General features: G+C 34.0%; 68 protein-coding genes (2 of these 68 running past the window's edge). 57 read left to right on the top strand and 11 right to left on the bottom strand.

Annotated elements, in window-relative coordinates; all coding sequences use genetic code 11:
* Together LQ617_RS11675 and LQ617_RS11680 are read right to left on the bottom strand one after the other, a co-directional pair.
* Window positions 1–859: the 5' portion of a sodium:solute symporter family protein gene (locus LQ617_RS11675; RefSeq protein ID WP_037589058.1), read on the bottom strand. 650 nt of this gene lie to the left of the window's left edge; only the first 859 of its 1,509 coding nucleotides appear in the window; its start codon is at window positions 857–859; its stop codon lies off the left edge, out of view.
* Between the two features lie 30 nt (window positions 860–889).
* On the bottom strand, window positions 890–1,759 hold the full coding sequence (locus LQ617_RS11680; RefSeq protein WP_204174858.1) for an N-acetylneuraminate lyase: 870 nt from the start codon (window positions 1,757–1,759) through the stop codon (window positions 890–892).
* Between the two features lie 151 nt (window positions 1,760–1,910).
* Here LQ617_RS11680 and LQ617_RS11685 point away from each other — a divergent pair, with 151 nt between their 5' ends.
* The 5 genes from LQ617_RS11685 (at window position 1,911) to LQ617_RS11705 (ending at window position 5,485) form a co-directional block, all read left to right on the top strand.
* The gene (locus tag LQ617_RS11685; protein ID WP_048541137.1) at window positions 1,911–2,594 is read left to right on the top strand and encodes a FadR/GntR family transcriptional regulator; all 684 of its coding nucleotides are present in this window, start codon (window positions 1,911–1,913) and stop codon (window positions 2,592–2,594) included.
* Window positions 2,594–3,232 (top strand): FadR/GntR family transcriptional regulator, encoded by a 639-nt coding sequence (locus LQ617_RS11690; RefSeq protein WP_126477750.1) that lies wholly within the window; start codon window positions 2,594–2,596, stop codon window positions 3,230–3,232. The genes LQ617_RS11685 and LQ617_RS11690 overlap by 1 nt, the downstream gene beginning before the upstream one ends.
* A gap of 9 nt (window positions 3,233–3,241) precedes the next feature.
* A complete protein-coding gene (locus LQ617_RS11695; protein WP_126477751.1) occupies window positions 3,242–4,096 on the top strand; it encodes an ROK family protein in 855 nt (284 codons plus the stop codon).
* A 76-nt stretch (window positions 4,097–4,172) separates the two neighbouring features.
* A complete protein-coding gene (locus LQ617_RS11700; protein WP_239740457.1) occupies window positions 4,173–4,724 on the top strand; it encodes a biotin transporter BioY in 552 nt (183 codons plus the stop codon).
* A gap of 14 nt (window positions 4,725–4,738) precedes the next feature.
* The gene (locus tag LQ617_RS11705; protein ID WP_037589052.1) at window positions 4,739–5,485 is read left to right on the top strand and encodes a GNAT family N-acetyltransferase; all 747 of its coding nucleotides are present in this window, start codon (window positions 4,739–4,741) and stop codon (window positions 5,483–5,485) included.
* 45 nt (window positions 5,486–5,530) lie between these two features.
* On the opposite strand, the gene fdhD is transcribed toward LQ617_RS11705, so the two are convergent.
* Window positions 5,531–6,325, bottom strand: coding sequence for a formate dehydrogenase accessory sulfurtransferase FdhD (gene fdhD, locus LQ617_RS11710; protein WP_126477752.1), 795 nt, complete (start codon window positions 6,323–6,325; stop codon window positions 5,531–5,533).
* Between the two features lie 134 nt (window positions 6,326–6,459).
* On the opposite strand from fdhD, the gene LQ617_RS11715 reads away from it, so the two are divergent.
* From LQ617_RS11715 to LQ617_RS11780, 14 genes are all read left to right on the top strand, one after another.
* The gene (locus LQ617_RS11715; RefSeq protein WP_126477753.1) at window positions 6,460–8,820 is read left to right on the top strand and encodes an FdhF/YdeP family oxidoreductase; all 2,361 of its coding nucleotides are present in this window, start codon (window positions 6,460–6,462) and stop codon (window positions 8,818–8,820) included.
* 161 nt (window positions 8,821–8,981) lie between these two features.
* Window positions 8,982–9,749: a molybdate ABC transporter substrate-binding protein gene (modA, locus tag LQ617_RS11720; RefSeq protein WP_037589049.1), complete on the top strand. Its 768-nt coding sequence runs from the start codon at window positions 8,982–8,984 to the stop codon at window positions 9,747–9,749.
* A gap of 11 nt (window positions 9,750–9,760) precedes the next feature.
* The gene (gene modB, locus LQ617_RS11725) at window positions 9,761–10,429 is read left to right on the top strand and encodes a molybdate ABC transporter permease subunit (RefSeq protein ID WP_037589047.1); all 669 of its coding nucleotides are present in this window, start codon (window positions 9,761–9,763) and stop codon (window positions 10,427–10,429) included.
* Window positions 10,430–10,435: 6 nt separating this feature from the next.
* A complete protein-coding gene (locus LQ617_RS11730; protein ID WP_037589046.1) occupies window positions 10,436–11,035 on the top strand; it encodes an ATP-binding cassette domain-containing protein in 600 nt (199 codons plus the stop codon).
* Between the two features lie 201 nt (window positions 11,036–11,236).
* Window positions 11,237–14,908 (top strand): nitrate reductase subunit alpha, encoded by a 3,672-nt coding sequence (locus LQ617_RS11735; protein WP_159315456.1) that lies wholly within the window; start codon window positions 11,237–11,239, stop codon window positions 14,906–14,908.
* Complete coding sequence (gene narH / locus LQ617_RS11740) at window positions 14,898–16,454, top strand: nitrate reductase subunit beta (RefSeq protein ID WP_025906825.1); 1,557 nt, start codon at window positions 14,898–14,900, stop codon at window positions 16,452–16,454. The genes LQ617_RS11735 and narH overlap by 11 nt, the downstream gene beginning before the upstream one ends.
* Entirely contained in the window at window positions 16,447–17,022 is a 576-nt protein-coding gene (gene narJ, locus LQ617_RS11745; RefSeq protein ID WP_159315455.1) for a nitrate reductase molybdenum cofactor assembly chaperone, read from the top strand. The genes narH and narJ overlap by 8 nt, the downstream gene beginning before the upstream one ends.
* Window positions 17,015–17,695 (top strand): respiratory nitrate reductase subunit gamma, encoded by a 681-nt coding sequence (gene narI / locus LQ617_RS11750; RefSeq protein WP_025906823.1) that lies wholly within the window; start codon window positions 17,015–17,017, stop codon window positions 17,693–17,695. Before narJ ends, narI begins: the two co-directional genes overlap by 8 nt.
* A gap of 30 nt (window positions 17,696–17,725) precedes the next feature.
* Entirely contained in the window at window positions 17,726–18,169 is a 444-nt protein-coding gene (nreA, locus tag LQ617_RS11755) for a nitrate respiration regulation accessory nitrate sensor NreA (RefSeq protein WP_126477756.1), read from the top strand.
* On the top strand, window positions 18,166–19,200 hold the full coding sequence (locus LQ617_RS11760; protein ID WP_025906821.1) for a sensor histidine kinase: 1,035 nt from the start codon (window positions 18,166–18,168) through the stop codon (window positions 19,198–19,200). The genes nreA and LQ617_RS11760 overlap by 4 nt, the downstream gene beginning before the upstream one ends.
* Window positions 19,201–19,216: 16 nt before the next feature.
* Complete coding sequence (gene nreC / locus LQ617_RS11765; RefSeq protein WP_025906820.1) at window positions 19,217–19,870, top strand: nitrate respiration regulation response regulator NreC; 654 nt, start codon at window positions 19,217–19,219, stop codon at window positions 19,868–19,870.
* Window positions 19,871–20,075: 205 nt separating this feature from the next.
* A complete protein-coding gene (locus tag LQ617_RS11770) occupies window positions 20,076–21,236 on the top strand; it encodes a nitrate/nitrite transporter (protein ID WP_239740458.1) in 1,161 nt (386 codons plus the stop codon).
* A gap of 122 nt (window positions 21,237–21,358) precedes the next feature.
* A complete protein-coding gene (locus LQ617_RS11775; protein ID WP_025906818.1) occupies window positions 21,359–22,360 on the top strand; it encodes a ThiF family adenylyltransferase in 1,002 nt (333 codons plus the stop codon).
* An 11-nt stretch (window positions 22,361–22,371) separates the two neighbouring features.
* Window positions 22,372–22,872: a MogA/MoaB family molybdenum cofactor biosynthesis protein gene (locus tag LQ617_RS11780; protein ID WP_037589035.1), complete on the top strand. Its 501-nt coding sequence runs from the start codon at window positions 22,372–22,374 to the stop codon at window positions 22,870–22,872.
* Here the strand turns inward: LQ617_RS11780 and moaC are convergent, their stop codons facing one another.
* On the bottom strand, window positions 22,873–23,352 hold the full coding sequence (moaC, locus tag LQ617_RS11785; RefSeq protein WP_037589034.1) for a cyclic pyranopterin monophosphate synthase MoaC: 480 nt from the start codon (window positions 23,350–23,352) through the stop codon (window positions 22,873–22,875).
* Window positions 23,353–23,419: 67 nt separating this feature from the next.
* Here moaC and LQ617_RS11790 point away from each other — a divergent pair, with 67 nt between their 5' ends.
* From LQ617_RS11790 to moaA, 6 genes are read left to right on the top strand one after another with little or no spacing between them, the layout of a single operon-like run.
* Window positions 23,420–24,679 carry a molybdopterin molybdotransferase MoeA gene (locus LQ617_RS11790; RefSeq protein WP_159315452.1) on the top strand — a complete coding sequence of 420 codons (1,260 nt, stop codon included), beginning with the start codon at window positions 23,420–23,422 and terminating at the stop codon, window positions 24,677–24,679.
* Window positions 24,676–25,134 carry a molybdopterin-guanine dinucleotide biosynthesis protein B gene (gene mobB / locus LQ617_RS11795; RefSeq protein WP_037589031.1) on the top strand — a complete coding sequence of 153 codons (459 nt, stop codon included), beginning with the start codon at window positions 24,676–24,678 and terminating at the stop codon, window positions 25,132–25,134. Before LQ617_RS11790 ends, mobB begins: the two co-directional genes overlap by 4 nt.
* An 8-nt stretch (window positions 25,135–25,142) precedes the next feature.
* A complete protein-coding gene (locus LQ617_RS11800; protein WP_037589118.1) occupies window positions 25,143–25,592 on the top strand; it encodes a molybdenum cofactor biosynthesis protein MoaE in 450 nt (149 codons plus the stop codon).
* The gene (gene moaD, locus LQ617_RS11805; RefSeq protein WP_025906812.1) at window positions 25,592–25,825 is read left to right on the top strand and encodes a molybdopterin converting factor subunit 1; all 234 of its coding nucleotides are present in this window, start codon (window positions 25,592–25,594) and stop codon (window positions 25,823–25,825) included. The genes LQ617_RS11800 and moaD overlap by 1 nt, the downstream gene beginning before the upstream one ends.
* A 7-nt stretch (window positions 25,826–25,832) precedes the next feature.
* Window positions 25,833–26,423 carry a molybdenum cofactor guanylyltransferase MobA gene (gene mobA / locus LQ617_RS11810; RefSeq protein WP_037589030.1) on the top strand — a complete coding sequence of 197 codons (591 nt, stop codon included), beginning with the start codon at window positions 25,833–25,835 and terminating at the stop codon, window positions 26,421–26,423.
* Between the two features lie 28 nt (window positions 26,424–26,451).
* Window positions 26,452–27,474, top strand: coding sequence for a GTP 3',8-cyclase MoaA (moaA, locus tag LQ617_RS11815; protein ID WP_037589029.1), 1,023 nt, complete (start codon window positions 26,452–26,454; stop codon window positions 27,472–27,474).
* Window positions 27,475–27,891: 417 nt separating this feature from the next.
* On the opposite strand, the gene LQ617_RS11820 is transcribed toward moaA, so the two are convergent.
* Window positions 27,892–28,932: an SDR family oxidoreductase gene (locus LQ617_RS11820; protein WP_239740459.1), complete on the bottom strand. Its 1,041-nt coding sequence runs from the start codon at window positions 28,930–28,932 to the stop codon at window positions 27,892–27,894.
* A gap of 149 nt (window positions 28,933–29,081) precedes the next feature.
* Between LQ617_RS11820 and LQ617_RS11825 the strand changes: the two genes are divergently transcribed.
* The 5 genes from LQ617_RS11825 to LQ617_RS11845 all read left to right on the top strand — a co-directional run bounded on the left by LQ617_RS11825 (window position 29,082) and on the right by LQ617_RS11845 (window position 37,605).
* On the top strand, window positions 29,082–30,284 hold the full coding sequence (locus tag LQ617_RS11825) for a putative multidrug effflux MFS transporter TcaB (protein WP_239740460.1): 1,203 nt from the start codon (window positions 29,082–29,084) through the stop codon (window positions 30,282–30,284).
* Between the two features lie 18 nt (window positions 30,285–30,302).
* Window positions 30,303–31,058 (top strand): VOC family protein, encoded by a 756-nt coding sequence (locus LQ617_RS11830; RefSeq protein ID WP_239740461.1) that lies wholly within the window; start codon window positions 30,303–30,305, stop codon window positions 31,056–31,058.
* Between the two features lie 378 nt (window positions 31,059–31,436).
* The gene (locus tag LQ617_RS11835; RefSeq protein WP_048541317.1) at window positions 31,437–32,687 is read left to right on the top strand and encodes a lipid II:glycine glycyltransferase FemX; all 1,251 of its coding nucleotides are present in this window, start codon (window positions 31,437–31,439) and stop codon (window positions 32,685–32,687) included.
* A 125-nt stretch (window positions 32,688–32,812) separates the two neighbouring features.
* On the top strand, window positions 32,813–35,977 hold the full coding sequence (locus LQ617_RS11840) for an efflux RND transporter permease subunit (RefSeq protein WP_126477765.1): 3,165 nt from the start codon (window positions 32,813–32,815) through the stop codon (window positions 35,975–35,977).
* Window positions 35,978–36,444: 467 nt separating this feature from the next.
* Window positions 36,445–37,605 carry an aminotransferase class I/II-fold pyridoxal phosphate-dependent enzyme gene (locus LQ617_RS11845; RefSeq protein WP_239740462.1) on the top strand — a complete coding sequence of 387 codons (1,161 nt, stop codon included), beginning with the start codon at window positions 36,445–36,447 and terminating at the stop codon, window positions 37,603–37,605.
* A 69-nt stretch (window positions 37,606–37,674) separates the two neighbouring features.
* Here LQ617_RS11845 and mspA read toward each other — a convergent pair whose 3' ends face one another.
* Together mspA and LQ617_RS11855 are read right to left on the bottom strand one after the other, a co-directional pair.
* Window positions 37,675–38,001, bottom strand: coding sequence for a membrane stabilizing protein MspA (mspA, locus tag LQ617_RS11850; RefSeq protein WP_224658791.1), 327 nt, complete (start codon window positions 37,999–38,001; stop codon window positions 37,675–37,677).
* 9 nt (window positions 38,002–38,010) lie between these two features.
* The gene (locus LQ617_RS11855) at window positions 38,011–38,178 is read right to left on the bottom strand and encodes an SE1832 family protein (RefSeq protein WP_049320027.1); all 168 of its coding nucleotides are present in this window, start codon (window positions 38,176–38,178) and stop codon (window positions 38,011–38,013) included.
* 45 nt (window positions 38,179–38,223) lie between these two features.
* Between LQ617_RS11855 and ybaK the strand changes: the two genes are divergently transcribed.
* Together ybaK and LQ617_RS11865 are read left to right on the top strand one after the other, a co-directional pair.
* Complete coding sequence (ybaK, locus tag LQ617_RS11860; protein ID WP_025906804.1) at window positions 38,224–38,706, top strand: Cys-tRNA(Pro) deacylase; 483 nt, start codon at window positions 38,224–38,226, stop codon at window positions 38,704–38,706.
* A gap of 104 nt (window positions 38,707–38,810) precedes the next feature.
* Window positions 38,811–39,722: an AEC family transporter gene (locus tag LQ617_RS11865; protein WP_206179987.1), complete on the top strand. Its 912-nt coding sequence runs from the start codon at window positions 38,811–38,813 to the stop codon at window positions 39,720–39,722.
* 53 nt (window positions 39,723–39,775) lie between these two features.
* On the opposite strand, the gene LQ617_RS11870 is transcribed toward LQ617_RS11865, so the two are convergent.
* From LQ617_RS11870 to LQ617_RS11880, 3 genes are all read right to left on the bottom strand, one after another.
* Entirely contained in the window at window positions 39,776–40,561 is a 786-nt protein-coding gene (locus LQ617_RS11870) for a glucose 1-dehydrogenase (protein WP_037589022.1), read from the bottom strand.
* Between the two features lie 30 nt (window positions 40,562–40,591).
* Entirely contained in the window at window positions 40,592–41,449 is an 858-nt protein-coding gene (locus LQ617_RS11875; RefSeq protein ID WP_037589021.1) for a GRP family sugar transporter, read from the bottom strand.
* 161 nt (window positions 41,450–41,610) lie between these two features.
* Window positions 41,611–42,483 (bottom strand): GNAT family N-acetyltransferase, encoded by an 873-nt coding sequence (locus LQ617_RS11880; protein WP_239740463.1) that lies wholly within the window; start codon window positions 42,481–42,483, stop codon window positions 41,611–41,613.
* 142 nt (window positions 42,484–42,625) lie between these two features.
* Between LQ617_RS11880 and LQ617_RS11885 the strand changes: the two genes are divergently transcribed.
* The gene (locus tag LQ617_RS11885; protein ID WP_239740464.1) at window positions 42,626–44,761 is read left to right on the top strand and encodes a DNA topoisomerase III; all 2,136 of its coding nucleotides are present in this window, start codon (window positions 42,626–42,628) and stop codon (window positions 44,759–44,761) included.
* 228 nt (window positions 44,762–44,989) lie between these two features.
* Entirely contained in the window at window positions 44,990–46,324 is a 1,335-nt protein-coding gene (locus LQ617_RS11890) for an NCS2 family permease (protein WP_025906798.1), read from the top strand.
* A gap of 55 nt (window positions 46,325–46,379) precedes the next feature.
* Here the strand turns inward: LQ617_RS11890 and LQ617_RS11895 are convergent, their stop codons facing one another.
* Complete coding sequence (locus LQ617_RS11895) at window positions 46,380–46,748, bottom strand: hypothetical protein (protein WP_025906797.1); 369 nt, start codon at window positions 46,746–46,748, stop codon at window positions 46,380–46,382.
* 316 nt (window positions 46,749–47,064) lie between these two features.
* Here LQ617_RS11895 and rpsJ point away from each other — a divergent pair, with 316 nt between their 5' ends.
* The 23 genes from rpsJ to LQ617_RS12010 all read left to right on the top strand — a co-directional run.
* Window positions 47,065–47,373 carry a 30S ribosomal protein S10 gene (gene rpsJ, locus LQ617_RS11900; RefSeq protein WP_016998799.1) on the top strand — a complete coding sequence of 103 codons (309 nt, stop codon included), beginning with the start codon at window positions 47,065–47,067 and terminating at the stop codon, window positions 47,371–47,373.
* A 31-nt stretch (window positions 47,374–47,404) separates the two neighbouring features.
* Window positions 47,405–48,067 (top strand): 50S ribosomal protein L3, encoded by a 663-nt coding sequence (gene rplC, locus LQ617_RS11905; RefSeq protein WP_025906796.1) that lies wholly within the window; start codon window positions 47,405–47,407, stop codon window positions 48,065–48,067.
* Window positions 48,068–48,096: 29 nt separating this feature from the next.
* A complete protein-coding gene (gene rplD / locus LQ617_RS11910; protein ID WP_025906795.1) occupies window positions 48,097–48,720 on the top strand; it encodes a 50S ribosomal protein L4 in 624 nt (207 codons plus the stop codon).
* Entirely contained in the window at window positions 48,720–48,998 is a 279-nt protein-coding gene (gene rplW / locus LQ617_RS11915; RefSeq protein WP_025906794.1) for a 50S ribosomal protein L23, read from the top strand. Before rplD ends, rplW begins: the two co-directional genes overlap by 1 nt.
* Window positions 48,999–49,029: 31 nt before the next feature.
* A complete protein-coding gene (gene rplB / locus LQ617_RS11920; RefSeq protein ID WP_025906793.1) occupies window positions 49,030–49,863 on the top strand; it encodes a 50S ribosomal protein L2 in 834 nt (277 codons plus the stop codon).
* A gap of 64 nt (window positions 49,864–49,927) precedes the next feature.
* Window positions 49,928–50,206 (top strand): 30S ribosomal protein S19, encoded by a 279-nt coding sequence (gene rpsS, locus LQ617_RS11925; RefSeq protein WP_025906792.1) that lies wholly within the window; start codon window positions 49,928–49,930, stop codon window positions 50,204–50,206.
* A 25-nt stretch (window positions 50,207–50,231) separates the two neighbouring features.
* Window positions 50,232–50,588 carry a 50S ribosomal protein L22 gene (gene rplV / locus LQ617_RS11930; RefSeq protein ID WP_025906791.1) on the top strand — a complete coding sequence of 119 codons (357 nt, stop codon included), beginning with the start codon at window positions 50,232–50,234 and terminating at the stop codon, window positions 50,586–50,588.
* A 28-nt stretch (window positions 50,589–50,616) separates the two neighbouring features.
* Window positions 50,617–51,270 carry a 30S ribosomal protein S3 gene (rpsC, locus tag LQ617_RS11935; RefSeq protein ID WP_025906790.1) on the top strand — a complete coding sequence of 218 codons (654 nt, stop codon included), beginning with the start codon at window positions 50,617–50,619 and terminating at the stop codon, window positions 51,268–51,270.
* Window positions 51,271–51,272: 2 nt separating this feature from the next.
* A complete protein-coding gene (gene rplP, locus LQ617_RS11940; protein ID WP_016998807.1) occupies window positions 51,273–51,707 on the top strand; it encodes a 50S ribosomal protein L16 in 435 nt (144 codons plus the stop codon).
* A complete protein-coding gene (gene rpmC / locus LQ617_RS11945) occupies window positions 51,697–51,912 on the top strand; it encodes a 50S ribosomal protein L29 (protein WP_016998808.1) in 216 nt (71 codons plus the stop codon). Before rplP ends, rpmC begins: the two co-directional genes overlap by 11 nt.
* Window positions 51,913–51,935: 23 nt before the next feature.
* Complete coding sequence (gene rpsQ / locus LQ617_RS11950) at window positions 51,936–52,199, top strand: 30S ribosomal protein S17 (RefSeq protein ID WP_016911101.1); 264 nt, start codon at window positions 51,936–51,938, stop codon at window positions 52,197–52,199.
* Window positions 52,200–52,232: 33 nt separating this feature from the next.
* A complete protein-coding gene (gene rplN, locus LQ617_RS11955) occupies window positions 52,233–52,601 on the top strand; it encodes a 50S ribosomal protein L14 (RefSeq protein ID WP_016911102.1) in 369 nt (122 codons plus the stop codon).
* 43 nt (window positions 52,602–52,644) lie between these two features.
* The gene (gene rplX / locus LQ617_RS11960) at window positions 52,645–52,965 is read left to right on the top strand and encodes a 50S ribosomal protein L24 (RefSeq protein ID WP_037589018.1); all 321 of its coding nucleotides are present in this window, start codon (window positions 52,645–52,647) and stop codon (window positions 52,963–52,965) included.
* A gap of 25 nt (window positions 52,966–52,990) precedes the next feature.
* Entirely contained in the window at window positions 52,991–53,530 is a 540-nt protein-coding gene (rplE, locus tag LQ617_RS11965) for a 50S ribosomal protein L5 (RefSeq protein ID WP_025906788.1), read from the top strand.
* A gap of 27 nt (window positions 53,531–53,557) precedes the next feature.
* Window positions 53,558–53,743 (top strand): type Z 30S ribosomal protein S14, encoded by a 186-nt coding sequence (locus LQ617_RS11970; protein WP_016998812.1) that lies wholly within the window; start codon window positions 53,558–53,560, stop codon window positions 53,741–53,743.
* A 29-nt stretch (window positions 53,744–53,772) separates the two neighbouring features.
* A complete protein-coding gene (rpsH, locus tag LQ617_RS11975; RefSeq protein WP_025906787.1) occupies window positions 53,773–54,171 on the top strand; it encodes a 30S ribosomal protein S8 in 399 nt (132 codons plus the stop codon).
* Window positions 54,172–54,200: 29 nt separating this feature from the next.
* Window positions 54,201–54,737 (top strand): 50S ribosomal protein L6, encoded by a 537-nt coding sequence (gene rplF / locus LQ617_RS11980; RefSeq protein ID WP_025906786.1) that lies wholly within the window; start codon window positions 54,201–54,203, stop codon window positions 54,735–54,737.
* 27 nt (window positions 54,738–54,764) lie between these two features.
* Window positions 54,765–55,127, top strand: a complete 363-nt coding sequence (gene rplR, locus LQ617_RS11985) for a 50S ribosomal protein L18 (protein WP_037589017.1) — start codon at window positions 54,765–54,767, stop codon at window positions 55,125–55,127.
* Between the two features lie 18 nt (window positions 55,128–55,145).
* Window positions 55,146–55,646, top strand: a complete 501-nt coding sequence (rpsE, locus tag LQ617_RS11990) for a 30S ribosomal protein S5 (RefSeq protein ID WP_037589016.1) — start codon at window positions 55,146–55,148, stop codon at window positions 55,644–55,646.
* A gap of 16 nt (window positions 55,647–55,662) precedes the next feature.
* Complete coding sequence (rpmD, locus tag LQ617_RS11995) at window positions 55,663–55,842, top strand: 50S ribosomal protein L30 (RefSeq protein ID WP_037589015.1); 180 nt, start codon at window positions 55,663–55,665, stop codon at window positions 55,840–55,842.
* A gap of 30 nt (window positions 55,843–55,872) precedes the next feature.
* On the top strand, window positions 55,873–56,313 hold the full coding sequence (rplO, locus tag LQ617_RS12000; RefSeq protein WP_025906782.1) for a 50S ribosomal protein L15: 441 nt from the start codon (window positions 55,873–55,875) through the stop codon (window positions 56,311–56,313).
* Window positions 56,313–57,614: a preprotein translocase subunit SecY gene (gene secY / locus LQ617_RS12005; protein WP_239740465.1), complete on the top strand. Its 1,302-nt coding sequence runs from the start codon at window positions 56,313–56,315 to the stop codon at window positions 57,612–57,614. Before rplO ends, secY begins: the two co-directional genes overlap by 1 nt.
* An 18-nt stretch (window positions 57,615–57,632) precedes the next feature.
* On the top strand, window positions 57,633–57,671 hold the 5' portion of the coding sequence (locus tag LQ617_RS12010) for an adenylate kinase (protein WP_025906780.1). Its footprint extends 609 nt past the window's final position; the window shows 39 of its 648 coding nt (coding positions 1–39); it begins with the start codon at window positions 57,633–57,635; its stop codon lies beyond the right edge, outside the window.

Below are 57,671 nucleotides of genomic sequence, written 5' to 3' on the forward strand. Positions count from 1 at the left end.
GGATTGTAATAAACGCTAATAACCCGTTAGTCCATAATGATTTGTTTGTTGATGATATTGAACCAGTTGTTTGATAACGTTGAACGATATCTTGGCTGGCAGTGTATTGGTGTAAGTTATTAAAGATAGAACCAATAAATATAATTGGAATTGCAGCGGCAGCAGTCCCGAATTTCCAGTTATCCACTGAGACAAACTTCTTATCTTGTACAGCTTCATTTAAGACTGTACCGAAGTTTCCATCAATTTGGAAAGCACCTAAGAAGATAACGGCAACAGCACCACCTAATAAGATAATACCTTGAATAACGTCGCTCCAAATAACCCCTTCTATACCGCCCATAAACGTATAGATAACACATAATAATCCAACTAACGCTGCGATTAAATATGGGTTAATATCTGAAACGGAAGTGATTGCTAATGTTGGTAAATAAATAACAATCGCAACACGACCAATATGGAATAATGTAAATGCTAAAGATCCAATAACACGCATTGTGATACCAAATCTTTCTTCCAAATATTCATAAGCTGTTGTTACATCAAGCTTTCTGAAGAATGGAATATAGAAATAAATCAGTAATGGAATGATCGCGATAATGGCGATATTTCCTGCTGCATAAGACCAGTCTGTATTAAATGCTCTTTCTGGTGTTCCCATATAAGTAATCGCACTTAAAGTTGTCGCATAAATTGAGAATCCAACTGCCCATGCAGGGACTCTACCTTTTGCTTTGAAGAACGCGTCTGTATCTTGACCAGCTCTTTTTGTAAAATATACACCTACTAATAACGTTGCAATTAAATATAAAATTAATGCAATCCAGTTTCCTGTACCAAATCCTACTTCATTCATAATATGACATCCCCTTTGTACATCAAATAATTATAAATTGTATTTAGAAACAAGTTCTTTAACTTTTTTGAGTGATGCTTCATCTAATGGCGCGAGTGGTCGTTTAGTCGTACCAGCCTCAATGCCATTTTCATTAAGAACAGCTTTTAAAGTAGGATAAATACCTAAAGCTAATACTTGCTCAATAATATCGTTTGTTTCATGTTGAATTTCATATGCTTGTTCAATTTTGCCTTCTTTAGCTAAATTAAAGATTTGTCTAGCACGTTGTCCATTGATGTTATAAGTTGAACCAATCGCACCATCTACACCTGACACAGCAGCTTGAATAAGCATTTCATCAAAGCCAGAAAGTATTAATTTGTCTGGGAATGCTTTTCTAATTCTTTCTAATAAGTAGAAGTCAGCAGCAGTATATTTAATACCGATGATTTTTTCATTTTCGAAAAGTTCTTCAAATTGTTGTATAGATAAGTTAACACCAGTTAATGCTGGAATTGAATAAATAATCATTTCATTACCAGTAGCTTCAATGATGGCATTGTAGTAATACTTGATCTCTTCGAATTTGAATGGGTAATAAAATGGTGTTACAGCTGATAACGCATCATAACCTAATTCTGTAGCAAATTTACCTAATTCGATCGATTCGTTTAAATCTAATGCACCAACTTGTGCGATTAATTTAGCGTCTGATCCTACTTCGTCTTTAACAATTTCAAAGACTTTCTTCTTCTGTTCAGTATTCATTAAGAAATTTTCACCAGAACTACCATTTACATATAAACCATCTACTTGTTGTTTATCGATATTTTGGCGAATGATTTGTCTTAAACCTGATTCTAAAATATTGCCTTCCTCATCAAATGGCACGAGTAATGCAGAATATAATCCTTTCATTTAAAAAAAACTCCTTTATATTTATTAATTGATAATATTGTCAGACCAATTTATAATCATATTGTAAGCGAATACATATTCTTCTGTCAATCGTTTTATTATTTGATACATCACTTATGATAAAATAAATAATTAAGAGGAGGTAGGTAAAATGATGAAACGAACATCACTCGTTGATGTGGCTGTTGAAAAATTAAAAGAATATATAGCAGAACATCAATTTGATAATGGAGATAAACTACCTTCAGAGAAAATGCTTGTCGAACAATTAGGGGTGAGTCGCACAGTTGTGAGAGAAGCGATTAGTCGCTTGCAGCAAAGTGGTCTCATTCAAGTTAAATCAGGAAGTGGCATGTTTATAACAGAGAAGAATAAACATTTATCAATGCTTTTTGAGTCACATATGAAAGTGCATGGTTTTAAAATTAAAGAATTACTGGAAGTGCGTAAAATATTAGAACTTGGTGCGATACGACTCTTAATAGAAAATAAAATCGTAATCGATGCGAATAAACTAAGAGATTTGAATGATATTTATTATGAGTCTTTCAACAAATCTCAAAAATTTGCGCATTATGATTCAGCCTTTCATGAAACGATTATTATCTTTACTGAAAATCAAACATTAATCACGATGAGTAAAGTTATTAAAGAGTATTTCGATAAGAACCAGTTTAATCAAATCGTTGATAAAGAAGATATAGAAAAATCTTACAAAGAACATGCTGATTTAATAGAAGCAATTGAGAAACAAAATTTAACTTTAGCACATGACATTATTAATAAACATCTGTCTAGAGTCGTTGAGTGGATAGAAGAATTGGAGCAAAAATGATGGGTAAATTAGATAAGATTGAAGTCCAAAGTTTGAAGTCACAAGTATTACAAGAAATTAAACAATATATTTTGGATAAAGGCATGACAGAAGGGGATCGCTTACCGACAGAACGTGCGTTTACTGAAATGTATGGTGTGAGTCGTTCAGTTGTAAGAGAAGCTTTGAGTTATCTAGAACATACAGGTGTGATCGAGACAGTTCAAGGAAGAGGAACGGTTATCAAAGCACCAGATATCTCTAGTTTAGTTGAAGGATTTCTATTTAGTTTTCAAGTCGCAAATGGTTCGAAAAATGATTTACTTTCATTGAGAATTATTTTTGAATGTGCAGCTATTGAAGAAATCGTTAAATTGGATAAAGATATCAGTGAATTAAAAGCAATTGTAAATGAAGATGTTATCAATCATTATGAGAATGATAAAGCATTTCATCAAACGTTATTAAGTACTACAGGAAATGTATTATTTGAACAATTAAGCTCTGTTATTCAGTCTTACTTCTATCATATTGAAGAAGAAGGGAAAGAAATTAATTATATTCAAACGAATGAAATGCATAAGAAAATTATCGAAGCAATTGCCAACAAAGATGTGCAATTAGCTAAAGAACTTATGACGACACATTTGTCTTTTTAGGAGGATATTATGAAAATTGCAATTGATATAGGTGGTACATTTATTAAAGCTGGTGCAATTGATGATCACCACACAATACATAGTTATCAAAAAATTGAAACACCACATAATAAAGATGGGGGTATTGTTGAAGCGGTTAAAGGCATCGTTGAATCATATACTAAAGAATTTAACTTAAATAAACCTGAAGTTGGTATTTCTACAGCAGGTGTCGTGGATTCACATAAAGGTGAAATTACATATGCTGGACCTACGATACCATATTATAATGGTACAAATTTTAAACAATCATTAGCAGATATTGCTGGTAAAGTAGCGGTTAATAACGATGTATCATGCGCGTTACTTGGTGAATTGTTAACGTTTGATAGAGCAGTTCAATCGATATTTTTAATGACGATTGGTACAGGTATAGGTGGCGCATATTATGAAAATCAATTATTAGAAGGTAAAAAGTATAGAGCATGTGAAATAGGCTATTTATTATATGATAAAGAAACGGATACAACATATGAAGATAGAGGCTCAACGACCGCTTTAAAAAAATTAATCAGTGCCAATTACAATGAAGAGGTTCAAGTCGAGAAATTATTTGATTTGGCGTATCAAAATGATGAAAAAGCTCAAGACATCCTTAATCAATGGGCTAAACACGTAGCAGAAGGTATTGCGCAAGTTCAAATTATGTTTGATCCAGAAATAATACTGATTGGCGGAGGTATTTCTAAACAAGAAGAAAGACTACTTTCATTGATTGAACCATTTATCGATGATTATTTACCAACTGATTATGGTCATGCCAAAATTGAAGTCACTTCAAAAGGAAATGATTCAGCTTTATATGGTGCTATTTCATGTTTATAAAATAATTGTTAACCTGTAATTTACATTGGTTAACAATGTGGTATAATATCGTTATCTTATATTAGGAGTGAAGAATTTGAAAACTAAAGATATCGTTATTATAGCAATGTTTACTGCTTTTATTTCAGTATTAGCATTTATACCACCAATTCCATTACCGTTTATGCCGGTACCAATCGTTCTACAAAATATTGGTATCATATTAGCGGGATGTTTATTAGGATATAAAAGAGGTACATTAAGTGTAATTATCTTCTTATTACTTGTTGCAACAGGACTGCCATTATTATCAGGTGTTAGAGGTGGACTAGGTGTATTCTTTGGTCCATCTGCTGGTTATTTATTTGGCTACCCAGTTGTTGCATTTTTAATTGGATTCTTTATAGATAGAAAGTGGAAAGAGCTCTCGTTTACATATGCGTTAACAATTAATATTGTCATTGGGGTTCTATTACTCAATTTAATTGGCGGATTTGTGATGGGTGAGTTTATGAATATTTCAATCGCTAAAAGATACATATTAGCAGCAACGTTCTTACCAGGTGATATTGTTAAAGCAATATTAGCAACTATGTTATTATTTAGCTTGAAGAACGTACCCGAAATAAAACGATTAAGAAATACTTAATGAGGTGAATAACGATGGTTTCATTTAAAGATATAGAAACAGATGGAAAGGTTTTGACTGAAACAAATAGGTATATACATTACCAAACATTGGATAAACGTATTCAGTATGATTCTAACAAAATTGTATATAAAGAAATGCCAGACATAGATACGTTTAAAGCAGATGAAGCAATGTTAAAAGAAATCCATGAAAAAAATAATCAGCCTTTTCTTAAATTTGTCTTTCCTGAAAATGAAACAATCGATATTGAATTAAGAGAATATTTAAAATTTCAAGGTTATGAAACAGGTTGGTTAGAATTATATATCAATGCTGAGAAGAACTTTGAAAGTGATGCCAATCAAGACATTGAAGTTGTTCTAACGAATGAGGATAACATTGTTGATTTTTTGAACGTATCATATGAACAAGATGAAGCATATGGCAAAGATTATGCAGAGCTTAAAGTTGAATTAAATAAAAAACAATTACATAGTGATAATCCGATTCAAGTATTATCTTATTATAAAGGTAAGCCTGCAGGTATGTTGCTTATATGGATGAATGAGAAGTATGTAGAATTAGATAGCTTTGGTGTTCGAGAAATATATAGAAGGTTAGGTATAGGAACGAAAATGCAAGCCTTCGTAGCAGAAATCGCTAAAGATAAACCAATAATTCTTGTAGCTGATGGTGAAGATACAGCTAAAGATATGTATAAAAGACAAGGTTATATTTATAGTGGATTTCAATTTGAAACATTAAAAGAATACAAATAAAAACAGGTTGAGGCAGCAATGATGTCTCAACCTGTTTATTTATTGTTAGGATTGGTTTTGTATTCTATTAGCGTGGCTATATACATTAAAGCTGCCATCTCTTATAAATCCAACGGCTGTTATATTTAAATCATGTGCTAATCCAATTGCTAAGTTAGTTGGTGCTGATTTAGACAAGATTATGCCAACACCAATTTTAGATGCTTTGATTAATATTTCCGAGGAAATTCTTCCACTAAAGATGAGTACTTTATTTCTGATTGGAATGTCATGTTCTATACAATAACCATATAATTTATCTAATGCGTTATGTCTACCAATATCGGATCGATGTAAATAGAAGCCATCTCCATCACTTATGGCCGCATTATGCAAACCACCTGTTTCTTTGAAAATCTTACTTTCTTCATGTAGTTTATCCATCATAGTTATAATTTGTTGAGGCGTAATGTTTATTTTAGATTGTGACACTTTGGCTGTTACGGCATCGTTATTAAAATAGAACGCTCTACTTTTACCACAACACGACGAAATCATGCGTTGAGTATTCTTTTTGAAATTGACATCAATCTCTTTCGTGAGTTCTACATGTGCAAAACCTTTAGAATCGTCTATTGAAATAGATTTAATTTCAGATTTCTTCTTTATAACTCCTTCAGAAGCAATAAATCCGAGCACGAGTTCTTCTAAATCTTTAGGTGAACAAACGATTGTTGCAAACTCTTCTCCGTTTATAATAATCGTAATAGGAAATTCTGTTACGTAGCTATCCGTTGTCTCAATAAATTGACCGTTTTGGTATTTTAATATTGGCAGATTGTAAGTCATATTTTGCTTCATAATAATTCCCCATTTAAATAATTGTTTAATAGGTTTATTTTACTTTGTAACCTACTAATAATAAAGTGAAAGCACTTTCAAAATATATTGTGATTTCATATAATAAATGTAAGTGAAATCATGGAGGGGTAAAAATGGGTAAGACTAAACATCAAGGTCCTATGAAGAAAGATTTAAAGCCGGCACCAGAATTTTGGGTGAGTCCAATACCTTTTGGACTAGGTAAAGTAAAGCCTAAACATATAAGAGATACAATGAAAATAGTTTGGGATAATAAAGATAATTTAAATTACGCTAAAAATATTATCACTAAAGGTGTCTGTGACGGTTGTGCATTAGGTGTATCTGGATTAAGCGATCAAACTTTAACCGGTCCTCACATGTGTACAACACGATTTAATGTTTTAAGACTCAATACAATGCCAGAAATTAAACCAGAAATTTTACATCAAGATATAGATGAATTGAGAAAATATAATAGCACAGAATTAAGACAATTAGGTCGTATTCCTTATCCAATGATGAGACGAAAAGGCGATCGTAAGTTTATACGTATTTCTTGGGAAGAAGCGATGCAAACAATAGCTCAAAAAATGAAATCATTGAATCCGAGAAATTATGCTTTTTATTTAACTTCAAGAGGTATTACGAATGAATCATATTATGTTGCAGGTAAAGTCGCGAGATATTTAGGTGCTAACAATATCGACAATGCTTCTAGAATATGTCATTCACCTAGTAAAACGGCGATGAAACGTTCAGTAGGTGTAGGTGCTTCAACAGCAAATTACCAAGACTGGATAGGTACGGACGTATTACTGTTTTGGGGAAGTGTAGCATCTAATGCTTCGCCTGTTTCAACTAAATATATGCTTGAAGCAAAGAAAAAAGGAACAAAAATCATCGTTATCAATCCATATAAAGAACCAGCAATGGATAAATATTGGATTCCATCTGTGGCAGAATCAGCATTATTTGGTACAAATGTTGCTGACGAATTCTACCAAGTTAATATCGGTGGTGACATTGCATTTATGCACGGTATTATGAAACACTGGTTTGAAATGGAAGAACAAGCATATGGTTCTGCAATTAATCATAAGTTTGTTGAAGAACATGTTACAAACTATGAAGAACTTAAAGAAACAGTCGAGAAGCAGTCTTGGGAAGAGATTGAACAATCAAGTGGTATTTCTAAAAATCAAATTTACAAATTAGCGCTTGAACTTGCCAATGCTCAAAATGCTGTATTTGCCTGGGCGCTTGGATTAACGATGCATGAGTTTGCGACGGATAATATATCACAAGTATGTAATTTAGCTTTATTAAGAGGATTCTTAGGTAGAAAACATAGCGGTCTAATGCCGTTTAGAGGACATTCTAGTGTGCAAGGTACTGGAGAAATGGGCTGTGATCCATTTGTATTACCAGGCGGTGCTTTTGATGGAGAAAATAAAAAGCGTATTGAGAAGTTATGGGGATTTGATATTGCGGATTGGCAAGGAGATACGGTTGGTGTAACGTTAGAAAATATTATGTTACCAGATGATCATGAACGTAAAATTAAATGTTATTACATGTCCGGTGGGAATTTCTTAGAAACGATGCCTGACCCAACATTTATACAAAAAGCTTTAGAGAATTTAGAACTTAGAGTACATCAAGATATTATTTTAAATACATCTACTTTAGTTGATGCGAAAGAAACGGTTATTGTTTTACCTGCCAAGACACGATATGAGCAAGATGGTGGTGGCACGTCTACTTCGACAGAACGCATGGTTTATTACTCACCAGTAATTGAAGGGAATCAAAATAGAATAAAAGAAGCAAGATCAGAGTGGCAAATATATATTGATTTAGCTAAACGTGTTAAACCTGAACAAGCACATTTAATTGATTTTAAAGATGGTCAGTCTATTAGAGAAGAGATTGCTAAAGCAAATCCAGATTATGATGGTATCCAACATTTAAAAAATCAAGGAGATGTCTTCCAGTGGGGTGGCGCTTGGTTATGTGAAGATGGTATTTGTCCAACTGAAGATGGCAAAGGTCATTTAATCAGTGTAGACATTCCAGACTTAAACAGACAACCTGATGATTTCATGTTAACGACAAGAAGAGGTAAACAATTTAACTCAATGGTATATGGTGATTATGAATCCTTTAACCATGGTGGAAGATATGATGTATTAATGAATAAAGAAGATGCTGATAGGTTAAGCATCGCTGAAGGTGAAGGAGTTGTATTACATAATGGATTCGGCGTATTCCAAGGTGTCGCAAAATATGTAGATATATTAAAAGGGAACATTGAAGTCTATTTCCCTGAAGGCAACTACTTATTACCTAGAGGTAGATATGAGAAATACGCTAAGATTCCTGATTACAACATAACAGTCAAAGTAGAAAAAGCGGACAGATTTAACGCTAAAAAAGATAGAGACTATTATGAAAAACCGATTAAAGATTTAGAAGAAATACCGATGCAATAATAGGTAGGGAGTAGCCTCAAATAAATAAGGATATTCCCTATAATTACAAATTTCACTATACTTTAAGGATAATTTGTGAAAAAATGTACTTGAGCCTTACAATAGTATAAATAAAGGTGTAAATTAAGTTTGTACATATCTAAAAAGGAAGGAAAGAAGTCATGAAAAGATTTTTAACATTAGTCTTTGCTTTGTTACTTGTATTAGCTGGTTGTAGCACAGAATCTAACCAAGATAAAGCTAAAAAAGAAACTGAAAGCAAGACGTTAACAGTATCAGCAGCAGCAAGTTTGACAGATGTTTCTAAAGCTCTAGAAAAAGAATTTAAGAAGAAGCATCCGAATACGAATATTAAATTCAATTACGGTGGTTCAGGTAGTTTACGTAAACAAGTAGAAGCTGGCGCAGATGTAGACGTATTAATGTCTGCTAACACTTCTGATGTTGATAAATTACAAGATAGTAAAAAAGTTAAAGAAGTTTATGATTACGCTAAAAATAAATTAATTATCATTAAATACGAAAACTCTAGCATCAAAAATATTAAAGATGTTAGTGCACCAAACAAAGTCGCAATTGGTGAAGAAAAAAGTGTACCAGCAGGTCGTTACGCTGTAGAATATTTGAAAAAAGAAGATTTATATAACGGCATGACAAGTACATTTGTTTTCGCTAAAGATGTAAAACAAGTATTAAACTATGTTCAAAAAGAAAATGCAGAAGCAGGATTTGTATACGCAACAGATATGTATAAAGGTAAAGATAAAAAAGTCGATAACGTTGTTAAATTAGCGGATGCACCTTTAGATCATCCAATTACTTATAGAGCTGGTCTTGTTACTGACAAGAAAGAAGCTAAAGAATGGTTTGAATTCTTAAAATCAAAAGAAGCTAAAGAAATTCTTAAAGAATATCACTTTGAAGGATAGGAGATAAAGCTATGCCAGACTTAACACCACTATGGATATCAATTAAAGTAACAATTATCAGTACAATCATTGTGTGTATCCTAGGTATTATTCTGGCAAAGTTGATGCTCAATTATAAAGGTAAATTAAAGCCTGTAGTTGAAAGCATCATTATGCTTCCAATCGTATTACCACCGACAGTTATGGGTTTTATACTCCTTATTGTCTTCGGTAAGAATAAGTTTTTCGGTCAATTTTTATCTGATGTATTGCATATCAATGTGATTTTTACGTGGGTAGGTGCAGTAATAGCAGCGATTATTGTAAGTTTGCCGCTAATGTATCAACATGTAATGAATGGATTTCAATCTATTAATCCAAAGATGCTTAACTCAGCAAGAACGATGGGTGCTAGTGAAGGGAAAATTTTTAGAACGATTATTTTACCGTTATCTAAACGTTCCATTTTCTCGGGTGTTGTGATGAGTTTTGCTAGAGGGTTAGGAGAATTTGGAGCAACGCTTATGATTGCTGGCTATATTCCTGGTTTAACGAACACATTGCCATTAGAAATTTATTTCTTAGTGCAAGCTGGTGAGGAACACAAAGCATGGTTATGGGTTATTGTACTGATCGCATTTGCAGTTTGTGTGATTAGCTCACTTAATATATTAAATCAAAAGAATCATAAATGGGAGTAGATATGGATGATTGATATATCAATTAAAAAGTTAATTAAAGACAGAACGATATCATTAAATATCCAAGCTGACACTCCGAAAATTTATGCGATAGTTGGTCGATCAGGTATAGGTAAATCCACATTATTAAATATTATTGCAGGTCTTACTGAAGCGGAAACTTGCAGAATAGAAATTAATCAAAAAGTGCTCAGTGATCAAAAGCATGTGATTAAAGTGCAAGATAGAAATATTGGCTATCTGTTTCAAGATTATCAACTTTTTCCGCATAAGACAGTTCATGAAAATATTCATTACATGATTGAGCCTAATAAAGAGACAGAGCAATTGATTAAACATTTACGTATAGAAAATTGTTTAAATCAATATCCATCTACGTTATCTGGTGGAGAGTCACAAAGAGTTGCATTATGTAGAGTATTAAGTGTCAAACCTAACTTATTACTTTTAGATGAACCATTTTCAAGTTTAGATGATGAAACAAAAGATGAAGGTATGGCGTTAGTAAAGTCCATTTTCAAGACTTGGCAAATACCGATTATACTTGTGTCTCATTCTAAAAAAGAAGTTCAAATTTTAGCAGATGAAGTTATCGAAATTAGTTAACAGTTCATTGTAAGGTGAAAAATAAATAATATGTTCGAAGCCTCAAACAAAGTTAAACACTTTGTTTGAGGCTTTTTTGCGCAAATAAAAGAATGTAGGGAATTCGTCATGTTGTATAGGTAATCCCCTAATACATAAACATTGTGAAAAAAATTACAATTGATATAGATAATTAAGGGCAAATAATAGGAGGTTCTAACTATGTCTAAGTTAGGTTTGAAATTCTTTAAGCCAACCGAAAAATTTAATGGGAATTGGTCTATATTAGAAGAAAAAAGTAGAGAATGGGAGAAAATGTACAGAGAAAGATGGAGTCACGATAAAGTTGTCAGAACGACTCATGGTGTGAACTGTACAGGTTCTTGTTCATGGAAAGTATTCGTGAAAAATGGTGTGATTACATGGGAAAATCAACAAATTGATTATCCTTCTTGTGGACCTGATATGCCTGAGTTTGAACCTAGAGGATGTCCGCGTGGTGCTTCATTTTCATGGTATGAATATAGTCCATTACGTGTGAAATTCCCTTATGTTAGAGGTAAGTTATGGAAACTTTGGAAAGCTGCATTAAGTGAATATGAAGATCCTGTTGTCGCTTGGGCATCCATTGTTGAAGATGAGCAGAAAGCTGAAATTTATAAAAGTGCGCGAGGTAAAGGTGGACATGTTCGCGTCAATTGGAGAGATGTTACACAACTCATCGCAGCACAAATTATATATACTGTGAAAAAATATGGTCCAGATAGAATTGCTGGATTTACACCTATACCGGCTATGTCCATGATTAGCTATGCTTCAGGTGCGCGTTTTATATCGTTATTAGGTGGGGAAATGCTTAGTTTTTATGATTGGTATGCTGACTTACCACCCGCTTCACCACAAATTTGGGGTGAACAAACGGATGTACCTGAATCAAGTGATTGGTATAACGCCGGTTATATTATTATGTGGGGATCGAATGTACCATTAACGCGTACACCAGATGCGCATTTTATGACAGAAGTTAGATACAAAGGTACTAAAGTCGTGTCTGTCGCACCAGACTATGCTGAAAATGTAAAATTTGCTGATAACTGGTTAGCACCAAATCCTGGTACTGATGCAGCATTAGCACAAGCCATGACACATGTCATTCTTCAAGAATATTATGAAGATAAACAAGAAGAGATGTTTATCAACTATGCTAAACAATACACTGATATGCCTTTTATTATACAACTTGATAAACATGGAGAAGGCTATAAAGCAGGTCGTTTCTTAAGATCTAGTGATTTAGGTATGGAAACAGAACACGCAGAATGGAAACCAGTTGTTTACGATAAAAATAGTAAACAATTTGTCATACCTAATGGAACGATGGGACAAAGATATGAAGAAGGCGTTAAATGGAACTTAAATTTAGTAGGTGAAGATGGTAAAGAAATAGATCCAGCTTTATCTTTTAAAGACCATGAATCAAAAGTGATGACAATTCAATTTCCGTATTTTGATAATGAAGGAAATGGTATTTTTGAAAGACCTATTATCGTTAAAGAAATCGAAAATAAAGACGGAGAAACAATTTATATCGCGACGATATATGACTTAATGACAAGTCAATATGGCGTAAGAAGATTAAATCATCCATTAGAAGCAACTAGTTATGAAGATGAAAATTCAATGTATTCGCCTAAATGGCAAGAAAAAGTAACAGGTGTTAAATCTTCTATTGTGACGCAAGTAGCTAGAGAATTTGCACAAAATGCAGTTGATACAAATGGTCGCTCAATGATTATTATGGGGGCAGGTATCAATCACTGGTTTAACTCTGATACAATTTACCGCTCTATATTAAACCTTGTTATATTATGCGGATGCCAAGGTGTAAATGGTGGCGGATGGGCGCATTACGTTGGTCAAGAAAAATGTCGTCCGATAGAAGGTTGGTCTACGATTGCTTTTGCGAAGGATTGGCAAGGACCACCTCGACTTCAAAATGCTACAAGTTGGTTCTATTTTGCAACGGATCAATGGAAATATGAAGAGTCTGGTGTTGATAAATTACAGTCACCATTATCAAATGAATTGAAGCATCAACATCCAGCTGATTATAACGTATTAGCTGCTCGATTAGGATGGCTACCATCTTATCCGCAATTTGATTGTAATAGCTTACTCTTTGGTGAAGAAGCGAAAGATGCAGGAGATGACTCAAATGAAGCGATTCTTCAAAGAGCAGTTGAATCAGTAAAATCTAAAAAGACTAAATTTGCTATAGAAGATCCAGATGCAAAGAAAAATCATCCAAAAACATTGTTCGTATGGCGTTCAAATTTAATCTCTAGTTCTGCAAAAGGACAAGAGTACTTTATGAAACATTTATTAGGAACTAAATCAGGACTATTAGCAAATCCTAATGAAACAGATAAACCAGAAGAAATTGTATGGCGAGAAGAAACAACCGGCAAATTAGATTTATTAGTTGCGCTAGATTTTAGAATGACAGCAACACCATTGTATGCAGATGTCGTATTACCAGCAGCAACATGGTATGAAAAACATGATATTTCTTCTACTGATATGCATCCATTCATACATCCGTTTAACCCTGCAGTTGACCCATTATGGGAATCAAAATCAGACTGGGATATTTATAAAACGTTAGCAAAATCTGTTTCGGATTTAGCGAAGACACACATGAAAGGCACATTTAAAGATGTTGTAACAACGCCTTTAGCACATGATTCTAAACAAGAAATTTCAACACCTTACGGAATTGTTAAAGATTGGTCAAAAGGTGAAATTGAAGCAATACCTGGTAAGACAATGCCTGGTTTCGCAGTTGTAGAAAGAGATTATACAGCTATATACGATAAATATGTATCAGTTGGACCATTATTAGAAAAAGGTAAAGTCGGGGCTCATGGGGTAAGTTTCTCAGTAAAAGAGCAATACGATGAATTAAAGATTATGTTAGATACGTGGGAAGATGACACTGTTAAAAATGGTCTCCCTAGAATGGATACAGCACGTAAAGTAGCAGATGTCATATTGAATGTTTCATCAGCTTCAAATGGTAAAGTATCACAAAAATCTTACGATGATCTAGAACAACAAACGGGGATGACATTGAAAGATATTTCTGCTGAACGTGCTTCAGAAAAAATAACGTTCCAAAATATAACAGCACAACCGAGAGAAGTTATACCGACAGCAGTATTCCCTGGTTCGAATAAATTAGGCAGAAGATATTCGCCATTTACGACAAATATCGAACGTCTTGTACCTTTTAGAACGTTAACAGGAAGACAAAGTTATTATATTGATCATGAAGTATTCTTACAGTTTGGTGAGAACTTACCTATCTATAAACCAACATTGCCGCCAATGGTATTTGGTACGAAAGATAAAAACATAAAAGGCGGCGTGGATACATTAGTATTACGATATTTAACGCCACATGGTAAGTGGAATATTCATTCAACATACCAAGATAATTTGCATATGTTGACGTTATTTAGAGGTGGTCCAACTGTTTGGATTGCGAAAGAAGACGCAATGGCGAACGACATTAAAGATAATGATTGGTTAGAAGTATATAACAGAAATGGTGTCGTTACAGCAAGAGCAGTTGTATCACATAGAATGCCTAGAGGTACGATGTTTATGTATCACGCACAAGATAAACATATTGAGACACCTGGATCAGAAATTACAGATACTCGTGGTGGTTCACATAACGCACCTACACGTATCCACTTGAAACCTACGCAATTAGTAGGCGGTTATGCACAAATAAGTTATGGCTTTAATTACTATGGGCCAATTGGAAACCAAAGAGATGTATATGTTGCCATTAGAAAAATGAAGGAGGTAGATTGGCTTGAAGATTAAAGCGCAAGTAGCTATGGTTATGAATTTAGATAAATGTATAGGATGCCATACATGTAGTGTCACATGTAAAAGTACGTGGACAAATAGACCAGGCGCTGAATATATATGGTTTAATAATGTCGAAACGAAACCTGGTATCGGTTATCCGAAACGTTGGGAAGACCAAGAAACTTATAAAGGTGGTTGGGTACTCAACAAAAAAGGAAAATTAGAATTAAAATCAGGTAGTAAACTATCTAAAATTGCATTAGGTAAGATTTTCTATAATCCTGATATGCCAGAAATGAAAGATTATTATGAACCTTGGACATATAATTATAAACATTTAACAACAGCTAAAGAAGGAAACCATTCTCCAGTAGCAAAAGCTGAATCTGTTATTTCAGGTAGAAAATTAGATATCAAATGGGGACCAAACTGGGAAGATGATTTAGCGGGTGCTCATGTAACTGGACCCACTGATCCAAACATTCAAAAAATCGAAGAAGAAATTAAATTTAACTTCGACCAAACATTTATGATGTATTTACCAAGATTGTGTGAACATTGCTTAAACCCAAGCTGTGTTGCATCATGTCCATCTGGTGCAATGTATAAAAGGGATGAAGATGGTATTGTACTTGTCGACCAAGATGCATGTCGTGGTTGGAGATATTGTATGACAGGTTGTCCTTATAAGAAAGTATATTTCAACTGGAAAACAAACAAAGCAGAAAAATGTACATTCTGTTTTCCTAGAGTTGAAGCAGGTTTACCTACAGTATGTTCTGAAACATGTACAGGTCGTATGAGATATTTAGGTGTATTACTTTATGATGCAGACAAAGTTCAAGAAGCAGCTTCTGCAGAAAATGAAAAAGACTTATATCAAAAACAACTTGATCTATTTTTAGATCCATTTGATGAAGACATTATTCAACAAGCTGAAAAAGATGGTATTTCACATGATTGGATTGAAGCGGCACAAAATTCACCAGTATATAAATTGGCAATAGAATATAAATTAGCATTTCCTTTACACCCTGAATATCGAACATTGCCAATGGTATGGTATTGTCCACCATTAAGTCCGATTATGAATTACTTTGAAGGTAAAGATTCTATTAGAAATCCAGATATGATTTTCCCAGCAATAGAAGAAATGAGATTACCTGTTCAATATTTAGCAAATATGCTAACAGCAGGTGATACGAAGACAGTTAAAGAAGCATTGCAAAAAATGGCGATGATGCGTAGTTATATGAGAGCTAAATCAAGTGGTAAAGACTTTGATATTTCAAGACTTGAACGCGTAGGACTTACGGAAAGACAAACGAAATCGATGTATAGATTACTCGCGATTGCTAAACATGAAGATCGTTTTGTTGTACCGACATCCCATAAAGAAGGTTACATGGATACTTACAGAGCACAAGGTAGCCAAGGATATGGTGGCGAAATGTTTGGCTCAAATTGTGATGGTTGTGGTGTTCAAGGATTATCAGAGCAAAAATCCGGACAAGAAATATATAATGAGAACTTCTATGGAGGGATTTTCCGTGATTAATTTAGATGCATTATATCAACTTAAAGAAAGCTTTGGGTTTTTTAGTAACCAGTTAACTTATCCAGAAAAGCTCGATTTTCATCCTAAAGCATTTGATAAAGCTTTTGATACCAATCATCCGGCTTATCGTGACATTAAGCAATATTGGGAAAATATGCATGATATATCTTTAGATGATATTCAAGAAGTATATACAAGAACGTTTGATTTTGAAAAAAAGACGACGTTATATATGACGTACAATAAACTAACGGAACAAAAAGAACGTGGTCAAATGCTAGCAAGATTAAAAGTACTTTATGAAATGTTCGGGCTAGAAATGCCTCAAAATGAACTGTCAGATTTTTTACCACTTATGCTTGAATTCTTATATGCTGCAGAGTGGAGAGGTGACGATCGTGCACAAGAAAGTTTAACGCTAGTTGTGATGGTCATTGAAGATGGGACATATGGATTGCTTCAAGCTTTAGGTAAACAAAACAGTCCGTATTTTCATCTGATTAAAGCAATTAGAGAAACGTTAAAATCATGTGTAGTAGAGCAAGAGAAGGTGATCAACGGTGATTAATCAATTTATATGGGTTATCTATCCTTATTTATGTATCGCTATTTTTATTATTGGTCATTTATTCAGATTTAAATATGATCAATTTTCATGGACAGCAAAGTCTAGTGAGTTTATTGAGAAGAAACAATTGATGTGGGGAAGTATTTTATTTCACTTAGGTATTATTCCAGTTATATTTGGACATATAGTTGGTTTAGGCATACCTGCAGAATGGTTAAGTAGTGTCGGCGTTAATGATCATTTATATCATATCGGTGCAGTTTATATTGGAAGTATTTTCGGTATTGTGACATTAATCGGTATGGTTCTGTTAACAGCTAGAAGAATTACGAAACAAAATGTAAGAAGGCTAAGTTCAGCTTCGGACATTATAGTAAATATATTATTGTTAGTGATCGTATTGATGGGGTGTATTTCAACGTTATGGACGAACGCGACAACACCAGACTTTGATTATAGACAAACAATTTCTGTTTGGTTTAGAGGTTTATTAATCTTTAAACCGGATGTTGCTTTAATGAATGACGTACCTTTAACATTTAAGACGCATATTATTTTAGGATTTTTAATTACAAGTTTATGGCCATTTACGAGATTGGTACATGTTTGGAGTGTGCCACTTAATTACTTCAGTAGAAGTTACATTATTTACAGAAAACATAAAACGAATTAAACTATAAGTAAAAAAGTCGAGGTGTTTAAAATGTCTAATGATTTTAATTTTCAGGAACATTTGGATCTTATTCGTAGTACTTATGGTGTTGATTTTGTCGGATTAGCTATGACTTCTGAAGACGCTGCTCACTTTCATATTAAGTGGCAATATGTATCTGGAAATTTAAATCATAGATATCAAAACATTGTTTTAAGAAGCGGAAGAGGGATAGCAGGGATTGTGATTAAAAGTGGTAAACCTATTGAAATTCGTGATTTGAAAGAAAGTCCTTATCATGATCAACCCTTTAACTATCCGATTGTTCAAAGTGAACAATTAACATCATTACTTGCAATTCCATTATGGAAAAAGTATCGAGTATGTGGTGTGCTCTTGCTTGGACAACGTGATGAAAAACAATTTCCTGAAATAGATATAAATGATTTTAATCGCTTTGGACCATTTTATGGAAAGGATATGATGAATGCATGAGTTCAGAAGATGCTTCAATATTAATGGATATATTAAAACAATACTATGAAAAAACGAGTGAAATGATTGTGTTTTTAAATAGTAAAGGACAGGTAATTAATATGAATGAAGCTGCCCGAAGAGTAATCTCTGAAGACAATCAATCATCATTGACACATGCCATTTGTAGTAGATGTGAAGGTTATTCAAATGAATATGCCTTACAATCATGTAGAGACTGCTTTTTAGAGTCTTCAAAAATTGGCAACACTAGTTTTCAAGTGTTTATGCAGACAAATAGTGGGACTGTTGAACCTTTTACAGCGACTTATCAAACGATTAGTCAAGAAGACGATGTTAAAGTGTATACATTACAAAATGTATCGCCACAAATTGAAAGACAACAGAAATTACATCAACAAACGATGATCCAAAAAACAATATCCGCACAAGAAAACGAGCGTAAAAGAATTTCTAGAGAGTTACACGATGGTGTTGTTCAAGAATTGCTTAATGTCAGTGTTGAACTTAGATTATTGAAATATCAGAATGATATTGACGAATTGAAGCAGCAGTCTCAACATATTGAAACGTTAATGTCTCGATTAATCGATGATATTAGAAACTTATCTTTAGAACTAAGACCTTCATCATTAGATGACCTTGGATTAGACGCAGCATTTAAGTCATATTTTAAACAGCTTGAGAAAAATTTCGGTTTCCATGTTCACTATCATTATGATTCGTCTATTAAACGTTTTAATACGGAGATTGAAACGGTCGTATATAGAATTGTACAAGAAGCGGTGTTTAATGCATTGAAGTATGCTAATGTGGATAGTGTTGATGTTCATATGTCTTGTGATGGCAATGAAATAGAAGTTGAAATTGCTGACCAAGGGAATGGATTTGTATTAGGTAGTCAGCCAAAAGGTTCAGGACTTGGTATATATGGTATGAAAGAACGTGCTGAAATTGTTGGCGGTAAAATCAATATCGAAAGTAAACTTAAAAAAGGTACAAATATTAAATTGAATGTACCAATAGCATAAATGGTGGGTGGTATATATGAAAATCGTAATAGCAGATGATCATGCAGTGGTGAGAACAGGCTTTTCAATGATTTTGAATTATCAAGAAGACATGGAAGTTGTTGCGACAGCTGCAGATGGTATAGAAGCATATCAAATGGTTGCAAAACATTCACCAGATGTATTGATCATGGATTTAAGTATGCCACCTGGTGAATCAGGATTAATCGCAACTGGTAAAATAGCAGAAGACTTTAAGCAAACTAAAATATTAATATTAACGATGTTTGATGATGAAGAATATTTATTTCATGTATTAAGAAGTGGTGCTAAAGGATATATTTTAAAAAATGCACCAGATGAAGAGTTAATACATGCTGTAAGAACGATATATAGAGGCGATATGTATATTGATTCTAAAGTTACAAGTTCACTCGTAAATGAACTCTTTAATCATCAAGATAACAATGAGCAAAGTACTTCTGATCCATTTAAAATATTGTCTCAAAGAGAACTAGAAATCTTACCTTTAATCGCAAAGGGCTATGGTAATAAAGAAATTGCGGAGAAATTATTTGTTTCTGTCAAAACGATTGAAGCACATAAAGCGCGAATTATGGATAAACTCGGTTTAAAATCGCGTCCAGAATTAGTTGAATATGCTATGAAGAAAAAATTATTAGATTTCTAAAATGAAACTGACCTGATAAATTGCGGCTTAAAAACCTTAGTTTATCAGGTCTTTTTATGTTTTTTATTGGATTAATTTTTATAAATGAATATAGGGATTTTCCATGTTTCAATAAGGGGATATCCTTATGTGCACTTTTTCACAAATAACCTACAATAATATTGGAAAGATTATACATAAAGATTAATTTCGAAGGGTGAAAAACATGAGAAACAACTTAGGAAAAGTTCAACTACCACTTCAAACCTTTAGTTTAATGGCAGGATTTATGGTTTGGAGTATACTGGCACCTTTAATGCCTTATATTACACAAGATATAAGTGTAGAAGAAGGTCAGAAAGCTATTATTTTAGCAATACCCGTTATTTTAGGATCGATTTTAAGAATACCAATTGGCTACTATACGAACTTATTAGGTTCTAGACTTGTATTTTTAGTGAGTTTTATTATTTTATTATTTCCAGTATTTTATTTAAGCCAAGCACATTCAACTACAGGATTGATGATTGCAGGATTCTTTATAGGTCTCGGTGGTGCAATCTTTTCAGTAGGTGTTACTTCTATTCCTAAATATTTTCCAAAAGAAAAGCATGGTTTTGCGAATGGTATTTATGGAATGGGTAATTTAGGGACAGCTGTATCATCATTTTTAGCGCCTCCAATAGCAGGCATTATCGGATGGCAACATACTGTACAACTTTATTTAATCGTATTACTTATCTTCGCAGTATTAATGTTTATCTTTGGAGATAAAGAAGAACCTAAAGTAAAAATTCCAATGATTTCACAAACGAAGCAAGTCATCAATAACTATAAACTTTACTATTTTAGTTTCTGGTATTTTATTACGTTTGGTGCATTTGTTGCATTTGGTTTATTCTTGCCGAACTTTTTAGTGAGTCATTTTGAAATTGATAAAGTAGATGCTGGTATTAGAACAGGTATCTTTATTGCAATCGCAACATTACTTAGACCAATTGGTGGTATGTTAGGAGATAAATTTAATGCTTTAAACGTATTGAAAATATTCTTTATCGGCTTAATAGCGGGCGCAATCGTCCTTTCAATATCACATCATCTCATCTTGTTTACAATTGGATGTTTGACGGTAAGTGTTTGTGCATGTATTGGTAATGGACTTGTATTTAAACTTGTGCCGACATACTTCACAAAAGAAGCAGGTGTTGTAAACGGAATCGTATCTATGATGGGTGGTCTCGGCGGATTCTTCCCACCATTAATTATAACGTTAGTAACGAGTTTGACTGGTTCAAATCATTTAGCATTCTTTATGCTTGCTATATTTGGTGTGCTTGCACTCATTACAATGATGCATATGACTAAAATAGAAAGAAAGCATGTTTAGTTGTTTGTCTTAAAAAATTAAAAAGGCTGAGGCAATGTTTTGCCTCAGCCTTACAATTAATTGAGGATAAAAGCGTTTAACTCTATAATAGAGTTAAAGAGATTCGTGAAAGGTTGATATAAATGAACGAACGTTATTCTCGTCAAATTTTATTCGATAAAATTGGAGAACAAGGTCAAGAAAGAATTGAACAAGCGAGTGTCACTATTGTAGGCATGGGTGCACTTGGTACACATGTTGCTGAACAGTTGACTAGGTCGGGTATAAAGAGACTCAATATTATTGATCGAGATTATGTTGAATCGTCAAACTTACAAAGACAAACATTATTTATAGAGAATGATATTAAAGAAATGCTACCTAAAGTTGTAGCAGCAGAAAGACATTTAAAGAAAATTCGTGAAGACATTACAATAAAATCTTATATTGCGCAATGTGATGCAAAGTTATTACATGAAGTTGCGCGTTACTCAAACATTATTATTGATGCGACAGATAATTTTAATACAAGACAAATTATTAATGATTTTGCGTACAAGATGAATATTCCGTGGATATATGGCGCATGCTTAGAATCTACATATGTTCAAGCGACTTTTGTGCCTAAAGAAACACCTTGCTTCAACTGTGTATTACCACAATTGCCAGTGATTAATAGAACTTGTGATACAGTAGGCGTGATAAATCCGGCAGTAACAATGGCAGCAAGTTTACAAGTTGCAGATGCACTTAAAATATTGGCTGGTTATTCATTTACACCTAAAATTACGTACGGTGACGTTTGGTTCGGTGAACATCAATCATTTGGATTTGAACAAATGAAACGAGACGATTGTGAGACTTGTGGAGCAGAACCAACTTATTCCAAATTATCAAATTCAGACAAACAACTAACTGAATTATGTGGCCGTCATACTGTTCAATATATAAACGAGAAACTTAATCGACCAGCTATTGAAAAGTTTGTTGCTCAAAATGGATTATTGCATCGTTCTAATGCGTATATGATTCAGTATTTATACGATGACCATCGTGTCGTAGCATTTAATAATGGTAGGTTATTAATTCATGATTTGGATTCTGTAGAAGAAGGCAGACAGTTTGTTGAGAATATGTTTGGATAGGAGTTAAATCGATGAGTGTAGTTAATAGAATAGATCGTCTTATAAATGTGGCAGTTTTAACCGTAAGTGATACGAGAACGAAAGAAACAGATAAAGGTGGACAACTTGTTCAACAATATTTGAAAGATCTCAATGTTGAAATTAAAGAAGGGCATTATCAAATTGTTAAAGATGATGTCACTGAAATTCAAACGCAAGTGAATGAGTGGCTTAATAATGATGTTGACGCCATTATTACAACTGGCGGTACAGGTATTAGTCAAAGAGATGTGACGATCGAGGCGATTAAGCCTTTACTAGATAAAGAAATAGAAGGATTCGGTGAGATATTTAGATATTTAAGTTATACAGAAGATGTAGGTACGAGAGCGATACTTTCTAGAGCAATTGCAGGTACAGTCGGGCATCAAGTAATTATTTCAATACCGGGTTCTACAGGTGCAGTTAAATTAGCAATGGAAAAGCTCATAACTAAAGAATTGAATCATTTAGTACATGAGCTTAATAAATAACTATTGGCGTTTGAAGTCGCCATTTTTGCCACCAGTCTTATAAGATAAATATGTTTCACCAATAACCATGCCTTTATCAACGGCTTTACACATATCATATATTGTTAAAGCTGTAACACTTGCAGCAGTTAAAGCTTCCATTTCTACACCCGTTTGACCTTTCGTCTTAACGGTTGCTGAAATATTTATTGTGTATGGTTCATCTTTATCCCATTCATAAGAGATATCGATGCCTGTTAATTGAAGTGGGTGACACATAGGTATCAATTGGCTTGTATTTTTAGCAGCCATAATGCCAGCAATTTGTGCTGTACCAAGTACATCGCCTTTTTTATTTGTTGCATTTTTTATTTGATCATAGATTGTTTGATTTACTTTAATACTTGAGTTTGCAATTGCGATACGTGTGCTTGTTTCTTTATCTGAGACATCGACCATTTTTGCATGGCCTTGCTCATTAAAATGTGTAAATTCAGACAAAATCATCATCCTTTCTAAAGATATTATAACATGTAAGTTTAAATAAATTGATAGGGAGTGTAGACAATTGACAGTTGAAATGAGAACACCTATACCAGTGAAAGAAGCAATTGAACGTGTTATCAAAGTAGTAAAGCAGTTAGAGACAGAAACAGTATCAATAAATGAAAGTTTAAACTATATACTTGCTGAAGATATTAAAGCAACTTACGATATTCCTCGATTTGATAAATCACCTTACGATGGGTTTGCAATTAAAAGTGCTGATTCTAAAGGGGCATCAGGAGAGAATAGAATATCATTTAAAGTTGTAGATCATATCGGTGCTGGAACAGCTTCAAATGTGACTTTAAATAGTGGAGAAGCGGTACGTATTATGACTGGCGCACCTATACCAGAAGGTGCAGATGCAGTTGTAATGTTTGAACAAACAGTGGAAACAGAAACAGGATTTACTATTCGTAAACCATTTACGGAAGGTGAAAATGTTGCGTTTCAAGGCGAAGAATGTAAAGAAAATGAATACGTCTTACATAAAGGACAGCGTATTAATAGTGGTGTTATTGCAGTGTTGGCAACATTTGGTTACCAAACTGTTAAAGTATCCAAAAAGCCAACCGTTGCCGTCATCGCAACAGGTAGCGAGTTAGTAGGACCAAATGATCCATTAGAACCAGGTAAGATTAGAAATTCAAATGGTCCTATGATTGAATCGTTATGTAAAGAAGTTGATATCGAAGCTACTACATATAACATTCAAGAAGATAACTTACAAGGGTGCATTGATATTGTTGAAAAAGCAATGTCTGAGCATGATATCGTGATTACAACAGGTGGGGTATCAGTTGGAGACTTTGACTATTTACCGAAAGTGTATGATGCAATTGGTGCAACAGTGCTCTTTAATAAAGTGCAAATGAGACCAGGTAGCGTAACAACGGTTGCTTACAAAGATGAGAAGATGTTGTTTGGTTTATCAGGGAATCCATCAGCTTGTTACTCAGGATTTCATTTGTTTACAAAGCCAACCATTCAAAAAATGATGTCTGCTGATGCTATTTACCCAGTTATTATAGATGCGAAGTTGAATGAAGACTTTAAAAAAGCTAACCCATTTACGAGATTTATTAGAGGTAAATTATCATTCACTTCACAAGGTGTTTATGCTGAACCGTCAGGATTTAATAAATCAAATGCGGTTGTCGCGATTGCTAAAAGTAATGGTATGATTATTTTACCTGGTGGGACAAGAGGCTATCAAAAAGATGACGATGTGAAAGTTCTATTAACGGATCATCAGTCATATGAAAGTAAATTAACACTATGAAGATATTACAAATAGTTGGTTATAAAAATAGTGGTAAAACAACATTAATAAATGAATTAATTAAAGAATGTCGCAGTCAGCAATTAACAGTATCTACAATTAAACATCATGGGCACGGTGCAGACGAAATTTCTTTAAATCATAAAGAAGTAGACAGTTTAACGTTTATTAATAGCGGTGCTAAAGAAAGTATCGTGTTGGGTAAACAATTAATAGAGAGAGTAACGTATGAAGAGAAGTCATTGCAGCAAATAATAGATGAAGATTTGTCTGTTGAGCCTGATGTGCTATTAATTGAAGGATTTAAGCATGATCATTTTCCTAAAGTACTTTTGACGAAGCAATCTGAAGATTTAGCACAAACATTACCCAATATCGTATATCAGTTTGATGCGTTTAATCTTGAGGCAAAGAAAGACTTTATAGTTTGGTTTGAAAATTGGTTGAAAAAGTAGGTGTAGAAGTGAAACAATTTGAAATCGTCAATGATCCAATAAATCCTGAACAATACAGAAACTGGACACTCAATGAAAAGCAAGGTGCAGTTGTTGTCTTTACAGGCCATGTGAGAGAATGGACAAAAGGCATTAAGACAGAGTACTTAGCTTATGAGGCATACATCCCAATGGCAGAGAAGAAATTAGCTCAAATAGGTGATGAAATTAAAGAAAAATGGCCAGGTACAATAGTTGCAATTGCACATAGAATTGGTGAATTACAAATTTCAGATATAGCTGTTGTTATCAGTGTATCTTCACCGCATAGAAAAGATGCTTATAAAGCGAATGAATATGCGATTGAAAGGATTAAAGAAATCGTACCAATCTGGAAAAAAGAAATCTGGGAAGATGGGGAAGAATGGCAAGGCAGTCAAAAACATTACCATTCTTCTATTCAAATGGAGGGTGAATAATGAAAGTATTGTATTTTGCTCATTTAAAAGAAATAATAAACATAAATGAAGAGCAAATAACTCTTAACCAAGACTACTCTGTGTTAAACTTTAAGCAATATTTAGTTGAGAAGCATCCAGAGTTAAAGGATGAAACTTTTCAAGTTGCTGTAAATGAGGAATTTGTGCAAGAATCAAGTGTTATAACAGACCAAGATGTTGTTGCATTGATTCCACCAGTTAGTGGAGGGTAAAGAGAAAATGATAGCAATAGTTCTAGCTGGCGGTAAGTCCAGTAGATTTGGTTCACCAAAAGCGTTAGCGACAATTAATGGAGAAGTTTTTTATGAGAAAATCATTCAAACTTTAAATCAAACGAATTTATTTGAAAAAGTTGTGATTAGTACGAGTGAAGAATTGAAAGATTCATTCAATCACCATGATGTTGTCGTAGATTTATCAAAGTACAAAAATAATGGTCCTTTAGGTGGGATTTATAGCGTGATGCAAAAACATGATTCGGAATGTTATTTTGTGATTGCTTGCGATACACCTAAAATTACCGAAAAAGCGATTAGTCATTTATATCAATTTTTTATTTCGCGTGTAATGGAAGAACAGCTAGACATTGCTGGATACGAAGCAAATGGTAAAAAAATGCCGACGTTAGCATTTTATAGTCATCGTGTTGAAGCGGACATTAAAGAAGCGTTAGACCATGAAGCTTTTAGAATGAAAGATATATATGAAAAGAAACCTTCACAATGGTTAGATGTATCAAATGTGAAAGATTCAACTAATTGGTACCAAAATATAAATTACATTGAAGATTTAGAAAAAGCCGAGTCTTAACGATTGTATAGGTAGAGGGGGCGTTACGATGCATCAACCTATCAAAGATAAATTAGGAAGACCAATTAGAGATTTAAGAATATCCGTTACCGACCGATGTAATTTTCGTTGTGATTACTGTATGCCTAAAGAAATTTTTGGGGATGATTACGTCTTCTTACCTAAAGAAGAATTATTGAGTTTTGAAGAAATTACGAGATTATCGAAGTTATACAGCTCACTTGGTGTAAAGAAAATTAGAATTACAGGCGGAGAGCCACTTCTAAGACGAAATCTATATGAGCTTGTAGAAGCTTTGAACAAAATAGAAGGTATCGAAGACATCGGACTAACAACAAATGGTATGTTGTTAAAAAAACATGGATTGAATTTATACAATGCAGGACTACGAAGAGTGAATGTAAGTATAGACGCAATGGATGATGAATTATTTAAATCGATTAATAATCGTCAAATATCCGCTTCTCAAATACTCGATCAAATAGATTATGCAGTGAGAATTGGTTTAAAAGTTAAAGTGAATGTCGTGATCCAAAAAGGGGTGAACGACCAAGAAATACTACCACTTGTTGAGCATTTTAAAGAGAAAAACATTATCGTAAGATTTATAGAATTTATGGATGTAGGTAATGATAACGGGTGGAATTTTGATAAAGTTGTCACTAAGAAAGAAATGTTAAATATCATTTCTTCAGCCTATGATGTAGAACCAGTGGACGCCAATTATTTTGGAGAAGTTGCAACATACTATCGCCATAAAGATAACGGCGCACAATTTGGTTTGATCACGAGTGTGTCAGCATCATTTTGTTCATCATGTACACGAGCAAGAATTTCATCTGACGGTAAATTTTATGGCTGTTTATTTGCTGAAAAAAATGGCTATGATATAAAATCAGAGCTAAGAAGCGGCAAGACAGACGAAGAATTATTAAGCACATTAAAGTATTTATGGAATATAAGAGATGACAGATACTCAGATGAACGAACAGCAGCTACAGTAGCAAGACGAAAGAAAAATAAAATTAATATGAACTATATAGGTGGTTAGATTAGAAGTTAGGGACAGAATTCCGAGAAATGTCCGTAAGAGGTGCTGTTAGGGACAGAATTCTGAGAAGTGTCCCTAAGAGGTATCGTTAGGGACAGAATTCCGAGAAATGTCTCTAAGAGGTGCTGTTATGGACAGAATTCCGAGAAGTGTCCCTAATTGAGCGCCCATCTAATTACCAGAATTCAGAATAATGGAAGTTACAGCGTTCTAATTACCAGAATTCGGAATAATGAAAGTTACAGCGTTCTAATTACCACAATTCAGAATAATGGAAGTTAGCTGATTCTAATTACCACAATTCGGAATAATGGAAGTTACAGCGTTCTAATTACCACAATTCGGAATAATGGAAGTTAGCACATTCTAATATAACTAAAACAAGCTAGGATATTCTCATTATCCTAGCTTGTTTTACTATTTCATAAAATATTTTCCGATAATCATATCCAACGTTTCTTTTGAAAGTACGAGTGTTTGTTCGTTAGCTTTTTTGAGCATTTCTTCAGTATTCTCATCATTAAATTTGATAGATTTAGAAAAGTAAGGTGCGAATACATCGATAAAACTATTCAGCACTCTTTCTTCATCTGTTATTGTGTTTATTTCACTCATTGGTGCAACTTCTAATTGATGGAAGTCTAAGTGTTTCTTAATTGTCTCAAATATAAAGTCATTTGATGGTGGGTTCTGATTGGTTGCGTGATAAATCTTATGATTTTCTGCATAATCACATGCTACTGTGAGTACTTGTACAACATAATCAACGGGTACGAAATTTGACGTATGACTTGCATCTCCAAATAGTCTATATATTGAATGATCTTTCTTTTTTTCTACACGTCTTTTGAAGACTTTTAATGCTTTCATAAAGCCATACAGCGTAAAGTTTGAATCAGCTTCTCCTGTTACGGAATCGCCTATTATGATTGCTGGACGAATAATTGAAGTTTCCATTGTTTTTCTTTGCATCACGATATGTTCAGCTTTAATTTTAGTCGCTTCATAAGGATTATTTGTAGGTGAATCGATTGAATGTAGTACTTCATTACCGAGTTCTTGTTCACCGACCGTATAGGCTGTTGAAACATATAAAAAATGCTTTGTTTGTATTTGTTCTGCTAAGTCCAAAGCATGTTGTGTACCGATATAATTGATTTGATAAAGATCATCTGCAAGTTCGAAATTAAATTTGACGAGTGCAGCTAAATGATAAAATTTATCTATTTGAGGTATCGTTTCAATATCACTTTCAGACACGCCACATAATGTTTCTGTAATGTCTCCATTAATAAAGTGAATTCTTGAATGATACGATGGTTTTAATTTATTGAGCAATTGGTCTTTCTTCTGCTCACTCCTGTATAATACGTAAAATTGCTTTTGTGCATCTTTTGCAAGTGATTGTATTAACTCTGCACCTACAAATCCCGTAGCACCTGTTAAAAAAATGTTCATGTTTCCACTCCGATTCTAAGTTTCTGACTATATTTTGAACGATGACTATCTGAAAGTAAAGTATTTTAATAAGTGTTCACATATAACATTGCTATTTGAAAATTGTTAAGCAATAATATTAGGTAATAGATATAAAAGGAGCGTATTTCATGAACGAACAAAAGATGGCTAAGCCTTCATTATTTTTAATCGTGATTCTCGGTTTATTAACCGCATTTGGACCATTTTCAATAGATATGTATTTACCAGCATTACCAGAAATTAGTCGTGATTTTGATACTACAACGTCAAATACACAATTGACGCTCACACTCTTTATGGTTGGTTTAGCAGTTGGACAAGTATTTGTCGGGCCACTATCTGACTTTATAGGACGTAAACGACCACTCATGGTTGCATTAATTGTTTATACAGTTGCTTCAATATTATGCGTATTTGCACCTAATATATACGTCATGATGGCATTACGATTTGTACAAGGTTTTACTGGTGGGGCAGGGGCAGTTATTTCCCGGGCAATTTCCAGTGATTTATATAAAGGTAAAGCTTTAACGAAATTCTTAGCGATATTAATGCTTGTTAATGGTGTAGCACATATTTTAGCACCTGTATTGGGTGGTATTATATTATCATTTTCAACTTGGAAAGTAGTCTTTATTTTATTAACGATATTCGGCTTTATTATGTTTAGTTTATCTTCAGTAAAATTGACAGAATCATTACCTGTAGAAGAACGTTCATCAGGTAGAATCAGTGAAGTGCTAACAGACTTTAAAAATTTACTCAAAAGTCCAAAATTTTTAATGCCTTTATTTATACAAGGTTGTACATACGCGTTGTTATTTAGTTACATATCCGCTTCATCATTCATAACGCAATCTGTCTATCATATTTCACCATTAGCTTTTAGTTGTATGTTTGCTTTTAATGGTCTTGGATTAATATTGTCAGGTCAAATTATTAATAAATTAGTCGACTATTATGATGAACATGTACTTATGCGTTTATTCGGAATGATTCAAATTATAGGTGTGATTATCGTTTCAATCACATTAATGAATGGTTTATCAATTTGGATATTAATGATTGGATTCTTTATACTCGTTAGTCCAGTATCTGCAATTGGTACGACAGGTTTTTCCATTGCGATGGCTAACAATAAAGGTGGCGCAGGAAGTGCTGCGAGTTTATTAGGATTATCTCAATTTCTATTCGGTGGTATCGTTTCGCCATTAGTGGGTATAAAAGGAGAACATGAAGTATATCCATATGTCCTGACGATTATTATCGTTTCAATATTGTTGATTATTTTATTCTTCGTTAATAGTAAAGTGTTTAAAAGAGCAGCTTAAAAGTAGGAGGGTATGAACATGAATTTAAAATTTGATCATATTATTCATTATGTAGATGGTATAGAATCAATTGAATTTCCACATCAATATATACAAGCCATCCAAGGTGGTAAACATACGCAATTAGGAACCTACAATCAATTAAGTTATATAGATTTACATTATATAGAGTGGATTGATGTCTTTGATGCAGATATAGCACGTTCATATGCTCAAACAGAAGAAGGCAGATTAAGCTTTGCGAATACATTTAAAGATGCGCATGTACAAGAAGGATTTAAAAGAATCTGCCTTAGAACACAAAATATCGATAACGTGAAGACTCATCTAGAGCAATTTGATATAGATATAGTAGGTCCAATTGAAATGTCGAGAACGAAACCGGATGGCACTATGATACAATGGCAATTACTATATTTAGATGATAAGCAAGATTTAAATTTACCATTCATCATTCAGTGGGGAGAAAGTGATGAACAAAGAGCAGCATCTTTAAAAGCTCATTTTCATGATGATTTATCGATCGATGAAGTGACGATTCAAGTGAAGAATCTTCATGAATCGAGTCAAAATTGGCAATCTTGGTATGGTTTGAAAGAGCTTGAGAAAAGCGAAGAATATGTTAAGTTAAGCTTTAAAGAAGATGATGTTGTCATTAAACTTACAGAGGATGTAGAGGAGAAATATACAACATTATCACTCTCATCAACAAATATAAAAAAAGACACGCGCATTTTATTTAAAGGCGCGTGTTACGAATTCAAAGCTAATTAGCATAAACACTGAGATAGACGCTTTGAACAATAATGCCTAAATGTACGAGTGCAATTAAGGCGCTTATAATGGCTATAAATAATATAGATTTGCGTGCGTTCTCAAGAATAAAGACGATGCTTAGTAGCAAGGTGAAGGCAACAGTTATGATACGATAGCTTAAATAATTAATTGTGCTATCAAAATTTAGACTGACCGCAATCAGTATGATATTTATAATAATAAAAAGCGTTAGAACAAGTTGTCTCATATATTTCAATCCTAACTGTATGTTTTATATGACAAGTATAACAAATATTGGTCTTTTGCGTGAAATTATAGTACGTTTCATTGTATAATTAAAAGACGAATTGATAAAAAGGAGATTTATAAATGACGATAAAGAAAATGAATATCACTCATGAGCAACATGATGAATTTGTAAAGCAACATCCAAATGGTGATATGTTGCAACTTACAAAGTGGGCAGAATCCAAAAAGCTTACAGGTTGGTATTCTCGTCGTATAGCAGTGGGCGATGGTGAAAAGATAACAGGTGTAGCACAACTTTTATTTAAGAAAGTGCCAAAGCTACCATATACATTATGTTACATATCTAGAGGTTTTGTTGTTGATTATAAAGACGAAACATCTGTTAAAGTACTTTTTGAATTATCTAAAGAAATCGCACGTAATGAGAAAAGTTATGCCATTAAAATTGACCCAGATATAGAAGTGGATCAATCTGAAGGTGTTCTTGAATATTTAACTTCATTAGGATTTGAACATAAAGGTTTTGAAGATGGATTAAGTAAGAAATATATCCAACCTAGAATGACGATGATCACAAAAATCGATCAACCTGAAGAAGACTTAATGCAAAGCTTTGATAAACGAAACCGCTCACGTGTTAGAAACTCTTTAAAAAGAGGTACTGAATTAGTTATTGGTAACCGTGATGACTTAAAAATCTTTGCAAAAATCATGGAAGAAACAGGCGAGAGAGACAATTTCTTAACAAGAGATGTTTCATACTTTGAGAATATTTATGATCATTTACATCCAGATGGCGACTGTGAATTATTCTTAGTTAAAGTTGTGCCAGATACAGTCTTAAAAGACTTATTTAAAGAACGTGATGCACTACTTGAAGAAAAAGAAAAATTAGCAAATAGAAGACAAACTAAGAAAGTCGTTAATCAGTTAAATGATGCTGATGAAAAATTAGGTAACTTTGAAAAACGAATTCAAGAAATGGAAGAGTTAAAAAGTAAAAAACCAGATGGCGTGTATTTATCTGGTGGTATCTTAATCTTCTCAGGTAAGAAATCGTATTATTTATATGGTGCGTCATCAAATGAATATCGTGAATTTTTACCAAATCACCGCATGATTATTGAAATGATGCGTTTTGCTAAAGAAAAAGGCGCTACTAAGTTCGACTTCGGTGGTACGGATAATAACCCAGACCAAGACCATGAACATTATGGATTATGGGCTTTCAAGAGAGTTTGGGGCACTTATTTAAGTGAGAAAATTGGTGAATTTGATTATGTGTTAAATAAACCACTTTATACTGCAATCGAGAAAGTTAAGCCAGCAGTAGTTACTTATAAAAGAAAAATCGAAAAGAAAATCAAAAGAAACTAGACATAAGATTAAGGCACTAAAACTTTAAATTATTAAAATTTTAGTGCTTTCTTTATGTATAAGGTATGTTTTAGCGTTAAATTATTATACAATTATTTACAAATCATAAATTAGGGGGAAATTGAGTGGTTCAAAAAATGATCAAGTTCTCGCTGAATAATAAATTTGCTATTTTGCTTATGACGATTATTATTTTGCTTGGCGGCATATATTCAGCGTTTAAAATGAAACTAGAGTTATTACCGGATATTACAACACCTGTTATAACAATTACGACACCATATCCAGGTGCAACACCTGAAAGTGTTCTAGAAAATGTAACAGAACCAGTTGAAAAAGAAGTTCAAAATCTAGAAGGCGTACAAAATGTCACAAGTCAGTCTTTAGAAAATGCTTCAGCAATTACATTAGAATATACATATCAAACAGACATGGATGAAGCTGAGACTGAATTAAGAAAGAAATTAGAAGCGTTAGATTTACCTGACGGTGTTCAAGATCCGGATATGAGTAGAATGTCTATGTACTCATTCCCAGTTGTGAGTTATTCAATTTCTGATAAAGATGACGATCTTGAAAAAGTAACAAAACAAATGCAATCAGATTTAATACCTAAACTTGAAAAAGTAGACGGCGTACAAAATGTATCATTGTCAGGTCAAACATTAGAAGAAGTTAATTTAGAATTTGACCAAAATGAATTAACGAAACGTGGTATGAGTGAAGATGAAGTACTTCAATACATCGACGGTGCTACGAAAGAATCACCTTTAGGTTTATATACATTTGGTGATGATTTGAAATCAATTGTTGTAGATGGAAGATTCACTTCAATAAAAGCACTGAAAGATTTAGAAATACCTATGACAGGTGGCGCTTCAAGTGGTGGAGGGCAAAGTGCAGCAAGTCAATCACAACAAGGCCAGCAAGCTCAACAAGGTCAAGAGGGTTCTGAATCAAGCGATAGTAGCGCATCTCAAAGTATCCCATCTGTAAAATTATCTGATATCGCAGATGTTAAACAAGAGAAGAAACGAGATTCAATTTCTAAAACAAATGGTAAAGATGCTTTAGCGCTTCAAGTAACGAAATCTACAGATGCCAATTTAGTAGATGTCGTTGATAATGTAGACAAAGAACTTGAAGCTTATAAGAAAGATCATAAGAACATAGAATCTGTACAATTGATGGAAACAGCATCAACAATTAAAGACTCAGTATCGACAATGGTTGAGAAAGCTTTAATCGGTTCTATCGTTGCAGTGATTATCATTATGTTCTTCTTAAGAGATATTAAATCAACTATTATCGCGATGGTTTCTATTCCAATGTCATTATTAATGGCACTCATTGGTCTAAAAGCGATGGATGTTTCATTAAATATCTTAACTTTAGGGGCATTAACAGTTGCAATTGGACGTGTTATTGATGACTCCATTGTTGTTATAGAGAATATTTATCGACGCATGTCGGATAAAGGTGAAGAACTGAAAGGTAGTAAACTGATTACAAGTGCGACGAAAGAAATGTTTATTCCAATCATGTCTTCAACAATCGTTACAATTGTCGTGTTCTTACCGTTAGCTTTTGTAACTGGTCAAATTGGAGAAATGTTTAGACCATTTGCTTTAGCAGTAGCATTTAGTTTATTAGCTTCACTACTTATCGCATTAACAATTGTGCCAGTTCTTTCACACATCTTCTTTAGAAATGGAATTAAGAAAGCTAAGAAAGAAAGAGGACATTGGTTAGCAAATAAATACAAAGGCATTTTAAAATGGAATTTAAATCATAAATGGCTTGTTATTGTATTAAGTATCGTGCTTGTTATCGCAAGTATTGCACTTGTATTTACGCCATATATCGGTAAGTCGTTTATCGATACAGGTGAAGATAAAATGTTAGCACTAACTTATAAACCTTCACCAGGTGAAAAAGAAGATCAAGTTGTTAAAAACGGTGAACAAGCTGAGAAATATTTATCAAAAGATAAAAACGTAGAATTCGTTCAATATAGTGTAGGTGGCGAAAATCCATTTAATCCTTCTGCCAAAAATGACATGGCTTTAATGGTTAAATACGATAAAGATACACCTAACTGGGATAATGTCGGTAAAGAAGTTATGGATCATATCGGTAAATTCAACCATAAAGGTGAATGGAAACAACAAGATTTCTCTACTGGCGGTACAGCGAACGAAGTATCTGTAAAAGTATCAGGTCCATCAACTGAAGCAATAGAAGGTACAGTTAAAGACGTAGAGAAAGAAATGAAGAAAGTTAAAGGTGTAGAAAACGTAAGTTCGAACCTTTCTAAATCTTATGAGCAATACGATGTGAAAGTCGATCAAAATAAAGCGAGCAAATTAGGACTTTCAGCTGGTCAAATTGCTATGACGCTTAATCAAACTACACAAGAAAAAGTTGTTACTAAATTAAATGATGATGGTAAATCTATCGATGTTAAACTGACTAAGAAAGAAGAAACAGATTGGTCAGAGAAGAAATTAGAAGATACTAAGATTACATCTCCATTAGGTAAAGATGTGAAACTAAGTGATATTGCGACATTGAAGAAAACAACTTCACCAGATACAATTACAAGAGAAAATGACAAAATTTCTGTTTCTGTAGATGCGAAAATCACTGCAGACGATGTTGCTAAAGTAACAACAGATGTTAATCAAAAAGTTTCTAAAATTGATACACCAACAGATGTTGAATTAAATGTTGGCGGTACAAATGATGACATCAACGAAGCAATAGAACAGCTGTTGCTTGCAATGGGTGCAGCAATTCTAATCGTATATTTAGTAATCGTATTAACATTCAAAGGTGGATTAGCACCATTTGCAATATTATTCTCATTACCAGTATCTATTATTGGTGTAATCGCAGGACTGTTAATTACACAAGAAACGATATCCGTACCAAGTATGATTGGTATGTTAATGTTGATTGGTATTGTTGTAACGAATGCGATTGTATTAATAGATAGAGTGATTAATATGGAAGAGGCGGGCATGACTACAAGAGAAGCATTAATAGAAGCAGCAGGCACGCGTTTAAGACCTATCTTAATGACAGCTATTGCGACAATCGGAGCATTAGTACCACTATTATTTGGTGGCGGAAGTTCTGTTCTTATTTCAAAAGCATTAGCAATTACAGTAATAGGTGGATTAATTTCTTCAACATTATTAACACTATTAGTTGTGCCAATTTCATATGAAATCATTATGAAATTTAAGCGAGCAATATTTAAAAGACCAAAAGAACGTATAGAATAGATGATTAACCCCTCTATGTCTGTGAGACAAGGAGGGGTTTTTGTATGTAGTAAATATATTGGTTAAGTTAGTAACAAAAGTCGAGGGAATTGTAACTAAGGAGGCCGTTAGTAACAAAAGTCGAGGGAATTGTAACTAAGGACGTCCATAGTAACAAAAGTCGAGGGAATTGTATCTAAGAGCGGCCATAGTAACAAAAGTCGGTTGAATTGTAACTAAGGCGGTCCATAGTAACAAAAGTCGCGAGAATTGTAACTAAGGACGGCCATAGTAACAAAAGTCGTGAGAAGTGTAACTAAGAGCTGCCTATCCTAATAAAAGCAACCTGAGTAACCATTCCATATACCTATTATGATTTATTTCATAGTAATTTAATAAGAAAATACTTGTTCGTGTTTCATACTTTGATAGAATATATTCATATACAAAAAATAGTCTGAAGAATTTTATTTCGAGGAGTCGTTATTGTGCCAATATCAAAACTATTATCAGAAATACCAGACAGTTACTTTGGAAAGACAATGGGTCGTAAGGTTGAACATGGTCCGTTACCGTTAATTAATATGGCGGTTGGTGTCCCAGATGGTGAAACGCCAAAAGTTATCGTAGATGAATTTATTAAAGCTGTACAAAAGCCAGAAAATCAGAAATATGGTGCTTTTCATGGTAAAGACACGTTTAAACAAGCGATTGTAGATTTTTATAAGAGACAATATGATGTGGATTTAGATAAAGAAGAGGAAGTATGTATTTTATATGGTACAAAAAATGGTTTAGTCGGTTTACCGATTTGTGTCGTAGAACCTAATGACTATGTATTATTACCGAATCCAGGCTATACAGATTATTTAGCAGGTGTTCTACTCGCTCGTGCTAAGCCATATTCTTTAGAATTAACGCCTGAACATCAATACTTACCACAGTGGGATGACATAGAACAAGAAATCTTAGATAAGACAAAATTAATTTATTTAACTTATCCAAATAATCCAACTGGATCTGTTGCAAATACAGAGTTTTTTGATGAAACGATTGCCAAATTTAAAGATACACAAACAAATATTATACATGACTTTGCATATAGTGCTTTCGGATTTGATCAGAAAAATCCGAGTATTCTCCAATCGGAAGGTGCTAAAGAAACAGCTGTAGAGATATTTTCTTTATCGAAAGGGTATAACATGTCTGGTTACAGAGTAGGCTTTGCAGTCGGTAACAAAGAAATGATTGCTGCTTTAAAGAAATACCAAACGCACACACATGCCGGTATGTTTGGTGCATTACAAGATGCGAGTACTGTCGCTTTAAATGAATGTGATGATTTTCTTATTAAACAAAATGAAATATTTAAGACGAGAAGAGATCAATTTGAAGCGTCATTAAGAGAAGTAGGTATACCATTTGAACCAATGAAAGGTGGTATATTCCTTTGGTTACAAACACCTCCAGATTTTGATGGAGAAGCATTTGTAGAATACTTATTACAAGAGGTTTCTATATTAGTTGCTCCAGGTATACCATTTGGCGATAATGGTCAAAATTATGTCAGAATCTCATTAGCGTTAAGTGATGACGAACTATTGGAAGGTGCTAAGAGGTTACAAGATCTAGCTCACTTATACAAATAAAAAGAGCTGAGAAATAAATATTCTCAGCTTTTTCACATAAATGAGATTTTGTCGATATGCTTTAGGGTATTAAAACACTATAAATAATAAAATCACAAATATGATCAATATAAAGATCGACATATAATTGAGTAGTTGAATCGCTTTTTGGTCTTTAATACGATATTTAAATGCTGTGATTTCAACATTGATAACGAGACAAACTAATACAGCTAATATCCACCAAGTTTGCATTGCAAAACTAAATACAATACTGCCTAAAAAGACAATAAGCATAAGCCCCATTATAAATCTTAAAGCTTGCGTAAGCATCGTATGTAGTTGGTATATACTTAAGTAACTAATAATAAGATAAATAATGGTAAATAATAAAAGTATGAGAATTAACATAGTCATTTCCTTTCGTTAATCTTGATCAAGTTGAGCGCGAACTTTACTGATTTCTTCTTCGATTTTGACAAGTTGTTTTTCAAGTAAGTCGGTTGCTTGACCAGTAGATTCTCTCTTTTCTAGGTCATTTTGTATACGTATGTAATCATATTTAAGTTCAGAAAGTTGTTGGTTTAAATCCATTTTAAACACTCCTTTTTATAAAATAGCTATGAAGTAGGTGATAAATTGAAAAAAGTTAAAACCAATGCGATGCGCATCTTAGATCAATATAATATATTTTATCATACTCATGAATTTAAAATAGGAAAAGATCATTTAGATGGTCATGAAGTTGCGCAATTAATTCAGAAACCAGAACATCAAGTGTATAAGACGCTTGTATTAACAAATGGGAATCGCGAATATTTCATCTTTGTTATTCCAGTCGTTGAACATCTTGATATGAAAAAAGCTAGTAAAGCTGTTGGTCAGAAAAAATTAGAACTCTTACCACTTGATCAACTCACCAAAGTTACAGGTTATGTAAGAGGTGGTTGTTCTCCAATTGGTATGAAAAAAACATATCAAACCGTAATTGATATCAATGCTGAATCATTATCTACGTTTATCGTCAGTGCAGGTAAACGTGGCTATCAGATTGAACTTGATCCAGCAGATTTAGCCAAAGTGATTGATGTAAGCTTTGATGATATTATTAAATATAACTAAACTAATTTTAGTATAATTTATTAATATTTCAAACAAAAAGTGTGCATAGAAGTTAAACTGTTGTTAATATAGATAAATGTGAGTTTAATGAGAGAAGTGATAAAGTGACAGAAAAATTTATAATGATTATTTTATTAATTGCTTTAGGATACGTTCTAAAGAAGCTTAAATTCTTTAAAGCTTCTGATGGTAATGTACTTGCAACACTTGTACTAAATGTTACTTTGCCTTCATTAGTGATTGTAAATTTAAATGGATCTGATTTAGATTTATCTTTAGGATGGCTTCCTATATTAATGCTATTGTACGGCATTATAGCAAAGCTACTAATCATATGGTTATTCAAGAAAAAATATAATAATCAAATAAGAGGTACTGTGGGCATGATGGCCGCTTCAGTTAATATTGGACTGTTTGCATATCCATTAGTCGCACAAATTTGGCCTAAAAATGGTTTATTATACTTTGGTATGTTAGACATTGGTACAGCTATCATTATGTTCGGTGTAACATATTTTGTTGGTAGTTACTTCAATGATGGTGGCGATCAATTCGACTTTAAACGAATGGGTTTAAATTTATTAAAGACCGTACCACTTATGACATATATGATTATGTTTATCTTAAATATAATGAGCATTAAAGTACCTGATAAAGCGATTGATTTCTTTGAAATTATTGCAAATGCGAATATGCCATTATCCATGATCTTATTAGGTTTATTCTTGAATTTTAAAATCGAAAAAGCATACTTACCGATCGTTGTTAAATACTTAGCATTTCATTATGGCTTTGGTTTAGTAATGGGATTACTTGTTCATTTCTTCTTACCTGTTGATGATCCAATGATCAAAACGACGTTACTTATTGGTTGGTTATTACCTATAGGTGTTTCAGTATTATCTTATGCCATTACATTTAAATATAAGACTTTACCTATAGTCGGCATGGCTACTAATTTAAGTATTGTTATATCAATCGTCATTTTATATGTATATCAATTTTTCTTTGTTTAATTAAACATTAAAAAAGCGTTTGGATTTCGCATCCAAACGCTTTTTGTTATATATTAACCTTTACCGCCCATGAAAGCAGGATAGTTTGTCATTCCGCCATCAACATATATTGTTGTACCGTGAATGTAACTTGCTTGTTCTGAAGCTAGGAATGCATTAATATTTGCAACTTGATCCGCTTCACCAATTTCATGTAATGGAATCATTTCTAATGTTTCTTCGCGTGTGGCAGGGTCAGAGAATTTTTCGCGAGTATGTTCTGTAACAATAGCCCCTGGAGAAACATTATTAATTCTTATACCATTTTTACCGTATTCCATAGATAAAGTTTCCATCATCAATTTTAAGCCGCCTTTACTTGCAGCGTAATTGACGTAGTTTGGCCAAGGAATAACATCGTGCACACTTGCAGTATTGATGATTTGACCTTTAATATCATGCTCTAAATAGTAATTAATGACTTCTCTACTACCAATAAAAGCACCTGTTAAGTTGATATCGATAACTTTAGACCATTCTTCTAAACTCATTTCATGAGATGGAATTGGTTTTTCGAAACCAGCATTATTGATTAACACATCTATACGACCAAATGTTTCATGTGTTTGTTGAATCAAGTTCTTGATATCTGCTTCTACTGAAACGTCTGCTTTAATTGCAACCGCGTCAGCACCAGAATCTTTAATAGATTGAACGATTTTTTCAGCTTCTTCAACGTGATCTAAATATCCAATGACAACTTTTGATCCTTCTTTACCAAATCGTTCAGCAGTTGCTTTACCAATACCACTGTTACCACCAGTGACAATGACAACTTTATCTTTTAAATCTTCATACATATTAAACACTCCTATTTTTATATATTGAGTTTACCCTTTAGCTGCACCAATAATGAATGCTGCAATAATGATTAACACGATACCTATCCAAATAAATGTCATTTGACGTTTTGTTTTTTGTTCGCCTAATAGGTAAATACCACCTAGAGTAGAAACGATTACTAACATTTGTGAAAATGAAAAGCTCGTTCCGACACCAACTTTTGGTTGTGAAATGAATAGGAACATATTACCTAATGCCCATACAATCCCTGGCAATAAGTTGAGTGTCGTATGTTTAACAGTAGGTTTATGTTTGAATGATAAAATAATACCCCCAATTACCATACCTATAGATTGTGGAAATAATGCATCCCAACCTTCAACACCGAATACTTGGCCGATTACAACGTATACGACATAACCGACAGTAGAGATGAGTAATATTGGAATAGCTTTACCAAGCTTTTTAGTATTTCCGCTATTTCCAGAACCTTTTTTCTGAACAGATGTAAATATTACACCGATAATCAGTAACACTAAACCTGATAGGCCAAGTGCAACTTGCGTACCTGTTGACCATTCTCCTAAAAATGCAGCACTGAATAATGTTGTTCCAAGTAATTGTAAACCTGTAGATATAGGCATCGTTATTGAAACGCCAATTAAGTCTACACTTCTAAGTTGAAATCCTTGTCCAAGTGCCCAGAAAGCACCAGAAATCATACCGATAATAATTGTAGTGAATGTAAAGTGCACATCACCAAAGAAGAATAGACATAAACCGATGATGAAAGCCCCGATTGTTGTACCTAAAATTTGGTTATAAGGACCTCCACCAACTTTAACATTGATTAATACGACGCTTCCCCAGAACAATGCTGGTAATAGCGCTATAAGGTATTCCATACACAAGACTCGCTTTCTCTATTTATTTGTATTATTTAAACTACCCAAGTATTATACGCCCGAAACTTTTTTATTGTAAAACATATAGCTCACAATGTAATTTTACTATTAAAAAAGTCCCATGAATGCTCAATAAACATTCATGGGGCTTAGTTTAAAAGTTAAACGTCGTACGGTCTCACATATTTAAAATGATGTGTTTCGTTGACGATGTGGAAACCGACTTTTTCATATAATAATTGTATTTGTTCATGCTTTTTACTATCTACATAGATACGAACTGTTTCGACATCTTGATGATTAAATGCTTCTGTCGTCGCGAAATGAATCATTTGAAACGCGATGCCTTGTTTTCTGTAATCATGGTGAGAAGCTAAATTAGGAATTGTGGCTAATTTCTCAGGTATATCTATGGATAGATAGATGTATCCTTTAACAAGACCTTCAGCTATATATAAATAAAGCGCATGATTATCGTCTAGTGAATCTATAATATCATCAGCACTTATATCACTATGTTTGAAACTATTGGAATGCAATTTATTAAAGGCATAGTAATAAGGTTTGCTGTATGGTGTCATTTGGTGTTGCTTATCAATTGGTAAAGGTGGTTGTTGAATTTCTAATGTATATTGTGTTTCTACATATCCCGCATGTAGTCTTTTCAGTTTACTATTATTTAAAATGTGATCTTTATGTAGCGAAATGTGGCAATATTTAATGTTTGGATGATCGTTTAAAAGTGTTTCCCATATTTCTTTTAAGGCATTTAACGTTTCCTCATTTGTATCATTAACGATTGGCCCCCATACATTTGCAGTCTCGTCATCTACACGCTCAAATCCTAATATCCCGGTAATGGTGTCATTGTCTTCTATATAGTAGAAGGTGGTTTCATCAAATTTATGGATTAAGTCATTCTTAATCTGTTCTATTGACTGAGGTATATGTGTCACGTAATTAGTTTCTTGCCTGTTTTTTTCGTGTAAATAAGAAGCTATCGGATCGATTTCTTTAAGAGGCAGTATTTGCATGATAGTCACTCCTTTAATATTCAACGATTATTTTATTCCATTATACGATTAATCGAAAATTTATAAAAGTTTTTCATGCCTTTAGAACACTTTTTATTCATGTTATAATAGTACGAATGTAAAAAAGAATGGGTGAAAAGAAATGAAAGCATTAGTTCTTGCAGAAAAACCTTCAGTAGGTCGTGACATAGCTAAAGCATTAGGTATTCATGATCAGAAGAAAGGTTACTTTGAAAATAAAAATTATATCGTTACTTGGGCATTAGGACATCTTGTAACGAATGCTACGCCTGAAGAATACGACAAGAAATTTAAAGAATGGAATTTAAATGTCTTACCAATTATTCCTGATTATATGAAACATGTTGTAATTAAGAAAACAAGAAGCCAATTTAATACAGTTCAACATTTGATGAAACGAGACGATGTAAATTCAATTATTATTGCGACAGATGCTGGTAGGGAAGGTGAACTTGTTGCAAGGTTAATTATTGAAAAAGCAAAAGTTAAAAAGCAAATTAAGCGACTATGGATCAGTTCAGTTACTGAAAAAGCAATTAAAGCAGGCTTTCAAAATTTAAAACCTGGTGAAGCATACAACAATTTATATCAAGCAGCATTATGTAGAAGTGAAGCGGATTGGATTGTTGGTATAAATGCGACTAGAGCTTTAACAACAAAATATGACGCACAATTATCATGTGGTCGTGTTCAAACACCAACTTTAAATCTTGTACAAATGAGACAACAAGAAATTCAATCATTTAAACCTGAAAAGTATTATCAGATGAATATTGAAGTAGAAGGTTATAAATTTAAATGGTTGAGTAAGAGCGGAGATAAAACATTTGATGCTGATTTAATAGAACAAGTTAAACAACAAGTTCAAAATAAAAATGGTATTATCCAAAATATCTCGAAGAAGAAAAAAACAAAGTATCCTCAAAAGTTATACGATCTTACAAGTTTGCAACAAACAGCTTATCAACGTTATAAAATGAGTGCGAAAGAAACGTTGAATACAATGCAAGCATTGTACGAACAACATAAAATACTGACTTATCCTAGAACAGATTCTAACTACTTAACAGATGATATGGTTTCTTCTCTGAAAGAACGAGTATCATCATTAAGTGCTACACCACTTAAATCACATGCTGTACCATTGCTTAAAAAACCAATTAGAGCGGGTAAACATTTTGTTGATAATAAGAAAGTATCAGATCACCATGCGATTGTACCAACAGAAGTGAGACCTAACTTTGATCAGTTATCTCCTAGAGAACAGAAAATTTTTATGCTAGTGGCTGAAAGATTTTTAGAAGTATTATTACCACCATATCAATATGAAGAAACAACTGTGACATTAACATGTGAAGGGGAAACTTTTAAACTGACACAAGAAGTAGCAGTTGAATTAGGCTTTAAAGAACTATATGAAGAAAAGGCGCATGTGAAAGCTTTGCCTTTTGAAGAACAGCAGCATGTGAACATACAAAATGTGAATGTCGTTAGTAAAGATACAGAACCGCCTGCGTACTTCAATGAAGGAACTTTACTTAAAGCGATGGAATCACCACATCATTTCTTTAAACTTAAAGATAAGAAAATGGCTCAAACTTTAAATGAAACAGGTGGTATTGGAACAGTTGCGACAAGAGCGGATATCATCGAGAAGTTATATAGTTCTAATGTAATAGAAGCGGTGCAAGGTAAAATTAAGATTACGCCTAAAGGTAAACAATTATTAAACTTAGCACCTGAACAACTGACATCACCAGAATTAACGGCAGATTGGGAAATGAAGTTAACTCAAATCGAAAAAGGAAATTATTCTAAAAATAAATTCATGAATGAAATGAGAAACTTTACGAGAGAAATCATTGCGGATATTAAAGAAAGTGATGATAAATATAAACATGATAATATCACAACGACTGAGTGTCCGACTTGTGGTAAATTTATGCTTAAAGTTAAAACGAAAAATGGTCAAATGCTCGTGTGTCAAGATCCAACATGTAAGACTAAGAAGAATCAACAAAGACAAACAAATGCCAGATGTCCAAACTGTAAGAAGAAACTTACACTGTATGGTACAGGTAAAAAAGCAACTTATAGATGTGTATGTGGTCATACAGAAACACAAGAGCATATGGACGAAAGACTTAAAAACAGAAAATCAGGCAAAATAGGCAAAAAAGAAATGAAGAAATATATGCAAACTGAAGAAGTAGAAAACAATCCGTTTAAAGACGCTTTAAAAGGATTGAAGTTCTAACATAATATGTATAGAGACTGGGGCATCGTGTGATGTCTCAGTTTTTTTAATCTATTAGCAGCAATTGAGTTGGCTAGAAGCGTACTGTCACGGGTTATAAAGCGTAAAAACCGAACTATAACACGAACATAAATAAATTTAATTATATAAATGTTCGTAAAAAGTATTGATTTTTGATGTTCCCAGTAATACAATGTACAGTGTTGAAATTAATAAAGGAGTCTTATGATGAAACGTTACTTTAAGTTTGATGAATTGGGAACAAATTATAAAAGAGAAATTCTTGGTGGTTTAACGACATTCTTATCTATGGCATACATATTAGCCGTTAACCCATCAATGTTAAGTTTGGCAAGTGTTGAAAATGTACCTGATTCAATGAGAATGGACCAAGGTTCTGTGTTTGTTGCTACAGCGTTAGCAGCATTAGTTGGTTGTTTATTTATGGGTATCATTGCGAAATACCCGATAGCTTTAGCACCAGGTATGGGGTTAAATGCATTTTTCGCGTTTACAGTTGTGCTTACAATGGGTATTCCATGGCAAACTGGTTTAACGGGCGTACTATTCTCAGGTGTTATATTTGCGATATTAACGATGAGTGGTTTACGAGAGGTTATTATCAATGCAATACCATTTGAATTAAAGATGGCTGTATCTGCAGGTATAGGATTGTTTATTACCTTTGTAGGTTTACAAGGTGCAGGTATTGTTAAAAAAGAAGATTCAACTTTAGTTACTCTTGGAACAATGCATAACCCAGAAGTACTATTAGCAGTATTTGGTATTATCATTACTATTATATTAATGGCTAAAAAATTACCAGGAGCAATTTTCATCGGAATGGTCTTAACAGCTATTGCGGGATTAATTACAGGTTTAATTGCCATGCCAGATAGTATAGTAGGGAAAGTACCAAGTGTATCACCAACATTTGGTGCAGCATTCGAAGCGTTTGGTGATTTATCTACTATATTTAATGTACAATTCTTAATTGTCGTTTTAACTTTCTTATTTATAGATTTCTTTGATACTGCAGGAACATTAGTTGCGGTTGCAAACCAAGCTGGTTTAATGAAAGATAATAAATTACCTAGAGCAGGTAAAGCATTATTCTCTGATTCATTAGCAACAATTGTAGGTGCAATATTTGGTACTTCAACTACAACAAGTTATATAGAATCTAGTGCAGGTGTTGCAGTTGGTGCACGTACAGGATTCGCAAGTGTTGTAACAGGTATTTGTTTCTTAGCAGCATTATTATTCTCACCGTTAATGGCAGTTGTTACAAGTGCGGTTACAGCACCAGCGCTTGTTATAGTAGGTGTATTGATGGTTAGTAACTTAGGTAAAATTGATTGGCAAAAATTTGAGATAGCAGTACCAGCTTTCTTAACAATGATTATGATGCCTTTAACATATTCAATTGCAACAGGTATTGCGTGTGGATTTATCTTCTATCCAATCACAATGATCGTAGCAAAAAGACATAAAGAAATTCACCCAATTATGTACGGTTTATTCTTCGTCTTTGTCGCTTACTTTGTATTTGTCCATGCATAATAAAAAAAGCCGCGAGATTTCATTTAATGAAGTCTCGTGGCTTTCTATTTATATATTAACTTTTATAAGTAGTCTTGTAATATTTAGATGGGATATATACTGGCGCAATTATAATCGTAAATAAGAAGATGATCATTAAAACGACCATTACGATATGTAATAACCAGCCAATAATAGGAATGATTGCAACAAAGCTAGCGATTAGTCCGATTAATGGAATAACAAATATTACTTTAACAGAATTCTGGTTATCTATTAATAGGATGAGTGTCGTAATAAAGTATAACGTTCCATTAAGTACCAAAGCATTATAACCAGTTGAAAGAACGATTCCTCCACCTAGAAAAGGAATGGCTAATAATAACTCAGATACAACTAATATAATAGAAAGAACTAGCAAAACTGATTTAATTCCTCTTTTCATGATTTCACCACCTAGTTAAAATTGCTTGTTATATTATAACATTTTGATTACAAATTATCTATTTAAATTTTACCTATTGAAAAAGAACGCATAATCCGTTATAATACTTGGGTATGTGTTAGATGAAATTAGAAAAAATATATGGTTATCTATTGATTAATAGAAATAAATCATGTATCATATCTAATGTTGGACTTTAAGAAGCGATGAAGCGAGAGGTTACTGACACACCCGGCCGCTTTGCCATGGCGGTGTGTGAGAGAGTTTTCGTGGAGAAGTCTATCACTATAAAGTAGACGAACAAGGAGGGAAAATTATGGCAAAACAAAAAATTCGTATCCGTTTAAAAGCGTATGATCACCGCATGATCGATCAATCAGCAGAGAAAATTGTTGAAACAGCTAAACGTTCAGGAGCTCAAGTGTCTGGTCCGATTCCATTACCAACTGAGAAATCAGTTTACACTGTAATCCGTGCCGTTCATAAGTACAAAGACTCACGTGAACAATTCGAACAACGTACGCATAAACGTTTAATCGACATTCTTAACCCTACACCAAAAACAGTTGATGCTCTTATGGGCTTAAACTTACCATCAGGTGTAGACATCGAAATCAAATTATAATTCATTAAAATAACAGGAGGTGCGACTTTCGATGACCAAAGGAATCTTAGGAAGAAAAATTGGAATGACTCAAGTATTCGCAGAAAACGGTGAATTAATACCAGTTACTGTAGTAGAAGCTAGTCAAAACGTAGTATTACAAACTAAAACTGAAGAAGTAGACGGCTACAACGCTGTTCAAATCGGTTTTGAAGACAAACAAGCATATAAAAAAGATCGTAAATCTAACAAATATGCTACTAAAGCTGCTGAAGGCCATGCTAAAAAAGCAGGTACAGCACCTAAGCGCTTCACTCGTGAATTCAGAAACATTGATGTTTCAGCATACGAGGTAGGTCAAGAAGTCACTGTAGATACTTTCCAAGCAGGAGACATTATTGATGCAACAGGCGTTTCAAAAGGTAAAGGTTTCCAAGGCTCTATTAAACGCCACGGTTTCTCTCGTGGACCAATGAGTCACGGTTCTCGTTACCACAGAGGCTCTGGTTCAATGGGTATGGCTTCAGATGCTTCTAAAGTATTTAAAGGTAAAGAATTACCAGGCCGTATGGGCGGAAACACAGTTACTATGCAAAACTTAGAAGTAGTTAAAGTTGATGCAGAAAATAACGTAATTTTAGTTAAAGGTAACGTGCCAGGTCCTAAAAAAGGTTTAGTAAAACTTACAACTTCAATTAAAAAAGGTAATAAATAATTATTTAGGTGAAAGGAGGAAACAACATTATGGCTAATATTGATGTATTAAAAGTAGATGGATCAAAATCAGGTTCTATCGAATTAAATGATAGTGTATTTGGTATCGAACCAAACCAACACGTATTATTCGAAGCAGTCAACTTACAACGTGCTTCATTACGCCAAGGTACTCACGCAGTTAAAAATCGTTCAGCAGTTCGTGGTGGTGGACGTAAACCTTGGAAACAAAAAGGTACAGGTCGTGCTCGTCAAGGTACAATCCGTGCGCCACAATGGCGTGGTGGTGGTATCGTATTCGGTCCTACACCAAGAAGTTATTCTTACAAAATGCCTAAGAAAATGCGCCGTTTAGCATTACGTTCTGCATTATCTTCAAAAGTAAGTGGTAACGAATTAACAGTTTTAGAAGCATTCAACTTTGATGCACCTAAAACAAAAGAATTCAAAAATGTAATGAGCAACTTAGAACTTTCTAAGAAAGTTTTATTCATCGTTGATACTGTAGACAGCAACGTTGAATTATCAGCTCGTAACATTCCAGGTGTTAAAGTTATCGACGCTCAAAGCTTAAACGTATTAGATATCTTAGATTCTAGTAAAGTCGTAATAACTAAAGCAGCAGTGGATAAAGTAGAGGAGGTGCTCGCATAATGGAAGCAAGAGATGTTATTAAGCGCCCCGTAATCACAGAAAAATCTTCATCAGATATGGCTTTAGATAAATACACATTTGATGTAGATACACGTGCAAACAAAACACAAGTAAAAATCGCAATCGAAGAAATTTTCGACGTGAAAGTTGATACAGTAAATATCATGAACGTTAAAGCAAAAGCTAAACGTGTTGGTCGTTACAATGGTTTCACTAACAAACGTCGTAAAGCAATCGTAACTCTAAAAGAAGGTTCTTCAATAGACCTATTTAACTAAAAACAATTACCATTAAGGAGGTAAAACGACAATGGCTCTTAAAAAATATAAGCCAATTACAAATGGTCGTCGTAATATGACATCTTCAGACTTCGCTGAAATTACATCAACGACTCCTGAAAAGTCTTTATTACAACCGCTTCCGAGAAAAGCGGGACGTAACAACCAAGGTAAATTGACAGTTCGTCACAGAGGTGGCGGTCATAAACGTCAATACCGTGTAATTGATTTCAAACGTAACAAAGATGGAATTCCTGCTAAAGTAGCAACTATCGAGTATGATCCAAACCGTTCAGCTAATATCGCATTATTAGTATACGCAGATGGTGAAAAAAGATATATCATTGCTCCTAAAGGATTAAAAGTAGGACAAGAAGTATTCAATGGTCCAGATGCAGATATCAAAGTAGGTAATGCATTAGCATTAACTGATATCCCAGTTGGTACTACAATTCACAACATCGAATTAAAACCAGGTAAAGGTGGACAATTAGTCCGTTCAGCTGGTACAAGTGCTCAAGTACTTGGTAAAGAAGGTAAATACGTACTAGTTCGTCTTAAATCAGGTGAAGTTCGTATGATCTTATCTACTTGTCGTGCAACAATCGGTCAAGTTGGTAACGAACAACACGAATTAATCACAATTGGTAAAGCTGGTCGTTCTAGATGGATGGGTAAACGTCCTACAGTTCGTGGTTCTGTAATGAACCCTAACGATCACCCTCACGGTGGTGGTGAAGGTCGTACACCAATCGGTCTTAAATCACCAATGTCTCCATGGGGCAAACCAACACTTGGTAAGAAAACTCGTAAACAAAACCAACGTTCATCTAAATTTATCGTTCGTGGTCGTAAGAAAAAATAATAATACCTTATTTACGTGTGCGGCTTAGATGCCGCGCGCATTAAATAAGAAGGGAGGCGCCATAATGGCTCGTAGTCTTAAAAAAGGACCTTTCGTTGATGATCATTTAATGAAAAAAGTTGAAGCTCAAAACGAAGGTGAAAAAAAATCAGTTATTAAAACATGGTCTCGTCGTTCAACAGTATTTCCTAACTTCATCGGACATACAATAGCAGTATATGATGGTCGTAAACATGTGCCAGTTTTCATTACTGAAGATATGGTTGGACATAAATTAGGAGAGTTTGCACCTACACGTACTTATAAAGGTCATGCTGCAGACGACAAAAAGACTAAACGCTAATTTCTAAAAAGAGGAGGAAGTCACAATGGAAGCAAAAGCGGTTGCTAGAACAATAAGAATCGCACCTCGTAAAGTGAGATTAGTTTTAGATCTTATTAGAGGTAAAGAAGTGGCAGAAGCAATTGCCATCTTAAAATTAACAAACAAAGCAACATCACCTGTTGTTGAAAAATTATTAATGTCAGCATTAGCAAATGCAGAACATAACTATGATTTAAATCCTGACACATTAGTAGTAAAAGAAGCTTACGCTAATGAAGGACCTACATTGAAACGTTTCCGTCCACGTGCACAAGGTCGTGCAAGTGCGATTAACAAACGTACTAGCCATATTACAATCGTAGTTGGCGAAAAAGAAGCTAAAGAAGTTAAAGAAGCATAATTAACTAAATCATTAAGGAGGGAATATAGTGGGTCAAAAAATTAATCCAATCGGACTTCGTGTCGGTGTAATTCGTGACTGGGAAGCAAAGTGGTATGCAGGTAAAGACTTCGCAACACTTTTACATGAAGACTTAAAAGTTCGTAAATATATCGCAGAAGCATTAAAAGAAGCTTCAGTTTCAAGTGTTGAAATTGAACGTGCAGCAAACCGTATCAATATCGCTATCCACACTGGTAAACCAGGTATGGTTATTGGTAAAGGCGGTTCAGAAATTGAAAAATTACGTAACAAATTAAACGCATTGACTAACAAAAAAGTACACATCAACGTTATCGAAATCAAAAAAGTTGATTTAGATGCAACATTGGTAGCAAATAACATTGCTCGTCAATTAGAAAACCGTGTATCTTTCCGTCGTGCTCAAAAACAAGCTATCCAACGTGCTATGAAATTGGGAGCTAAAGGTATCAAAACTCAAGTATCTGGTCGTTTAGGTGGCGCAGATATCGCTCGTGCAGAACAATATTCAGAAGGAACTGTTCCACTTCATACATTACGTGCAGACATTGATTTCGCACATGAAGAAGCCGACACTACTTACGGTAAATTAGGTGTTAAAGTATGGATCTACCGTGGAGAAGTTCTTCCTACAAAGAAGTCTAGTGAAGGAGGAAAATAATAATGTTATTACCAAAGCGTGTTAAATTCCGTCGTCAACATCGTCCAAAAACAACTGGTCGTTCAAAAGGCGGAAATGAAGTAACATTTGGTGAGTACGGTTTACAAGCTCAAACAGCAGCTTGGATTACTTCTCGTCAAATCGAATCAGCTCGTATCGCAATGACACGTTACATGAAACGTGGCGGAAAAGTATGGATCAAAATATTCCCACATACACCATATACTAAAAAACCTTTAGAAGTACGTATGGGTTCAGGTAAAGGTGCAGTTGAAGGATGGGTAGCAGTAGTTAAACCAGGACGTATCTTGTTCGAAGTTGCAGGTGTTCAAGAAGAAGTTGCACGTGAAGCATTACGTCTTGCAGCACACAAACTTCCAGTTAAATCTAAGTTTGTAAAACGTGAAGAATTGGGTGGTGACACAAATGAAAGCTAAGGATATCAGAAATTTAACCACTACTGAAATTGAAAAAGAAATCAAAGAAGCTAAAGAGCAATTATTCAACTTACGCTTTCAGTTAGCAACTGGTCAACTTGAAGAGACTGCTAACATTCGAAAAGTTAAAAAGACGATTGCACGTCTAAAAACAATCGTTCGCGAAAGAGAAATCGAAGAAGAGAAAGCAGCAGATAATAAATAATCAAGTAGAGGAGGTTCATTACTGTGAGTGAAAGAAATGACCGCAAAGTTTACGTTGGTAAAGTAGTTTCAGATAAAATGGATAAAACTATTACAGTAGTTGTTGAAACATACAAAACTCATAAATTATATGGTAAACGCGTAAAATATTCAAAAAAATATAAAACGCATGATGAAAACAATTCAGCAAAAATGGGCGATATCGTTAAGATTGCAGAAACACGTCCTTTATCATCAACTAAACGTTTCCGTCTAGTTGAAATCGTTGAAGAATCAGTAATTATTTAATAGAAGTATAAAGATAAGGGAGGTCAAACAAAGATGATCCAACAAGAAACACGTTTAAAAGTAGCAGACAACTCTGGTGCTCGTGAAGTATTAACAATTAAAGTTTTAGGCGGATCTGGTCGTAAGACAGCTAACATTGGTGATGTAATCGTCGTTACTGTTAAAAATGCTACACCAGGTGGCGTTGTTAAAAAAGGTGAAGTTGTTAAAGCTGTTGTTGTACGTACTAAATCAGGTGTACGTCGTGAAGATGGCTCTTACATCAAATTTGACGAAAATGCATGTGTAATCATCCGTGATGACAAAGGTCCACGTGGTACACGTATATTCGGTCCTGTAGCGCGTGAATTACGTGAAGGTAACTTCATGAAGATCGTTTCTCTAGCGCCAGAGGTACTTTAATCTATAATGATAAAAAACAAAATTCCTAAGGAGGTGCCTACACATGCACGTACGTAAAGGTGACAACGTAATCGTTATCTCAGGTAAAGATAAAGGTAAAACTGGTAAAGTTTTAGAAGCATTACCTAAGAAAGAACGCGTAGTTGTAGAAGGTGTTAACATCATTAAAAAACACCAAAAACCAACTCAGTTCAATCCAGAAGGTGGTATCTTAGAAACAGAAGGTACTATCCACGTATCAAACGTTCAATTACTTGATCCTAAGACAAATGAACCAACTCGCGTTGGATACAAAGTAGTAGATGGTAAAAAAGTTCGTATCGCTAAAAAATCTGGCGAAGAAATCAAATCATCAAACGAATAATTATTAAGTGAAAGGAGGATCCACTTTGACACGTTTAAAAGAAAAGTTTAATAATGAAATTTCTGCTGAGTTAGTTAAGAAATTTAACTATAGTTCAGTTATGGAAGTACCAAAAATCGAAAAAATAGTTGTAAACATGGGTATCGGTGATGCAGTTCAAAACTCTAAAGTTTTAGACTCTGCAGTTGAAGAACTTCAAGCAATCACTGGTCAAAAACCATTAGTAACTAAAGCTAAAAAATCTATTGCGACTTTCCGTCTTCGTGAAGGTATGCCAATCGGTGCAAAAGTTACATTACGTGGAGAAAGAATGTATGAATTCTTTGATAAATTAATCTCAGTTTCATTACCACGTGTACGTGACTTCCGTGGTATCTCTAAAAAAGCATTCGACGGTCGTGGAAATTACACTTTAGGTGTTAAGGAACAATTAATTTTCCCTGAAATCGACTATGATAAAGTAAGTAAAGTACGAGGAATGGATATCGTTATCGTTACAACTGCTAACACTGACGAGGAAGCTCGTGAATTGTTAACACAATTCGGTATGCCATTTCAAAAGTAATCTCTAATTATAAAGGAGGCTAATTAAGTGGCTAAAAAATCAATGATCGCTAAACAACAACGTAAACAAAAATTCGGAGTTCGTGAATACACTCGTTGTGAACGTTGTGGACGTCCACACTCAGTATATCGTAAATTCAAACTTTGCCGTATTTGTTTCCGTGAACTAGCATACAAAGGCCAAATCCCTGGCGTACGTAAAGCTAGCTGGTAAACTCAAAAGAATGAAAGGAGGAAACACAAATGACAATGTCAGATCCAATTGCAGATATGTTAACTCGCGTGCGTAACGCAAACATGGTACGTCACGAAAAATTAGAGTTACCTGCATCAAACATTAAAAAAGAAATCGCAGAAATCCTTAAAAAAGAAGGATTCGTAAAAAGCGTAGAATATATCGAAGATGATAAGCAAGGTGTTATCCGTATGTTCCTTAAATATGGTCAAAACAACGAGCGCGTTATCACAGGATTAAAACGTATTTCTAAACCAGGTTTACGTGTATATGCTAAAGCTGACGAACTTCCAAAAGTTCTTAACGGTTTAGGTATTGCACTTGTTTCTACATCTGAAGGTGTTTTAACTGATAAAGATGCTAGACAACGTGGAATCGGTGGAGAAGTATTAGCTTATATCTGGTAATTATAAAATTATAAGGAGGTGCCCACATAATGAGCCGTGTTGGTAAGAAAATTATTGAGATCCCTTCAGACGTTACAGTTACTATCGAAGGTAACACAGTAACAGTTAAAGGATCTAAAGGTGAACTAACTAGTACTTTTAATGAAGAAATGACATATAAACAAGAGGACAACAGCTTAGAAGTTGTACGTCCATCTGACTCTAAAGAACATAAAACAATCCATGGTACAACTCGTGCGTTAATCGCTAACATGATTGAAGGTGTATCTAAAGGTTTCGAGAAAAACTTAGAACTTATTGGTGTTGGTTACCGTGCCCAAATGCAAGGTAAAAATATCATCTTAAACGTTGGTTATTCTCACCCTGTAGAAATCGTTGCTGAAGATGGAATTACATTATCAGTAGAGAAAAACACTAAAGTTAAAGTAGAAGGTATTTCTAAAGAACGTGTTGGTGCAATTGCATCTTATATCCGTTCAATCCGTCCACCAGAACCTTATAAAGGTAAAGGTATTCGTTACGAAGGCGAATATGTTCGTCGTAAAGAAGGTAAAACTGGTAAGTAATCATTAAGATAAGAAAGGAGCACTAACATGATCGCTAAAATCGACAAAAATAAAGTTCGTTTGAAAAGACATGCTCGTGTACGTGCTAAATTAGCTGGTACAAGCGAAAAGCCACGTTTAAACGTATATCGTTCAAACAAACATATTTATGCTCAAGTAATTGATGACTTAAACGGTGTAACAATCGCTCAAGCATCAACTGTAGATAAAGAATTTAATTTAGAGCAATCAGGTAATGTAGAAGCAGCTGCTAAAGTAGGCGAAATCGTTGCAAAACGTGCCGCTGAAAAAGGCGTTGACGCTGTAGTATTTGATCGTGGAGGATATTTATACCACGGACGTATCAAAGCATTAGCTGATGCAGCTCGTGAAAACGGACTTCAATTTTAATTTAAAGGAGGGACACTCATGCGTCGTAAAGAACAAGAAGTTAAAGAATTTGAAGAGCGCGTAGTTACGATTAACCGTGTAGCTAAAGTAGTTAAAGGTGGTCGTCGTTTCCGTTTTACAGCTTTAGTAGTTGTTGGAGATAAAAATGGTCGCGTAGGTTTCGGTACTGGTAAAGCTCAAGAGGTACCTGAAGCTATTAAAAAAGCAGTAGAAGATGCTAAGAAAGAATTAGTAACAGTTCCACGTGTTGAAGGAACAACTCCTCACCAAGTTATTGGACGTTTTGGTGCAGGTCGTGTTTTAATTAAACCAGCAGCACCTGGTACAGGTGTTATTGCAGGTGGACCAGTTCGTGCCGTATTAGAACTAGCTGGTATCACTGATATCTTAAGTAAATCATTAGGTTCTAACACACCAATCAACATGGTTCGTGCTACAATTGAAGGACTTAAAGAACTTAAAAATGCCGAAGAAGTAGCTAGTCTACGCGGTAAATCAGTAGAAGAATTATTAAATTAAGGAGGGAACAAACACTATGGCTAAATTAGAAATTACCCTCACTCGTAGCGTTATTGGTCGTCCTGAAACTCAACGTAAGACAGTTCAAGCGCTAGGACTTAAAAAAACAAACTCAACTGTAGTAGTTGAAGATAATCCTGCGATTCGTGGGCAAATCAACAAAGTAAGTCACTTAGTAAAAGTTACTGAAAAATAAATTCATCTAAAGTATTAAGGAGGTGCCAAAATGAAATTACATGAGTTGAAACCAGTTAAAGGTGCTCGTAAAGAACGTAACCGTGTAGGTCGTGGTATGGCTACAGGTAACGGTAAAACAAGTGGTCGTGGTACTAAAGGTCAAAAAGCACGTTCAGGTGGCGGTGTTCGTTTAGGTTTCGAAGGTGGTCAATTACCATTATTCCGTCGTTTACCAAAACGTGGATTCACTAACATCAACCGTAAAGAATATGCAATTGTTAATCTTGATCAATTAAATCGTTTCGAAGAAGGAACTGAAGTTACACCAGCGTTATTAGTAGAATCAGGTGTTGTTAAATCTGAAAAATCTGGCGTTAAAGTTTTAGGAAACGGTTCATTAGAAAAGAAATTAACAATAAAAGCTCATAAATTCTCAGCTTCAGCTATTGAAGCAATCGAAGGTAAGGGCGGAACGCATGAGGTGATCTAATGTTTGAAACGATCATTAGTTTTTTGAAGACTAAAGATATTCGTAACAAGATATTATTCACACTAGCAATGCTCGTTATATTTAAAGTTGGAACTTACATTCCAGCCCCTGGTGTTAATCCAGATGCTTTTAATCAAAATAAAGGTTCGCAAGGTATTACCGATTTGTTTAACACATTCGGTGGAGGTGCCTTGCAGAACTTCTCAATTTTAGCGATGGGTATTATGCCTTACATTACTGCTTCAATCGTAATGCAATTATTACAAATGGATGTTGTACCTAAGTTTACAGAATGGTCTAAACAAGGTGAAGTTGGTCGTAAAAAGATTAATCAATTTACACGTTACTTCACAATTGTATTAGCCTTTGTTCAAGGCTTAGGTATGTCGTATTCATTTAATAATATGCTTGGTGGTAATTTAATTCAAAATACTTCAGTGTTAAATTATGTGTTAATAGCACTTGTTTTAACTGCAGGAACAGCTTTCTTAATGTGGTTAGGTGAACAGATAACACAATTTGGTGTAGGTAATGGTATTTCTATTATTATCTTCGCTGGTATTTTATCTTCAATGCCAAACTCATTAATTCAGTTCTACCAACAAAGTTTTGTTGGTGCAGATGATACAACTATGGCTTGGTTAAAAGCGATTGGTTTATTCGTAGGTATGATTTTACTAACTGTTGGTGCAGTTTATGTACTACAAGCAATTCGTAAAATTCCTATTCAATATGCTAAACGCCAAACTCAAGGTGCAGGTGGTTCATTATCTGCAAATGCAACATACTTACCTTTAAAAGTTAACTCAGCAGGTGTAATTCCAGTAATCTTTGCGATGGCATTCTTCATGCTTCCGAAGACATTAACGTTGTTCTTCCCGGATCAAGAATGGGCGCAAACAATTACAAATTATGCTGATCCATCACATAATATTGGTATGATCGTATATGTTATTTTAATAATAGCTTTCGCATACTTTTATGCATTTGTTCAGGTTAATCCTGATAAGATGGCTGAAAACTTACAAAAACAAGGTAGTTATGTACCAGGTATTAGACCTGGAGATCAAACTAAAAAATACATCACTAAAGTGCTTTATCGTTTAACGTTTGTGGGATCAATTTTCTTAGCTGTAATTTCTATTATTCCGATTTTAGCAATTAAGTTAATGAATTTACCTCAAGCAATACAAGTTGGTGGTACTAGCTTACTAATCGTTATCGGTGTTGCAATTGAAACAATGAAAACTTTAGAAGCTCAACTCAATCAACGTGAATATAGAGGCTTTAGAAGACGATAAGCAAGTAGGAGGGTTTTTATGAACATCATTTTAATGGGTTTACCTGGAGCAGGTAAA

It is taken from the genome of Mammaliicoccus sp. P-M59 (assembly GCF_022386135.1).
GTDB lineage: Bacteria > Bacillota > Bacilli > Staphylococcales > Staphylococcaceae > Mammaliicoccus > Mammaliicoccus sciuri_A.

Bases quoted from the DNA above. Each gene is read 5' to 3' on its own strand.
- LQ617_RS11680 (WP_204174858.1), bottom strand. From the start codon at position 1,759: ATGAAAGGATTATATTCTGCATTACTCGTGCCATTTGATGAGGAAGGC.
- LQ617_RS11685 (WP_048541137.1), top strand. From the start codon at position 1,911: ATGATGAAACGAACATCACTCGTTGATGTGGCTGTTGAAAAATTAAAA.
- LQ617_RS11690 (WP_126477750.1), top strand. From the start codon at position 2,594: ATGGGTAAATTAGATAAGATTGAAGTCCAAAGTTTGAAGTCACAAGTA.
- LQ617_RS11695 (WP_126477751.1), top strand. From the start codon at position 3,242: ATGAAAATTGCAATTGATATAGGTGGTACATTTATTAAAGCTGGTGCA.
- LQ617_RS11705 (WP_037589052.1), top strand. From the start codon at position 4,739: ATGGTTTCATTTAAAGATATAGAAACAGATGGAAAGGTTTTGACTGAA.
- fdhD (WP_126477752.1), bottom strand. From the start codon at position 6,325: ATGAAGCAAAATATGACTTACAATCTGCCAATATTAAAATACCAAAAC.
- LQ617_RS11715 (WP_126477753.1), top strand. From the start codon at position 6,460: ATGGGTAAGACTAAACATCAAGGTCCTATGAAGAAAGATTTAAAGCCG.
- modA (WP_037589049.1), top strand. From the start codon at position 8,982: ATGAAAAGATTTTTAACATTAGTCTTTGCTTTGTTACTTGTATTAGCT.
- modB (WP_037589047.1), top strand. From the start codon at position 9,761: ATGCCAGACTTAACACCACTATGGATATCAATTAAAGTAACAATTATC.
- LQ617_RS11730 (WP_037589046.1), top strand. From the start codon at position 10,436: ATGATTGATATATCAATTAAAAAGTTAATTAAAGACAGAACGATATCA.
- LQ617_RS11735 (WP_159315456.1), top strand. From the start codon at position 11,237: ATGTCTAAGTTAGGTTTGAAATTCTTTAAGCCAACCGAAAAATTTAAT.
- nreA (WP_126477756.1), top strand. From the start codon at position 17,726: ATGTCTAATGATTTTAATTTTCAGGAACATTTGGATCTTATTCGTAGT.
- LQ617_RS11760 (WP_025906821.1), top strand. From the start codon at position 18,166: ATGAGTTCAGAAGATGCTTCAATATTAATGGATATATTAAAACAATAC.
- nreC (WP_025906820.1), top strand. From the start codon at position 19,217: ATGAAAATCGTAATAGCAGATGATCATGCAGTGGTGAGAACAGGCTTT.
- LQ617_RS11770 (WP_239740458.1), top strand. From the start codon at position 20,076: ATGAGAAACAACTTAGGAAAAGTTCAACTACCACTTCAAACCTTTAGT.
- LQ617_RS11775 (WP_025906818.1), top strand. From the start codon at position 21,359: ATGAACGAACGTTATTCTCGTCAAATTTTATTCGATAAAATTGGAGAA.
- LQ617_RS11780 (WP_037589035.1), top strand. From the start codon at position 22,372: ATGAGTGTAGTTAATAGAATAGATCGTCTTATAAATGTGGCAGTTTTA.
- mobB (WP_037589031.1), top strand. From the start codon at position 24,676: ATGAAGATATTACAAATAGTTGGTTATAAAAATAGTGGTAAAACAACA.
- moaD (WP_025906812.1), top strand. From the start codon at position 25,592: ATGAAAGTATTGTATTTTGCTCATTTAAAAGAAATAATAAACATAAAT.
- mobA (WP_037589030.1), top strand. From the start codon at position 25,833: ATGATAGCAATAGTTCTAGCTGGCGGTAAGTCCAGTAGATTTGGTTCA.
- moaA (WP_037589029.1), top strand. From the start codon at position 26,452: ATGCATCAACCTATCAAAGATAAATTAGGAAGACCAATTAGAGATTTA.
- LQ617_RS11820 (WP_239740459.1), bottom strand. From the start codon at position 28,932: ATGAACATTTTTTTAACAGGTGCTACGGGATTTGTAGGTGCAGAGTTA.
- LQ617_RS11825 (WP_239740460.1), top strand. From the start codon at position 29,082: ATGAACGAACAAAAGATGGCTAAGCCTTCATTATTTTTAATCGTGATT.
- LQ617_RS11830 (WP_239740461.1), top strand. From the start codon at position 30,303: ATGAATTTAAAATTTGATCATATTATTCATTATGTAGATGGTATAGAA.
- mspA (WP_224658791.1), bottom strand. From the start codon at position 38,001: ATGACTATGTTAATTCTCATACTTTTATTATTTACCATTATTTATCTT.
- LQ617_RS11855 (WP_049320027.1), bottom strand. From the start codon at position 38,178: ATGGATTTAAACCAACAACTTTCTGAACTTAAATATGATTACATACGT.
- LQ617_RS11870 (WP_037589022.1), bottom strand. From the start codon at position 40,561: ATGTATGAAGATTTAAAAGATAAAGTTGTCATTGTCACTGGTGGTAAC.
- LQ617_RS11875 (WP_037589021.1), bottom strand. From the start codon at position 41,449: ATGGAATACCTTATAGCGCTATTACCAGCATTGTTCTGGGGAAGCGTC.
- LQ617_RS11880 (WP_239740463.1), bottom strand. From the start codon at position 42,483: ATGCAAATACTGCCTCTTAAAGAAATCGATCCGATAGCTTCTTATTTA.
- LQ617_RS11885 (WP_239740464.1), top strand. From the start codon at position 42,626: ATGAAAGCATTAGTTCTTGCAGAAAAACCTTCAGTAGGTCGTGACATA.
- LQ617_RS11890 (WP_025906798.1), top strand. From the start codon at position 44,990: ATGAAACGTTACTTTAAGTTTGATGAATTGGGAACAAATTATAAAAGA.
- LQ617_RS11895 (WP_025906797.1), bottom strand. From the start codon at position 46,748: ATGAAAAGAGGAATTAAATCAGTTTTGCTAGTTCTTTCTATTATATTA.
- rpsJ (WP_016998799.1), top strand. From the start codon at position 47,065: ATGGCAAAACAAAAAATTCGTATCCGTTTAAAAGCGTATGATCACCGC.
- rplC (WP_025906796.1), top strand. From the start codon at position 47,405: ATGACCAAAGGAATCTTAGGAAGAAAAATTGGAATGACTCAAGTATTC.
- rplD (WP_025906795.1), top strand. From the start codon at position 48,097: ATGGCTAATATTGATGTATTAAAAGTAGATGGATCAAAATCAGGTTCT.
- rplW (WP_025906794.1), top strand. From the start codon at position 48,720: ATGGAAGCAAGAGATGTTATTAAGCGCCCCGTAATCACAGAAAAATCT.
- rplB (WP_025906793.1), top strand. From the start codon at position 49,030: ATGGCTCTTAAAAAATATAAGCCAATTACAAATGGTCGTCGTAATATG.
- rpsS (WP_025906792.1), top strand. From the start codon at position 49,928: ATGGCTCGTAGTCTTAAAAAAGGACCTTTCGTTGATGATCATTTAATG.
- rplV (WP_025906791.1), top strand. From the start codon at position 50,232: ATGGAAGCAAAAGCGGTTGCTAGAACAATAAGAATCGCACCTCGTAAA.
- rplP (WP_016998807.1), top strand. From the start codon at position 51,273: ATGTTATTACCAAAGCGTGTTAAATTCCGTCGTCAACATCGTCCAAAA.
- rpmC (WP_016998808.1), top strand. From the start codon at position 51,697: ATGAAAGCTAAGGATATCAGAAATTTAACCACTACTGAAATTGAAAAA.
- rplN (WP_016911102.1), top strand. From the start codon at position 52,233: ATGATCCAACAAGAAACACGTTTAAAAGTAGCAGACAACTCTGGTGCT.
- rplX (WP_037589018.1), top strand. From the start codon at position 52,645: ATGCACGTACGTAAAGGTGACAACGTAATCGTTATCTCAGGTAAAGAT.
- rpsH (WP_025906787.1), top strand. From the start codon at position 53,773: ATGACAATGTCAGATCCAATTGCAGATATGTTAACTCGCGTGCGTAAC.
- rplF (WP_025906786.1), top strand. From the start codon at position 54,201: ATGAGCCGTGTTGGTAAGAAAATTATTGAGATCCCTTCAGACGTTACA.
- rplR (WP_037589017.1), top strand. From the start codon at position 54,765: ATGATCGCTAAAATCGACAAAAATAAAGTTCGTTTGAAAAGACATGCT.
- rpsE (WP_037589016.1), top strand. From the start codon at position 55,146: ATGCGTCGTAAAGAACAAGAAGTTAAAGAATTTGAAGAGCGCGTAGTT.
- rpmD (WP_037589015.1), top strand. From the start codon at position 55,663: ATGGCTAAATTAGAAATTACCCTCACTCGTAGCGTTATTGGTCGTCCT.
- rplO (WP_025906782.1), top strand. From the start codon at position 55,873: ATGAAATTACATGAGTTGAAACCAGTTAAAGGTGCTCGTAAAGAACGT.
- secY (WP_239740465.1), top strand. From the start codon at position 56,313: ATGTTTGAAACGATCATTAGTTTTTTGAAGACTAAAGATATTCGTAAC.